Source organism: Streptomyces sp. NPDC002838 (assembly GCF_040295365.1).
Classification (GTDB): domain Bacteria; phylum Actinomycetota; class Actinomycetes; order Streptomycetales; family Streptomycetaceae; genus Streptomyces.
In genome coordinates, this window is record NZ_JBEOVF010000038.1 from 57,672 (window position 1) to 105,102 (window position 47,431).

The window sequence follows — 47,431 nt, forward strand, 5'->3', positions numbered from 1 at the left end:
GCGCGCCGCGTCGAGCAGGCCCTTCCCCTTGGCCCCGCCCGCATGCAGCAGCACGAGCGTGATCTCCTCGGCGGGCGCCCCGAGATACGCCTTCACGTCCTTGATCGTGTCGGCCGACAGATCCTGCGCATTGCGTACGACGACGACCTTCCGCTCCGCGAAGAGCGACGGGCTGGTCAGCTCGGCGAGCGTCCCGGGCTGCAGCTGGTCCGGGGTCAGGTCACGTACGTCCGTGTCGGCGTCGGCGGCCCGAGCGGCGGCCACCACCTCCTGCACGGCACGGTCGAGCAGAAGGTCCTCCTGGCCCACGGCAACGGTCACCGGGGCGAGAGGGTCGTCATTCGCAGTCTTCCTGGCCATCGCGTAAAGCATCCCATGGGCCACTGACAACGACGGCGGCCGCCGTCGGCGTAGCTACGGTCGACCGACCCGTCGCTGCCGCGGGCCGCCGCAACTGCGGGCAGTCGCGTGCCACCGCAGCCGATCCGGGTTAGCTGCGGGAAGTCGTGCCGCTGGGGCGGCACGGGTGGGCGCAGCGGCACCCCGCAAGCGCCGGGCTGCGCGACCCGCCCCCGCCCCGCAGCGCTACGGCTCCTCCCGCCACCCCTCCCACTCCCCCACGAACTCGTCCAGTTCCCCCGGATCCAGCCGCTCCCCGTCATCCCGCAGCACAACAAGCCACTGCGCGTCCTCCGCATCGTCCTCACCGGCCAACGCATCCCGCACCAGCCGCGGCTCCTCCTCGATCCCGAACCGCTCCCCGAGCGCCTCCGCCACCTCCTCCGCGGCATTACGGTCGGGCAGCACCAGCACATGTCTCACATCACTCACGCAGCCATTTTCCGACACCCCGCACCACCCCCGGCCGCAGCCCGAGTCACGCGTGAGGACCACCACTTCGCACCGTCGGCACAGCGTCGAGCACGATCCCGAACCGCTCCCGGTACACCCTCAGCACCTCCTCGTCCGTCGTCAGCTCGCGCTCCTGCCGCGTCCCGTCGGCGGCCGTCACCTTGAAGTTCCGACCGCTGAGCGTGATCCTCCCTCCGTCCTCCGTGACCCGTGAGCACACCAGCGACCGCGTGAAGTGCGACTGCGGCGAGGTGCTGTGCCACCAGGCCCCGGCCACGAAGTCACCGAGCACCCGCGGCCGTACCTCCAGCCGGTACTGAGCCCTGCCGTCCACGACGACGTCCAGGTCCGCCGCCTGAACCCCACCGTGCCCGCCCCGCGCCCCCGCCGCGTCCGGCCCCGCCTCGACGATCCGGAACGTGCCGCCGGGATCCTCCTGCTCACCCCGTGCCTCGAACGCCAGCGGATAGTGGCTGTGCGCCCCGAACCCGACGTCGGCCAGCCACTCTCCGCCGTCCACCGTCCGCACCCGCAGGGCGAGATGGTCGTACGGAATCCCGAGCAGCCCCTCCGGCCCGTACACCCGCGCCGCGAGCAACGAGACATCGAACCCCAGCGCGGCGAGCAACGCCCCGAACGCGCCGTTCAGTTCGTAGCAGAACCCGCCGCGCCGCGCGCCCACCAGCTTGTCCAGCAGCCGCTTCTCCTCCAGCACGATCTCCTGGCCGAGGTGGACCGACAGGTTCTCGAAGGGCACGGTCTGCAAGTGCCGCAGATGCAGATCGCGCAGGACGTCGAGGGTGGGCCACGCCGGGTGCTCGGCTCCCATGCGGTGGAGGTAGGCATCGACCTGTGCAGAATCCATGGCCTCAGTCTCGCCCCACCCGCAGCTCTCCGCCGCCCGGACCGCCCCCCGTACCGGCGACCGCCAGCGCCCCGTCCCGGTCGGTCCGCAGCACCACCGCACCCCCGGCCCGCAGCGCCGCGACCGTACTGGGAGCCGGGTGCCCGTACGGGTTGTCCGCACCGCAGGAAATCAGCGCCAGCCGCGGGGCCACCCGGCGTAGGAGCTCCGGGTCCTGGTAGGCCGAGCCATGATGGGCGACTTTGAGTGCATCCATCCCGCCCAGCCGCGCCCCCGCCGGTGACCTCAGCAGCGCCTGCTGCGACGGTGGTTCGAGGTCCCCGAGCAGCAGGAACCGCAGCCCGGCCGACCGCACGAGCAGCGCGACACTGGCGTCGTTCGGCCCCTCGGGCTCCGGTGCCGGTAACGGCTGCGGCCACAGCACCTCCCAGGACAGTGCCCCGGTACGCCGCTGCTCCCCGGCGACGGCACGCGTCACCGGAATCCGCCGGGCCGCCGCCTCCCTCCGTACGAACCAGGCCTGGTCCGCGGGCTCTTCGAGGCCCGTCGTCTCGATGCCGCCCACCGAACGCCCCCGCAGTACTCCGGGCAGTCCCGCCACGTGGTCCGCGTGGAAGTGGGTCAGCACGACCAGCGGGATCCTGGTGATGCCGAGCGTGCGAAGGCAGTGGTCGACGAGCGTCGGATCGGGTCCCGCGTCCACGACCACACCCGTGCCCTCGCCCGCCGCGAGCACCGTCGCGTCGCCCTGTCCCACGTCGCACATCGCCATCCGCCAGCCCGGCGGCGGCCAGCCCGTGATCACCCTGGTCAGCGGCGGCGGCTGCACCACCGCCAGCAGGAGCAGCAGCCCGCAGCCACCGCACAGCCAGGGGTGTCTCAGCAGCCGTCGGCCGACCAGCAGGACGACCACCGTGACCAGGCAGAGCAGTGCCGCCCCCGCCCAACTGTCCGGCCAGTCCACTCCCGCGCCGGGCAACGCCGCCCCGGTACGGGCGATCCCGGCGATCCACTCCGCGGGCCAAGCCGCGCACCAGGCCAGCGCCTTGGCCACCGGCATCGCCACCGGCGCCGTCGCCAGTGCCGCGAAGCCCAGCACCGTGGCCGGAGCGACCGCGAACTCCGCGAGGAGGTTGCACGGCACCGCCACCAGGCTCACCCGCGCCGACAGCACTGCGACGACCGGCGCGCACAGTGCCTGCGCGGCAGCCGCGGCGGCCAGCGCCTCGGCCGGCCGCGGCGGCACCCGGCGCCGTCGCAGCGCGATGCTCCAGCGGGGCGCGATGGTGAGCAGGGCGCCGGTGGCCAGAACGGACAGCAGGAAGCCGTAGCTCCGGGCCAGCCACGGGTCGTAGAGCACCAGCAGCAGTACGGCCGTCGCCAGCGCCGGGATCAGCGATCTGCGGCGTCCGGTCGCGAGCGCGAGCAGCGCGACGGCTCCGCAGGCCGCGGCCCGCAGCACACTGGGGTCCGGTCTGCACACGACGACGAAGGCGAGCGTGAGTCCGCCGCCGAACAGCGCGGTCGTCCGGAGCGAGATGCCGAGGCGGGGCGCGAGTCCTCGGCGCTCGGCGAGCCGGGCCAGGCCGGGCGGTCCGATGAGCAGGGCGAGGATGATCGTGAGGTTGCTCCCGGAGACGGCGAGGGTGTGCGCGAGGTCGGTCTCCTTGAAGGCCTCGTCCAGGTCCGGGGTGATCCGTGCGGTGTCCCCGACGACCAGGCCCGGCAGCAGCGCCCGGGCGTCCTCGGACAGCCCGTCCGTGGCCTCCCGCAGCCCGGCGCGCAGCCGACCCGCCAGCCGCTGCGATGCCGACGGCTCCGCCACGACTTCCGGCGCCCGGTCCCGTACGCGCAGCACGGCCGCGAACCGGTCGCCGCCCGTCATCGCGGGCGCCGACCGCGCGGTGACGCGCAGCCGCGTGGACGGCAGCAGCCCCAGCCACGGCGAACGGCCCGGCCCTTCGGCGACGGGCCGTGAGCCGCCCGACGCCCCTCCACCCGGTCGCCCGGCTCTGGAACCCACGTCGACGATCAGCAGCACCGGCGCCCGTGTCGCCGTCGCGGTCCCGTTCGCCGCCTCGACGCGGCGTACGTCCGCGTTGATCAGCACGGAGGTCGGGGCCACATGATTCCCGCTGATCCGGGGCCGGGTGAGCCGGGGATCGGAGGTCACCTCGACCTCGGCGGTCACGGTGGCGTACTGCCGCGCCAGCGCCGGTACCGGCCCGCGCCGCAGATCGGCCCCGTGGAGCCCGGCGGACGCGGCGGCCGCCGCGACACAGAGCAGCACGGCGGCGACCGAGGCTCGCGCCCAGGTGGTCCGTAGGGGAGCACGAGCCCGGAGGCTCCTCGGCGGTCGGGCGCGCGACCGCAAGGCCATGAGGAGAACACCGGCCGCGGCAAGGCACACGGCCGCGATGCCGGTGACCCACTCCGGCGGGGCGTCCAGCGTCAGCGCGGCCGTCGCCCAGGCCGCGAGCGCGGGTGGTACGAGTCGTAGATCCGTCGGTCCTTCCTGTCGCGGGTGGGCGGCCCCGAGCCGCTTTCCGGAGGCGGCGTGGACGTCGGGGCGGGGGCGCGGGCGGGCGGCGTCGCGCTCGGGCGGCACGTCGGGGCTGTGCCTCATGGCCGTACGAGGTTCCGCAGGTCCGCGAAGCGGCGGTCGCCGATGCCGTTGACCTCGCGCAGTTCGTCCACCGACCGGAAACCGCCGTGCTGTGCGCGGTAGTCGATGATGTGCTGGGCCAGCACGGGGCCGACGCCCGGCAGCGTGTCGAGTTGGTCCACGGTGGCCGTGTTGAGGGAGACGGGTCCCGCCGGTGCCGCCCCCGCCGCCGCACCGGCGGGACCGCCGGCGACCGTGCCGCCCGTACCGGGCCCCGGAGCGGCGGCGGCCGGAGCACCGACGATCACCTGTTCCCCGTCCACGAGGAAACGGGCCCGGTTCAGACCGTCGGTGTTCGTACCGGGTCGCACTCCGCCGGCCGCGCGCAACGCGTCCGCGACACGCGAACCGGCCGGAAGCCGGTGGATGCCGGGGTCACGGACCTTGCCGCCGACGTCCACGACGATCTCGGCCCCTGCTGTGCCCACGGCGTTCGGCGCACCGGCCGAGGGGGTCGGCTCCGTGTGCTCGCTCTGCTGTTGCTCCGGGTAGGGAGCGGCCGCGTGCACCACCTCGGGCGCTCGGACGGATTCGGTCCGCCCAGTCCAGAAGTGCTGCACGGCGAAGGCCGCGGCGACGACGAGGAGCACGGTGAGCGCGAGCACGCTCCGCCGCTCCAGACCACACCTCGCCTGCAGCCACACGGGCATCCGCTCCCGCAGAGCGAGCCCGACCCGCACCCGCCGACCGCCTCCCGCGGGCCCGGCCCCGACGGCCGGGCCGACGTCCGCGTCCTGCGAGCCCGCGAAACGTCCTCCAGCCACGTGGTCGCGTGGATCCGCCAACCGCACAGCCATGGGGTCAGTCGGATCTGCCACCCCCTCGGCCAGGTGGTCGGGCGAAGCCGTCGCCCCCACAGCCATGCCGGCCGGCCGGGCCTCCCGGCCAGCCCGGCCCACGGCGGGACCGGCGTGCGTAGCCTCGTGACCCATGGCGAGACCAGCATGCGAAGCCTCCCGACCCACAGCCACATCAGCCTGCGGACCCTCCAGCCCCACAGCCAAGTCGCCGCGTCGATCCTCCGACCCCGTGGCCACCTCGGTCCGCGGCTCCGCCCGGCCCACGGCCAAGTCGGCGCGCGCTTCCTCCGGCCCCGCAGCACCGTCAGCCGGTGCCCCCTCCCGCCCCACGATCCCGCCGGACCCCGGCGGCCCCGCCCCCGGCTCCCGCCACTCCCCAGCCCGTTCGGCGAACAGTGCTTCCGCCCGGCGGCGGAGTTCGGCCGCCGAAGCGTGTCGGTGTCGCGTCCGGCCGCGGGAGGGCGGGCGGCGATGACGGGCGCGGCCGTCGGAGGCAGGGTCGCGTCCAGGGCCGCTGGTTGCGTTCGCTGTGCGTGAGCGTGATCGAAGTGCCATGCGCCGAGGATCCGGCACGTCGCCACTTCCGCGATGATCTTGGTCAATTCCCGGGGATTACCGCCCGGTTGTGGACAACTCCGTCACCCACACGGGTGGTCGAGCCGAACCCCCCTCGCCCGCCGCGCCGCGCACCTCCGCACCCCCGACCTCAACGCGCCGAGACCACGACCCCCAGCAACCCGGGCCCCGTGTGCGCCCCGATCACCGCCCCGACCTCACTCACATGCAGGTCGGCCAGCCCCGGCACCCGCGTCCGCAGGCGCTCCGCCAGGGCAGACGCCCGGTCGGGTGCGGCGAGATGGTGGACGGCGATGTCGACCTGCGCGCTGCCGGCCCGGTCGACCGCGATCTCCTCGAGCCGGGCGATGGCCTTGGACGCCGTGCGCACCTTCTCCAGCGGTTCGATACGGCCGCCTTCTAGCTGGAGCAACGGCTTCACCGCGAGCGCGGAGCCGAAGAGGGCCTGCGCGGCGCCGATCCGGCCCCCGCGGCGCAGGTAGTCGAGGGTGTCGACGTAGAAATAGGCGGACGTCCCCGCGGCGCGCTTCTCGGCGGCCGTGACGGCCTCGTCCACCGTGCCGCCCGTCTCCGCCGACTCGGCCGCGGCAAGCGCGCAGAAGCCGAGGGCCATCGCGATCATCCCGGTGTCCACCACCCGGACCGGCACCGGCGCCTCGCGCGCCGCCACGACCGCGGCGTCATGTGTTCCTGAGAGTTCGGCGGACAGGTGCAGCGAGACGATGCCGGCGGCACCGGACTCGGCGACCCTGCGGTAGGTCTCCGCGAACACCTGAGGGCTGGGGCGCGAGGTGGTGACGGAGCGTCGCTTCTGCAACGCCTGGGCAAGCGAACGGGTGGAGATCTCGGTACCCTCGTCCAGCGCCCGGTCGCCGAGGACCACGGTCAGCGGCACCGCTGTGATGCCGTGGCGCTCCATCGTCCGCGTCGGCAGGTAGGCCGTTGAATCGGTGACGATCGCGACATGGCGGGACATGAGCTGGAGGTTACCTGGCGTAGCGCCTGTACGGCAGCCCGGCCCCTCTCATCTGAGCGCCCGTGTCCGGATCAAGTCGTGCTCTCGGGGCGGGTCTTCTTCTGCCAGGGGTAGACGGGACGCCGACTCGGCGGGGTGATGGCGGGCCGCGTCGGCTCCTCGGCCGTGTGAGCCCGAGGTGTCTCCGGCCAGGCCTGCTGTGAGGTCGCGCCCTCGGCCGCGGGGGCCTCCGGCCACGGCGGCGGCGGTGTGGCGGACGTCGGCTCCGACGTCGTCCAGTGCCGCAGCGCACCGGCCTCCACGTCGATCTGCGCGCTCAGCGAGTCCAGGTCGTTGTCGGCGAAACGGTGGGCCCGGTCGCGGGCCGCCCAGCGCAGCGAGTCAGCCGACTGAGTGATGCGCTCGGTGCGCTCGCGCAGCGCGGGCAGCCGCTCCGCGAGCGTGGCCCGGTCGGGCTCGGACTCCAGGCGCCTGAGTTCGGCGTCCAGTTCGTGTCCGTGCGCGCTGAGGCGCTCGAAGAGGCCGAGGGACTCCTTGAGGGACTCGTCCTCGGCCACGCCCGCGTGCAACGCGTCCTGGGTGGCGCGCATCGACGTGCGCAGCTTCAGCCGCAGCTGGGCGATCTCGCCCGCCGGGCCGAGCTGGGCGAAGGACTTGGCGCGCAACGTGTGGTCCTCGACGGTGCGGCGGGCCTGGGTGATGGTACGGTCCACACCGCGCTTGGCGGCGCCGACCGCCTTCACCGTGGCGTAGGCACCCAGCACCACGAAGAGCACGAAAAGCAGGGCGAATACTGCGATCACTGCTTCCACCAGCTCCTCCTCCGACGGTCGCGGCACGCACCGCGTCGCTCTTCAACGGTAAACGCAACGGGCAGGTCCGGAGTTCCAGAAGAACCCCGAACCTGCCCGTAGGGGACTCCCCCGAGGCGCCTACGCCGGAACGATGTTCACCAGCTTCGGCGCCCGCACGATCACCTTGCGGATGCCCGCGCCGTCCAGCGCCGCCACGACCTTCTCGTCGGCCAGCGCGACCTTCTCCAGCTCGTCCTCGGAGATGGACGGGGAGACCTCCAGACGGGCCTTGACCTTGCCCTTCACCTGGACGACGCAGGTCACGGTCTCGTCCACGACGTACGCCGGGTCGGCCACGGGGAAGTCCTGGTGGACCACCGAGTCGGTGTGCCCCAGCTTGCGCCACAGCTCCTCGGCGATGTGCGGGGCCAGCGGCGCGACCAGCAGCACCAGCGACTCCGCGACGGACCGCGGCACCGGGCCTCCCGCCTTGGTCAGGTGGTTGTTCAGCTCGGTGACCTTGGCGATGGCGGTGTTGAACCGCATGCCCTCCAGGTCCTGGCGCACGCCGTCGATCGCCTTGTGCAGGGCGCGCAGCGTGTCCACGTCGACGTCGGCGTCCTCGGTGTCGACCACCGTCAGCGCGCCGGTCGTCTCGTCCACGATGTTGCGCCACAGCCGCTGCAGCAGCCGGTACTGGCCCACCACCGCACGCGTGTCCCACGGCCGCGACACATCCAGCGGGCCCATCGCCATCTCGTACAGGCGCAGCGTGTCCGCCCCGTACTCGGCGCAGATCTCGTCCGGAGTGACCGCGTTCTTCAGGGACTTGCCCATCTTGCCCAGCAGCCGGGAGACCTTCTCGCCCTGGTAGTAGTACGCGCCGTCGCGCTCCTCCACCTCGGCGGCCGGCACCGCGATGCCGCGGCTGTCGCGGTAGACGTAGGCCTGGATCATGCCCTGGTTGTACAGCTTGTGGAACGGCTCGGCCGAGGAGACGTGCCCCAGGTCGTACAGCACCTTGGACCAGAAGCGCGCGTACAGCAGGTGCAGTACGGCGTGTTCGGCGCCGCCGACGTACAGGTCGACGCCGCCGTGCGGCTGGCCCTCGCGCGGGCCCATCCAGTACCGCTCGATCTCCGGGTCGACCAGCTTCTCGGAGTTGTGCGGGTCCAGGTAGCGCAGCTCGTACCAGCAGGAACCGGCCCAGTTGGGCATGGTGTTGGTCTCGCGGCGGTACTGGCGCGGGCCCTGGCCGTCACCCAGGTCCAGCGTGACGTTGACCCACTCCTCGTTGCGCGACAGCGGGGTCTCGGGCTGGGTGTCGGCGTCGTCCGGGTCGAAGGTACGCGGCGAGTAGTCCTCGACCTCGGGCAGCTCCAGCGGCAGCATCGACTCGGGCAGGGCGTGGGCGGTGCCGTCCTCGTCGTAGACGATCGGGAAGGGCTCGCCCCAGTAGCGCTGACGGCTGAACAGCCAGTCACGCAGCCGGAAGTTGACGGTGCCCTCGCCGATGCCCTTGCGCTCCAGCCATTCGGTGATGCGCGCCTTGGCGTCGGCGACGCCCAGGCCGTCCAGCGAGATGTCGTCGTTGGCGGAGTTGATGATCTTCGCGTCGTACGACGCGAAGGCGTCCTCCCACGTCGAGGTGTCGGTGCCCCGGCCGTCGGTGGGCTCGACGATGCAGTGGATCGGCAGCTCGAAGGCGCGCGCGAACTCGAAGTCGCGCTGGTCGCCCGCCGGGACGGCCATGATCGCGCCGGTGCCGTAGCCCATCAGGACGTAGTCGGCGATGAAGACCGGGATCCGCTCGCCGTTGACGGGGTTGGTGGCGTAGGCGCCGATGAAGACGCCGGTCTTGTCCTTGGCCTCGGCCTGCCGCTCGACGTCCGACTTCGAGGCGGCCTGCGCGCGGTACGCGGAGACGGCCTCGGACGGGGTGGCGTGGCCGCCGGTCCACACCTCGTGCGTGCCCTCGGGCCAGGCGGCCGGGGTGAACTTCTCGACCAGCGGGTGCTCGGGCGCCAGCACCATGTAGGTCGCTCCGAACAGGGTGTCCGGACGCGTGGTGAAGACCGTGATGCGCTCGCCGTCGATCGGGAAGTCGACGCGCGCGCCCTCGGAGCGGCCGATCCAGTTGCGCTGCTGCAGCTTGATGGCCTCGGGCCAGTCCAGCGCCTCCAGGTCGTCCAGCAGCCGGTCGGCGTAGGCGGTGATGCGCATGTTCCACTGGCGCAGCTTGGCCTTGAAGACCGGGAAGTTGCCGCGCTCGGAGCGGCCGTCGGCGGTGACCTCCTCGTTGGCCAGCACGGTGCCCAGGCCGGGGCACCAGTTGACCGGCGCGTCGGAGGCGTAGGCCAGGCGGTACTCGCCCAGGACGTCGGCGCGCTCGGCGGCGCTCAGCGCGCTCCAGGTACGCCCGCCGGGCACCGCGCGCTCACCGGACTCGAACCGGTCGATCAGCTCGGAGATCGGGCGGGCCTTCTTCGCCTCGTCGTCGTACCAGGAGTTGAAGATCTGCAGGAAGATCCACTGGGTCCACTTGTAGTAGTCCGGGTCGATCGTGGCGAACGACCGGCGCTTGTCGTGGCCCAGGCCCAGCCGGCGCAGCTGGACCTTCATGTTCTCGACATTGGCCTCGGTGGACACGCGCGGGTGCGTGCCGGTCTGCACGGCGTACTGCTCGGCGGGCAGGCCGAAGGCGTCGAAGCCCAGGGTGTGCAGAACGTTGTGGCCGGTCATGCGCTGGAACCGGGCGAAGACATCGGTGGCGATGTAGCCCAGGGGGTGGCCGACGTGCAGGCCCGCCCCGGAGGGGTACGGGAACATGTCCATGATGTACTTCTTGGGCCTGGCGGCCAGCTCGGCATCGCCGGCCAGGTCACCCTTCGGGTTCGGCGCCGCGTAGGTGCCCTCGGCGTCCCAGAAGTCCTGCCAGCGTGCCTCGATGTCGGCCGCCATCGCGGCCGTGTAGCGGTGCGGCGCGGCCACCTCGGCGGCAGCGGGGTTCGTCTCGCTCATGATCCTCAAAGCTCCATCGATCGTCTCTGCCTGCGGCTGTGACGTTGCGGGAAACGAAAAATCCCCTCGCACAGGAGGGGACGCCGCGCCGATGCCGACCACGGTCTCAGCGGTGGTCGGGACTGATCAGCGCGGCCCGCTAAGCAGAAGGCGTACGGCACGCATGGCGTTAGGGTACCGCAGCCGTTGAGCAGGAGGCGACGCGCTTACGTATGCCTTATGGGCACCGGGTGCCGCCCTCACCGATCCCGCCCGAGCGCACCGACCGCACCCGACAAAAGCTGAACCAAGGTCAAATATTACTTCGCGTAACAGTCACTAAGGGACATCACTACGGCCTCATTGTCGTTTGATAACAACGCAATAACTCAAACCTCGTACCCATCGGTATGGCACCACTTAGAGTGCGGCAGCGGGACCGCTTTCCCGAACGTTCGGAGTTGCCCCCATGAACCCTCACGACAGTACGGCGGACGACACGTTCGCGGAGTTCCTCAACTTCGGTGTGGGCGTCCTGTCGCTGGTCTGCCTCAGCTGCTCGGTGATCTGGGGACTCGTCGCCCAGGACCGGATCCTCCTCGACACACGCCAACGGCTCCTGGCGCAGGCGGTTCACCGGGTGACCGCGGCCGCGTCGATCGTCTTCCTCCTGGTGCACATCGGGGTCAAGCTCGCCCTCGACCACACCACGTGGATCGCCGCGATAATCCCCTTCGGGCTCCTGGCCACGAACGACGAGGTCGCCACCGGCAGGGGCTTGCTCATCGGCCTCGGCACCCTGGCCAGCATGCTCATGATCTTCGTGGGCGTCACCGGCATCCTGCGCAACCGCTTCGCCTCCCCGGCCCCGGTGGCGGCCCGCTGGCGGGCCATGCACATGCTGGCCTACCCGGCCTGGTGCGCCGCGCTGCTGCACGGCCTGTACGCGGGACGCGCGGCGAAGCCGGCCTTCATGATCCTGTATGGCCTGTCCGTGCTGGGCGTCACCGCGGCTCTGGCCCTGCGCGCCGCGCCGCGCCCGGTCAAGCGCCAGGTCGCCGACCGGATCGCCGCCTTCCTGGGCACCGAGGAGCGGCTGCGCCGCGAGGAGCTGGAGGCGAGCCGGGCCCGGGCGGCGGAGTCCACGGGCACGCTGCCGGGCTACGAGAACCAGCGGGGCACGCCGTCCCGGACGCGCATGACACCCCCGTACGAGGCGCCCGCAGCGGAGCCCGCGAACGGCTTCGCGGCCGCCTACCGAGCCGTCTCGACGCCCTCACGCGCACGCCAGCAGCAGTCTTTCGAGCAACCTTTCGATCAGCCTTTCGCGGCCGACCAGACCGCCCGCATGGATCTTCCCCTGGAGATGCAGCCCACGGAGTCCATCCCACGCGTCGACAGCGGCGGCAGCACCTCGGGCAGCTGGCCGATCCCGTCCCCGCCGCCGGTCGGCGAGGCGCCCCCGTCGGCGTACGACCCGCTCAACGACACCGGATACAACATCCCGGCCTATGGCAATTCGGGCGCCTCGGGCTACGGCTCGAGTGATGTGTACGACACCGGTGAGATGAACGCCGTCTACGAGACGTACTACCCCAACGACACGTACAACAACAGCGGTCCCGCCACTGAAACACTCCCCGGTGCCTCCTACGACTTCGACGCACCGGGTTCGGGCGAACCTTGGAACACGCCTTCCGGAGGCTTTAAGTGAACGAGGCCCTGCCCGACGTACCAGAAGTCCGCGTGGTCGGCCTTCCCCAGCTCACGTCGGGCTTCGACCTTGTGGAAAGACTCGACCTGCCCATGCACCTGAAGGTGCACGGGCCGCTCGAACCGATGGGCGGAGAGCAGCTCGCGCAGCTCTCCGAGCGCATCAGCCTGAAGGGCCGCGGCGGCGCGGGCTTCCCCTTCCACAAGAAACTGCGCTCGGTCGCCGAATCGGCGATCAAGCGCGGCGTACGGCCGGTCGTGGTCGTCAACGGCAGCGAGGACGAGCCGGCCTGCCGCAAGGACACGGTGCTGATCAACCGTGCCCCGCATCTCATCCTGGACGGCGCGCTGCTGTGCGCCGAGGCCCTGGGTGCCCGCACGCTCGTGGTGGGGGTCACCCGGGAGTCCACACAGCGCTCCATGGAGGCCGCGCTCGCCGAACGAGGGCTCAGCAACGGCCGCCGATCGGCGCTACGCGCGCGCGTGCAGCGCAATCCGGTCCGCATGGTCACCGGCGCCGCCGCGTCGCTGGTCCGCTCCATCGACGGCGGCCCGGCGATCCCAACCGGCCGCAAGGTCAGCGCCTCGCAGAACGGCGTCGGCGGCGCCCCCACCCTGCTGTCGAACGCCGAGACCTTCGCCCAGCTGGCGATCGCCGCCCGCATCGGCCCCGAGCGCTACGGCAACACCGGCCTGTACGACGAGCCGGGCACCGTCATGCTCACGGTCTCCGGCGCGGTCGCCCGCCCGATGGTGATCGAGGTCCCCACGGGCGTGCCGCTGCGCTACGTCCTGCAGCTGGCCGGCGCCCCGCCGGTCCCGCAGGGTGTGCTGACCGGCGGTTACCACGGCAAGTGGATCGACGCGGCGACGGTCAACGAGGCGATCGTCTCGCGCAACTCCCTGGACGCGGTGGGCGGTTCGCTGGGCGCGGGCGCGATCCTGCCGATCAGTCAGGAGACCTGCCCGCTCGGCGAATCCCTGCGCGTGGCGCAGTGGTTGGCCGAGGAGAGCGCGGGACAGTGCGGCCCCTGCTACCTCGGCCTGCCGGCCGCCGCGCGCGGCCTGGAGGACATCCTCAACGGCGGCGGCCCGGCCGCCCTTGAGGCGCTCAAGCAGGTCGCCAAGAACGTGAAGCGGCGCGGGGCGTGCTCGCACCCGGACGGCTCCGCGATGTTCCTGGAGTCGACCATCAAGGCGTTCACCGACGACCTGGCCGCGCATGTCCTCGGAAACGGCTGCGGACGGCCCGTGGAGGGCGTTCTGCCGCTCTTCGAGGGCGGCAGGATGCCGACGGGCATCCCGGCCGGCGGCGAGTTCGAGGAGAACGGCCCCAGCCGCCAGAAGATCTACGTCGACTGGACGCTGTGCCGGGGCCACGGCCTGTGCGCGGACATCCTCCCGGAGGTCTTCGAGCTGGGCGCCGACGGTTTCCCGACCGTCGCCCAGGCGCAGGTGCCGCGCTACGCGGAGGCCAAGGCTCTACGCGCGGTGCGCCGCTGCCCGGCGCTCGCCCTGCGCATCGAGGAGGACACCCGGTCGCAGGGGTCCACCCGCAACAACCTGCCGGTCCTCTCTCAGGGCCGCGGACGCCGCGCCCTGGGGCGCTGACACACACGACGAAGGCGGGTCATCCGAGAGGATGACCCGCCTTCAACTTTTGTGGAGCTAAGGAGAATTGAACTCCTGACCTCCTGCATGCCATGCAGGCGCTCTACCAACTGAGCTATAGCCCCTTGCAATGTTCCGCCGGGTTTCCCCGGCGGCGACGCCAACTTTACCGGCCCACCCGGTGGAGCACCAAATCGTTTCCCTTCTGTCCGGATACGGCAGCCGATGTCGGCTTACGCGGCCTCACGCCGTGACGAACGAGTAGAAGCGTTTGAGCGTGCAGTGTTCCTCGAGGAGGCGGCCGTAGATCGGCTCACCCTCCAGTTCGCGGTACGTCTCGATCGGGTCGCCCTTTATGATCAGCGCCCGCGCGCACTCCTCGCACCAGTACTGGTAGTCGGGGTTGACCGGCTCCATGTCACGGACGATCGGCGTCCCGCTGCCGCACCAGTCGCACTTTCGCCTGTGTGCACCCATCGATCAGCTCCAGATGTGGCCGCAGGCCGTGCACACGTAGGAGATTCCGCCGTTGTCCCCGAGGACTTGGGCGACGTGGACGGAACCGCAGGAAGGGCAGCTGAGGCGGACGACCGTGTCCCGTGTCGACGCTGCTTCGCGGAGGTGGCCGACCTCCACGAGGATGCTCGCAGGCATCACTACTCCCTCCCGTCGGGCCGCGCCCCCTTCCGGCCGTTTGATTCTGCCACGGCCGGACCAATACGGTCAGCGACGCCTCAGTACCAGTCCGGACACGGCACCCGCCGTGACCGCCCCGGGCAGCGCGAACGTGCACGCCACGGCGCCTCTGGAGAGATATACGCCTCGCAGGCCCAAGTGACTCAAGCCGGGAAGGCAGCAAAAAGATCCCGTCCCTCAAGGGACGGGATCTTTCATACCGTGGAGCTAAGGAGAATTGAACTCCTGACCTCCTGCATGCCATGCAGGCGCTCTACCAACTGAGCTATAGCCCCTTGCGCCACGCGGCGAACCGCATGGTGTTTCGCCCCGCTCGGCGGGGCGAACAAGAAGAACTTTAGCCTGCGACCTGCCGGAAAGTGAAATCCAGGTCAGTCGTCGTCACCGAGCACCGGCTCCGGGAGGGTGCCGGCGTTGTGCTCGAGGAGGCGCCAGCCCCTGACGCTCTCGCCGAGGACGGACCAGCAGCAGTTGGAGAGGCCGCCGAGGCTCTCCCAGTGCTGGGCCTCCAGGCCGAGGAGGCGTCCGATGGTCGTACGGATCGTGCCGCCGTGGCTGACCACGACGAGCGTGCCGTCGTCGGGCAGCTTCTCGGCGTGCCGGAGCACGACGGGGGCGGCGCGCTCGGCGACCTCGGTCTCCAGCTCGCCGCCGCCGCGGCGGACCGGCTCACCGCGCTTCCACGCGGCGTACTCGTCGCCGTGGCGGGCGATGATCTCCTCGTGGGTCAGCCCCTGCCAGACGCCCGCGTACGTCTCCCGCAGGCCCTCGTCGTGGGTGACGTCCAGGCCGGTGAGCGCGGCGAGCTCGGTGGCCGTGTGGGCGGCCCGCTGGAGGTCGGAGGCGACGATCGCGTCGGGCTGCAGGGAGACGAGCAGCCGGGCGGCGCGGCGGGCCTGGTTGACGCCGGTCTCGGTGAGGGGGACGTCCGTGGTGCCCTGGAAGCGGCGCTCCACGTTCCACGAGGTCTGGCCGTGCCGCCAGAGGATGACGCGGCGGCCGCGGCCCGGCTTCCGGTCGGCGCCGGCTTCCGAGAAGGCGCTCACCGCGGCTCCCCGAACTCGGCGGCTTCCTCCTCGGCCCGCAGCTTGGCGTGCGCCTCGGCCTTGCCGCGGGTCGCCTTGGCGTCGGCGGGCAGCTCGATCTCGGGGCAGTCCTTCCACAGCCGCTCCAGGGCGTAGAAGACACGCTCCTCGCTGTGCTGGACGTGGACGACGATGTCGACGTAGTCGAGCAGGACCCAGCGGGCCTCGCGGTCGCCCTCGCGGCGCACCGGCTTGGCGCCGAGCTCCTTCATCAGGCGCTCCTCGATCTCGTCGACGATCGACTTGACCTGGCGGTCATTGGGCGCGGAGGCCAGCAGGAAGGCATCGGTGATCGACAGGACGTCGCTGACGTCGTAGGCGATGACATCGTGGGCGAGCTTGTCGGCGGCCGCCTGGGCGGCGGTGCTGATGAGCTCGAGAGAGCGGTCGGTAACGGTCACTACAAGGCTTTCGGTCGGCGGTCACTTGCCACCAAGGGTCTCACGGACCGCCGAGGGCACCCCACGCGATTGATGGATCACACGTGGGGTGCGCCCCGGGCTATGAATCCGAGGGCTTGTAGTCCCGGCCCAGAACCACCGCCACGTCCGCGTTCGCGGAGACCGTGCCCTTGGTCACGGCGCTGTCGGGCAGGCCCAGGGTCTTGGCGACCTCGGTGGCGTTCTCCTTGTCGGCGGCGTCGCCGTAGAGGACCTTCGACGTGGACTGCGCGGCGGACGCCGTGCCGCCCTCCAGGAAGGTGAAGCCGCCGTTGAGGAGCACCACGCGGGCCTGTTCGGTGTTGTCCCTGACGCCGCTGGCGTTCTGGACGGACACGCTGACGGCCGCGTCCTTGTCGGGGCTCTTCGCGGTGCCGCCCAGCACGTCCTTGACCACACCGGCGCTGGCCTCGGTGTTCAGCGTGCCGTCGGCCTGGACGGGCAGCAGCGCGGTCTTGTAGTCGCCGCCCTTGGCGAGGTCGGCGAGCTTGGCGAGGAAGGTGCCGAGGTCCTTGTCGGTCAGCGGCGGCTCGATGATCTGCCCCAGCGTCTGCACGGTGACGGTCGCGCCCTGCGCGTCGGAGGACAGCTTGCGCATCACGCCCTGCATGACCTGACCGAACCGCTCCAGCTGGGCGTTCTGGGCCTCCCCGGGGGCGCGGTACGTGGCGTAGGCCACGGCCATCTTGCCGCTGAGCGTCTGGGCCTTGCCCTTGCTGACCAGGGGTGCCTCGCCCTTCTTGGCCTTCGGGTCGGGCACGTCGGCGTCGGTGTCGACCTCGATGTTGCCGACGAGGTCGACCAGGTTCTGCAGGTAGGGGGTGTCCAGGCGCCAGGTGCCCTCGATGTCGGTGCCGAGGACGGTGTCGATCGCGTCGCGCGTACCGGAGGAGCCGTCGTCGTCGACCGACTTGGCGAGGGTGGTCGTGTTGCCGTCGTCGTCCGTCAGGACGAGGGAGTTGGGCAGCAGGACGGTGGTGCCCTGCTTGGTGGTGGTGTTGTCGACGAGCAGTGCCGTGGAGGTGCCGCCCTGCGCGGTGTTGTGCAGGTGGACGACGATCACGTCGCGTTTCTGGGCGCCCGCGGCCGTCGCGGTTCCGGTCTTCGCGTCGGACGAGGACAGGCCGGGCAGCTTCCCGGCGTACCAGAGGTAACCGACGCCGCCGACCGCGACCAGCGCCAGGACCACGGTGAGGGCGATGAGGCGGCTGCGGGCGCGCCGCTTGGCCTCCTCGCGGCGCTCGGTGCGGTTCTCCGTGAAGTTCAGCCAGTCGATGACGTCCTCGGAGTCGCCGTCGGGCTCCTCGACGAAGGAGAACTGCTCGGTGTGGTACTCCCGTTGGGGCTCGGCGCGGTTGTTGTCCCTGGCAGGAGCCTCGGTCTGCCGCGGCTGCTCGGCCGGTCCGGCCTGCTGCGGGATGTAGGCGGTCTGCTCGGCGACACGGGGCTGCTGGCCACTGGCGGCGCTCTGGCCGTAGGGGTCGTACGACGGTGCCGGCCCCCCGGACTGCTGCGCACCGGTGCCGTACGGGTCGTAGGGCGGCACGGGGGCCTGCTGACCGGTGCCGTAGGGGTCGTACGACGGCGGCTGCTGCCCGCCGGTGGCGTACGGGTCGTATCCGTAGCCCTGCTGCTGCGCGTACGGGTCATACGGCTGCTGCGGTGCCTGCTGTTGCGGCGCGGCCTGCTGGTACACAGGCCGGCCGTACTCGTCGTAGCCGACGAGCTCGTACGGGTCGTCGTGCCGGCCGCCGTATCCCACGTCGTATCGGTCGTTCACCGGTGCCCCTCTCGGCTCACTCGCCGCGGTACAGCTCGCGCTTGTCGATGTAGCGCACGACTCCGTCCGGCACCAGATACCAGACGGGTTCGCCCTTGGCGACTCTCGCACGGCAGTCGGTGGAGGAGATGGCGAGGGCGGGGACCTCGACGAGCGAGACACCGCCCTCCGGGAGGCCGGGGTCGGACAGGACGTGGCCCGGCCGGGTGACCCCGATGAAGTGCGCGAGGGAGAACAGCTCCTCCGTGTCCCGCCAGGTGAGGATCTGGCCGAGGGCGTCGGCGCCGGTGATGAAGAAGAGGTCGGTGTCGGGGCTGAGCGCCTTCAGGTCGCGCAAGGTGTCCGTGGTGTAGGTCGGGCCGCCGCGGTCGATGTCGATGCGGCTCACCGAGAACTGCGGGTTCTCGGCGGTCGCGATGACCGTCATCAGGTAGCGGTCCTCGGCCGGGGAGACCTTGCGGTGGGTCTTCTGCCACGGCTGGCCGGTCGGGACGAACACCACCTCGTCCAGGTGGAACTGCGCGGCGACCTCGCTGGCCGCCACGAGGTGCCCGTGGTGGATCGGGTCGAACGTCCCGCCCATGACGCCGAGACGGCGCTTGCCGGGGTTCGACGGGCCGTTGCCCGGGCTGCTCGGCGTCTCTTTCGCCGGACCGGTAGGCATGTCCTGCTCTCCCATGCGTGCAGACCCTACCGGCCCGGCCTGAGGACTCCGGCCGACAGATCCCCGGACGGCCCGGCCCGCGGCCCCTGCCGGACGGCCGGAGTGGCTCAGCGGTCGCGGTTGAAACGAGTGGTGATCCACAGCAGAAGCATCAGGATGAGGAAGGCGCCGCCGCCGGTCACCCAGGGGTTGAGGCTCTCGTGGTTGCCGCCGTGCTCCTCGCCCTCGGCGGCGAGGGTGACCAACTGGGCTGCGGTGCTGTGGAAGCTCATCTTCGGCAGGACCTATCCGGTGTGGGCGGGATAAAGACGTCGGCTCATGGTAAGCGGGGGCCGCAAGAGCGATCACGCCGACTCCACCCTCGGGGAGGCTCCGGGGAACCTTCCCTTGCCCTCAGTCGTCTTTCCGCCTGTAACCCCGCAGCAGGAACCACGCGGTCAGCACACAGCCCAGCACCATCACGATCAGGACGACCCGGAGCAGATTCCCCGGCCCTTGCCGCTCGGCGGCGCTCGCGGCCTCGGTGAGCCAGGTGGGTCCGGGGTTGTGCTCCATGGCGCGGAACTCCTTCGCTGTAGTGCCCGTCCACGGTATCTCCGCCTAGGCTGGGCACTGCTTCGGGGGCGCAAAGGACCGCACAAGGGTCCGCAAAGGGCCACACAACGCACATGGGGGAAGACATGTCCGACGGCCACGAGCAGAACGGGCACGAGAACGTGCCGAGCAGGCAGCGCAGGCGCTTCCCGGGGATCTCCTCACGTGCGTACGAGCATCCGGCCGACCGCTCCGCCCTGGTGGCGCTGCGCAAGCTGAGCGGCTTCGACACGGTTTTCAAGGCGCTCAGCGGTCTGCTTCCCGAACGCAGTCTCCGGCTGCTGTTCCTGTCCGACTCGGTGCGCGTCTCCGACCAGCAGTTCGCGCACCTCAACGACATGCTGCGGGACGCCTGCTACATCCTGGACCTGGAGAAGGTCCCGCCGATGTACGTCAGCCAGGACCCGCAGCCGAACGCGATGTGCATCGGCCTGGACGAGCCGATCATCGTGGTCACCACGGGCCTGGTCGAACTGCTCGACGAGGAGGAGATGCGGGCGGTCGTCGGCCACGAGGTGGGGCACGCCCTGTCCGGCCACTCCGTGTACCGCACGATCCTGCTGTTCCTGACCAGCCTCGCCCTCAGGGTGGCCTGGATCCCGCTGGGCAACATCGCGATCATGGCGATCGTGACGGCGCTGCGCGAGTGGTTCCGCAAATCGGAGCTGTCCGCGGACCGCGCGGGTCTGCTGGTGGGCCAGGACCTGGAGGCCTCGATGCGCGGCCTGATGAAGCTTGCCGGCGGCAACCACCTGCACGAGATGAACGTGGACGCGTTCCTCAAGCAGGCCGAGGAGTACGAGGCCGGGGGCGACCTGCGCGACTCCGTGCTGAAGATCATGAACGTGCTGCCGCGCTCCCACCCCTTCGCCACCATCCGGGCGGCCGAGCTGAAGAAGTGGGCCGAGTCGCGGGACTACCAGCGGATCATGGATGGCCACTACCCGCGGCGCACCGAGGACAAGGACACCTCGGTCACGGACTCCTTCCGGGAGTCGGCGTCGCACTACGCCACGCACGTCAAGAGCTCCAAGGACCCGCTGATGAAGCTGGTCAGCGACATCGCCGGCGGGGCCGGGGACCTGGGCGGCCGGGTGCGGCGCGGGTTCGGCGGCTTCACCCAGTCGGCTCCGCCCAAGGACGAGCCGCCGACGGACACGCCGCCGCGGGACGACGACTGACGCCGGGGGATCAGACCTGACGCGCCCGGGGATCAGAGCAGACGCGAGGATTCACGCCTTCGGCTGTGCGCTCGTGGCCAGCGACCCGCACAGCGCCGTCGCGCCGCCCGTCGCGTACGGGTCCGTCCCGGCCGGGCCGCCCGCCTTCGCGGTCTGGCCGGCGAGCAGGGGCCGCAGACGGTTCGTGGAGTCCTCGGCGCAGGACAGGGGCCCGGCCTGGACGTAGGCGACGACGAGCTGGGCCGTGTTCAGGCGCAGGTCGTCGCGGTCGAAGCGGAAGTGCAGCTCGCGTCGGACGGTGAACAGGGAGGCCTCGGCCTTGTCGTCGGCGCCGGCCGGGCGCAGCGCGTACACGAAGGTGTGGTCCGCGGTGACCTCCAGCGTGGACGAGTCGGTCTCGGCGGCCTGGAGGGTGCCCTGGACCCGGATCCTGCGGTCGGCGAGTTCCGCCTCGGCCGGGTCGAAGCGAACCAGCCATCCGGTCGGGGCGTGCCGGCCGTCGGCGGCCGGATGGTCGAAGCTCTGGTCGAACTGGTCGAGTTGGTCCGTGTCGAGCAGGACCCGCACGGGACGGACCTGCTCGCCGATGAGGACCTCCGGGTAGAGCGAGGACCGGACGATGTAGTCCTTGGCGGTGGTCAGGGCGGCCACCACCTGGCTGTCCGAGAAGTGCTCGGTGCGCCGGGAGGCGGGCAGCGGAATGCCCTCGGCGCCGATGCGGTACTGCGCGGCGGGGCTGTGCGCGTACAGGTACTCGGGGTCGGTGTGCCCGGGCACCTTTCCCTGCGGGGCGAGCGGGATGACGGTCATCCGCAGCGGCTCGGCGGGCTGCCCGGCGGCGGGCTCCTGGTAGGGGTGCCGTACGCCCATGTAGATCGCGGTGCCGAAGGCGACGGCGATCAGCAGGACCAGCACCAGTGCCTGACGGGACAGCCCGCGGCGCAGCGGCGGGCGGCGGCGCACGGCGGGCGCGTGGTCGGCGATGCGCTCCTCGGCGGAGTACTCCTGGAGGCGGGCAGCACGGACGAACGACTCGTCGAAGACGACGGATCGGTACTCGTCCTCGCCACCTCCGGGGCCGCCCTCGGGTGTGCCCTCGGGTGGGTTTCCAGGCCCTCCCATATCTTCAGAGTAGGTCGCGGGGGGCTCGGGTAAACGCCCTGGTACACGACAAGTTCTGACAGGTTCTCAACAGGATCGGCAACCAGCCACGGGCCACTGCTCAGGGCGTACGGGCCGGTGCTCAGGGCGTGCGCGGGACCGCCGACACGGCCGGCTGGGAGTAGTCGGCCGAGGCGGAGGGCGCCGCCGACGTGCCCTGTTCGACGCCGGTCGAGGCGGGCGGCGGAGCCGGGGCGCGGCCACCGGAGGAGGCACTCCGGTACACCGCCGCGAAGGCCAGCGCGACCATGCCGATCCCCATCACGAGGGCGAGCATCCAGGCGACGGGGCGGTGCCAGCGGACCTGCTTGCCGTACGTCCCGGGGGCGCCGTAGCGGCCTTCGAGGATGTCGGCGTCGTCCAGGTCGTCGAGGTCGCGATCATGGCCGAACCGAGTGGGCTCGTACCCGTCCTCGTAGCGCTCGCCCCTGCCGTGCGCGCGGCGGGCCTCGGCCTCGGAGGCCTCCGCTCTCGCCTGGGCGGCGGCCAGGAGGCGTTCGACGGCGGTCGGCTCGTGCACCACGGCCGCCCGTACGAAGGCCTCGTCGAAGACCACGGAGGCGAACTCTTCGTCCGACACCCCGCGGTCGTGGTCGTCGTCGGGCTCCCAGCCGTCAGGGAACGGCGTGCCCCCCACGTCCTCCGGCACGGATCCAGAGTAGACCTGGGGGGTCATTTTGGGCAGACGGTATGGAAATTCATCCGTGGTTGAGACGCGGACGACATATGGACGACACGTCGCGCGAGCCCGCCGTACGACTCCTGGTGCGCCTCAGCGCCGTACGTGCCCGTCACCCGTGACGATGTACTTCGTGCTGGTCAGCTCGGGAAGGCCCATCGGACCGCGGGCGTGCAGCTTCTGCGTCGAGATGCCGATCTCCGCGCCGAAGCCGAACTGGCCGCCGTCCGTGAACCGGGTGGAGGCGTTCACGGCGACCGTCGTGGAATCGACCAGCTGGGTGAAGCGGCGGGCGGCCTGCTGCGAGGTCGTCACGATGGCCTCGGTGTGGCCGGAGGTCCACAGGCGGATGTGTTCGACGGCCTTGTCGAGGGAGTCGACGACCGCGGCGGCGATGTCGTAGGAGAGGTACTCGGTCTCCCAGTCCTCCGGCGTGGCCTCGACGACGGTGGCCTTGGAGTCCTTGGCGTACGCCAGCACCCGCTCGTCGGCGTGCACGGTCACGCCCGCCTCCGCGAGGGCGTCCAGGGCGCGGGGCAGGAACACCGGGGCGATGTCCTGGTGGACCAGGAGCGTCTCGGCGGCGTTGCACACGCTCGGCCGCTGCGCCTTGGAGTTGATCAGGATGTCGAGGGCCATGTCGAGGTCGGCGTTGGCGTCGACGTAGACGTGGCAGTTGCCGGTGCCGGTCTCGATGACCGGGACGGCGGACTCGGTGACGACGGTCTGGATCAGGGAGGCGCCGCCGCGCGGGATGAGCACGTCGACCAGGCCGCGGGCCCGCATCAGCTCGCGCACGCTCTCGCGGCTCTCCCCGGGCACCAGCTGGACGGCGTCGGCGGGCAGCCCGGCCCCGCCGACGGCGTCGCGGATCACCCGGACCAGGGCGGTGTTCGACTCGTACGCCGAGGCCGAGCCGCGCAGCAGCACGGCGTTGCCGGCCTTCAGGCACAGGGCGGCGGCGTCGACGGTGACGTTCGGGCGGGCCTCGTAGATGATCCCGACGACGCCGAGCGGGACGCGGACCTGGCGCAGGTCGATGCCGTTCGGGAGGGTGGAGCCGCGGACGACCTCGCCGACCGGGTCGGGCAGCGCGACGACGTCCCGGACGTCGGAGGCGATGGCCCGGACCCGCTCCGGGGTCAGGGTCAGCCGGTCGATGATGGCCTCGCTGGTGCCGGCCTCGCGGGCCTTGGCGATGTCCTTGGCGTTGGCCTCGACGATCTCGGCCGTCCGGACCTCCAGCGCGTCCGCGATGGCTTGCAGCGCGTCGTCCTTCTCGGCCCTGGGCAGCGGGGCGAGGTCGGCGGCGGCGGCCTTGGCGCGGTAGGCGGCCCGGGTGACCGGGGACATGGAGTCGTACGGCGAAAGCGTGGTCATGTAGGGAAGCGTAGTGCGCCGGACGGGTACGTTCACCGGGCTTCCACACCCCGAGACTGCCCTTTGCGCCTGAACCGGCGCCGCTCGCGGACGTGGTGCTCGCCGCGGGGGTTCCTCAATTGATGGTTACGGTCCGTGCTCCTGTCAGAACGGGTGCACCCCTACCGGCGTGGCAGGCGCCGGACCGTACCCCTCCGAGATGCGCTGGTGGTAGGTCTGGCGGTCGATGACCTCCAGGCCGACGATCTCCCAGGGCGGGAGTCCCGCGCTCTGGCGGTGCTCGCCCCACAGGCGCAGGGCGACGGCTGCCGCGTCGTGCAGGTCGCGGGCCTCTTCCCAGTACCGGATCTCGGCGTGGTCGTTCGCGTATCTGCTGGTCAGGAGGAAGGGGTGGTCGTGGGCGAGCTGTTCGAGGGCGCGCCGGACCTCCTTGAGCGGGGCCTCGTCGCCGGAGACGCTCAGGGTGACGTGCCACAGGCGGGGCAGGTCCTCGGGTTCCCCGCCCTCGTAGCGGTCGCCGGCCGCGACGCTGGTCAGGGCACGCTCCTCGCCGGCCACGCGCGAGGAGGCGCCACCGGCACCACCGCGGGACGCCGCCGCCCCAGGGCGCACTCGTCTCACGACGGCCTCCTTTACGCACAGGTCGAGTGGTGCTCGTAGGGAACGTCTCCCTGAGACAAAGTTGAGCAGGCCGCAAGGGCTCGTGTGGCGGTTTTGCGGAACGTCCACCTCAGGGCGACGACCGTGTCGGGGCGTTCACCCCGTTTTCGGGTGTCCCGGACCGGGCCGGGCCGCGGGCCTTCAGGGGTGCAGGATCACCAGATCGTCGCGGTGCACGACCTCGCGTTCGTACGCCGGGCCGAGCTCGCGGGCCAGTTCCCGGGTCGAGCGGCCGATCAGCCGCGGGATCTCCTTGGCGTCGAAGTTGACCAGCCCGCGGGCCACCGCGTGCCCCTCGCCGTCGCGCAGTTCGACCGGGTCGCCCGCGACGAACTCGCCCTCGACGGAGGCGATTCCGGCCGGCAGCAGCGACTTGCGGCGCTGCACGACCGCGTGCACCGCGCCGTCGTCCAGCGTCAGCGAGCCCTGCGGGGTGGACGCGTGCTGGAGCCACAGCAGCCGGTCGGCGGACCGCTTGCCGGCGGGGTGGAAGTAGGTGCCGGTGTCCTTGCCGGACAGCGCGTCGGCCGCGTGGACGGCGCTGGTCAGCACCACGGGGATGCCGGCGGCGGCCGCGATCCGGGCCGCCTCGACCTTGGTGACCATGCCGCCGGTGCCGACGCCGGCCTTCCCGGCGCTGCCGATGTCCACACCGGAGAGGTCGGCGGGCTCCCGCACCTGAGCGATCCGCGAGGTGCCCGGCTTGCTGGGGTCGCCGTCGTACACGCCGTCCACGTCGGACAGCAGGACGAGCAGGTCGGCGTGGACGAGGTGGGCGACGAGGGCGGCGAGGCGGTCGTTGTCGCCGAAGCGGATCTCGTCGGTGGCGACGGTGTCGTTCTCGTTGACGATCGGGCAGGCGCCCATCGCCAGCAGCTTGTCGAGGGTGCGGGAGGCGTTGCGGTGGTGGGCGCGGCGGCTCATGTCGTCGGAGGTCAGCAGCACCTGGCCGACCCGGACGCCGTAGCGCGCGAAGGAGGCGGTGTAGCGGGCCACGAGCAGGCCCTGGCCGACGCTGGCGGCGGCCTGCTGGCGGGCGAGGTCCCTGGGGCGGCGGCGCAGGCCCAGCGGTGCGAGCCCGGCCGCGATGGCGCCGGAGGAGACCAGCACGATCTCCTTCTCGCCGCCGCTGCGGCTCTTGGCGAGGACGTCGACGAGCGCGTCGACGCGGTCGGCGTCCAGACCGCCCGAGGCGGTCGTCAGCGACGAGGAACCCACTTTGACGACGATCCTGCGGGCCTCGCGCACGGCCTGCCTTACCCCTGCCACCTTGGTCTTCCGTCCCCTCGCGTCACTCGGGCCACCCCGTCCGCAATCTACGCGACGGGGGTCCGGCGGCGCGCGTCGGTTTCAGTCCCCGGACACCAGGAGGTGACTCGCTGCTCACGCTTCGCATACGGCAAAAAGGTTGTACTGGTTGCTTATAGAAATCAAAGTCTGGCAAAACTTAAGTTGAAGGATGTGTCACAGAATGTTCACCGCGCGAAGCGGATTCTCCTCAGATCGGGGAAGAGCCCCTACGACGTCGTTCCCGTCGAGGAAGCCCTCCACCGGGATGTCATCGCCACCAACTCCGGCAACCTGATCTTCAGTGACGCCGCCCACAAGATCCTCGAGACTCCGCGCGCGGAGGTGGTCTCGAACGGCATTCGGACCGACGTGGCCGCGGCGGGGCGGATCAACGAGCAGTACGACGCCTTCGTGGTGCCGCTGGCCAATGCCTTCCGGCCGTCGTTCGAGCCGCAGCTGAAGCGGCTGACACGGCTGATCGGCAAGCTGCGGATCCCGGTCGTGGTGCTCGGGGTCGGCGCGCAGGCCGGGCTGGACTACAACCCGGCGCGGCTGAAGCCCATGGAGCCGGCCGTGCGCGAGTTCGTCTCCGCGGTGCTCGACCGCAGCGCCTCGATCGGGGTGCGGGGCGAGTTCACCGAGAGGTACCTGAAGGACATGGGCTTCAGGGACGTCGAGGTGATCGGCTGCCCGTCTCTGTTCCTGTACGGAAAGGAACTCGCCGTACACAAGCGGGCGCCGGGGCTGACCGCCGCGTCCCGGATCGCGGTCAACGGCTCGCACAACGCGGTGCAGAAGCAGGGCCTGGACCGGATCATCCGCCGTACCCACGAGCGCTACCCGCATCTGCGCTTCATCGGCCAGAACCTCAGTGACGCACGGCAGCTGCACTGGCGGGACCTGTCGGACCCGAACGGCCGGGTGACGGCGATGCCGACGCACCCCGACCACCCGATGTACCGGGAGGGCAAGGCCCGGGTCTACATCGACCCCGTCACCTGGATCGACGATCTGCGCGGCTTCGACTTCTCCTTCGGCTCGCGCATCCACGGCAACATCGCGGCGCTGCTGGCGGGCACGCCCGCGACCGTGCTGTGCGGCGACTCGCGGACGCTGGAGCTGTGCCGCTACTTCGACATCCCGCACCGACTGATCGACGGGCTGTCCGAGAACCCCGAGGACAGCGACCCGGCGCGGCTGTACGAGGAGGCCGACTTCACCGGGCTGATCAGCGGTCACCACGAGCGCTTCGAGCGGTTCACCGCGTTCCTGGACAAGAACGGTCTGGAGAACACCTTCACGCACGGCGACGGCGGCGCGGCCTTCGAGCAGCGCATGGGGTCGCTGGCCTTCCCGGCCGGCATCCGCCCCTGGAACGACACCGACCTCATCTCCCTCACCACGCGGTTCGGCTGGCTGTACAGCCGTATCGACGAACTGTCCAAGGACAACACGAAGCTGAAGCGGGAGCTGGCGCGGGTGAAGTCCGACGCCAAGGCACCGGCCGCGCCAGTGCCGTCGGCGTCCGTGTACCGCCGGGCGCGGCGGATCGTGGGGCGGCCGATCCGGAAGGTGATTCAGTCGGGGCGGGGGTAGCGCTCGAGACGCCCTAACCCCCGCAGTCACTCCAACTCCCTGGACACGTGCGTGTCGTCCGGTGGTCGGCGTGCGTTAACCCGGACGCACGACGTCCTGCGCCGACCTTGGAGTGACCGCAGTGCCTGTTCCCCTCCCCCTCCGGCAGACCTTGGTCAGGGCGCTCGTCGCGGCCGTTCTCGCGGCCGCGTTCGCCGTCCAGGCCATGGCGGCCCTTCGCCCGCACGTCCCGTCGCTGCTGGCCGCGACGGTCGCCTCGCTGGCCGTCGAGGGTGTCCTGTACCGGTGGCAGCGCAGCATGGTGTCGCTGTTCGCCAAGTCGCACGCCGATCTCAGCGTGCGGCACGTGCTGCGCGACCTGCTGCTGGTCGTGGGCCTGCTGCGACTGGGCGGCCAGGACCGGGAGACGGCGTACGCCCCGCTCGTCGTCGGGCTGCTCGTCTTCTACGCGCTGCACTGCGCGATCCAGGCGGTCTCGGTCCTGGTCCGCCGCACCCGCACCCTGCCGGTCGTCACCCGGAACATCGACGCCTCCGCGCTGCGCCTGTCCCCCGCCCCACCCCTCCTGCTGCGCCGCCCCGGCCACCGCCTGCTGGTCTTCGGTCTGCCCGCCACGGCAGGACTGCTGGCCACGGCGGCCACCGACGAGCCCGGCTGCGCGGCCTTCGGGATCGCCGTGTCCCTCGGGCTGGCGCTGAAGGGCCTGTACGACCTTCTCGTACGGCTGCTGCCGAGCCGTCGTCCGGCGAGCGAGCAGGAGGTACTGGACTGGCTCGACGCGTGGCTCGCCGAGTACAAGCCCACCGTCGGCCTGTACTTCTCCGGCGGCGCGTCGTCGGCGTACCAGGCGAACATGTGGCTGGAGCCGCTCGCGAACGTGGACGGACGGCCGCTGATCGTGCTGCGCGAGCGCTTCATGGTGCAGAAGATCGCGGCGACCGACATTCCCGTCCTGTGCCTGCCGAAGGTCTCCACCCTGATGCGCCTGGAGCACTCCACGCTCCAGGCCCTGATCCACCCCTCGAACTCCGGCAAGACCTCCCAGGTGCTGCGCATCCCCACGATCAAGCACACCTTCGTCAACCACGGCGAGAGCGACAAGCTGTCGTCCTGCAACCCGTACGCGAAGGCCTACGACGAGGTGTGGGTGGCAGGGCCCGCGGCGCGCGAGCGGTACGCGGCGGCCGAGGTCGGCGTCGAGGACAAGGACGTGGTGGAGATCGGCCGCCCGCAGCTGGATGCCGTACGGCCGTACGCGGGCCCGCCGACCGGGCCCCGCGGCGGAGCCGCTGATGGACACGTCGCCACGGTCCTGTACGCGCCGACCTGGGAGGGCTGGGACGGCAACCCCGGCAACACCTCGGTGATCGAGGCCGGCGAGAACCTCGTACGGGCGTTGCTGGCGGATCCCGGCGTACGGCTGCTGTACAAGCCGCATCCGCTGACGGGTTCCGTCGATCCCCGGGCGGGGGCGGCGGACCTCAGGATCCGGGAGCTGGTCCGGGCGGCGAACCGGGAGCGGACCGGTGAGCGACCCGCCCCTGACGGCGAACTCGCCCTCCGAGCAGGCGAATTGGACCGGCTCACCACGGCCGACTACCGCACCGCTGCCGACCAGGTCGAACGGATGCTGTCGCAGTCGGCGCCCGAGCCGGGGCGGGCCGAGGCGGTGGCACGGGCCACGGCCGCCTGGGAGGAGGCGTACTGGGCCTCGCTGCCGGAGTGGGAGCACCAGGTGGTCACGGACGTCCGGCCCACGCTGTACGCCTGCTTCAACCGGGCCGATCTGCTGATCAGCGATGTGTCGAGCGTGGTCAGCGACTTCCTGGCGAGCGGCAAGCCCTATGCGGTGGCCAACACCAGCGGGCTGACGGAGGAGGTGTTCCGCGAGACCTTCCCGACGGTGCGCGCGGCGACCGTACTGGCGCCGGACGCGGCGGGAGTGCCCCGGTTGCTGGACGCCGTACGGAATCCGGAGCGCGACGAACTGGCCGAGGCGCGCGCCGAGTTGAAGCGGCACCTGCTGGGACCGGACGAACCGGCGTCGCAGGAGCGCTTCAACGAGGCGGTACGGGCGCTGTGTTCGGCGGCGCGGGAGCACCGGGCGCGGATGGCGGAGCGGCTCGCGGCGGAGTTCCCCGGGCAGCGGGGGCCCGTGGAGGAAGTGCCTGAGCTGGACCCCACCGCGGAGACCTGATCCGGGTCAGGCCGCCGTGCGCATGTCGCGTGAGGGCAGGATGCGGCGGGCCTTGCGGACCGCCCGCTGCATGAACGAGTCGAGCGGGTCGTCGCGGTAGCCCGGGAAGACGCGGGCCTCGCGTGCGTCGGCGAGGTAGACGGAGTCCGGTATGCCCGCCTTGCGGTTACGGAAGTGGGGGTAGACGAGGTAGAGGCGGCGGCCCTTCTTCTCCATGAGGGCCGGGGCCTGCTTCTTGGCCTTGACGAACTTCACCACGTCGAGGAGGAGGTCGGGCCGCTCGGCGGCCACCAGGTGCAGTCGCAGGCGCTCGTGGACCTTGAGGCGGCGGGCGACGCCCTCGTGCCAGTACGCCCTCATCAGCGGCTTCGCCAGTTCGAACTTGTGCCGCCGGACCTCTTCGCTGTCCGTGGCGTACTTGGGGCCGAACTGCGGGAGCAGCGTGACCAGGAACGGGCGGACCATGAGCACGTCACGCTTGGGGCCCGCGGGGAGCATGTCCGCGATCAGTTTCATCAGGGCGCGCGCGGAGTCGAAGCGCAGGGCGTAGCTGCCGCTCTTGGTCACGTGCTTGCCGTCGTCGCGGCCCACCAGGTAGTAGCAGGTGTGGTCGGCGACCACGGAGACGCCGTCGGCCCGCAGGTAGGCCTCCATCGTGAACAGCGCGTCCTCGCCGGTGAACAGGGACTCGTCGAAGCGCATGCCGTGCCGGTCAAGGAGCTCGCGGCGAAAAAGCTTCTGCGCGCTCAGCGTGAACTTGATGTTGGAGGAGAAGACGTCGGTGCGCCCGACGGTCTTGCCCCACATCGACTTCGGCGCGCTGCGGTTGACGCCCTCGACCTTGCCGAGGACGACGTCCGTGCCGTGCTCGTCGGCCATGGCGACCATGCGCTGAAGGGCCTCGGGGCCGAGCCGGTCGTCGGCGTCGAGGAAGAAGACGTAACGCCCCGCGGCCTTGCCGAGGCCGACGTTGCGCGGGCCGCTGGGGCCGCCGGAGTTCTCCTGCCGGATCACCGTCACCGGCATGGCCGCGCGGGCCGCGAACTCCTCCAGGTACTCCCCTGTCCCGTCCGTCGAACCGTCGTCGACGGCGAGGACCTCGATGCGCTTCGGGTCGATGGTCTGTGCCTCCACGGATGCCAGGCACTCGACCAGATACGGCATCGCTTCGTACGCCCCGATGATCACAGTCACATCAGGCTGCGCAACGGTCACTCTTGTCCCCTTGTCACGGAAATATTCCCCCGTATCGCCTCATGGCAACCTCCTAGACGGATGACCGGGGAAATCGGTTGCTCGCCTCTCGTCATTTCGTGACCCAGTTCACATGGCGAACGGACAGGAATCGACAGCGGCGGACAACAGGCGTACGCAAAAGGGCCCGGTCCTCGAGGACCACCCTCGAGGACCGGGCCCTGTGGCCAGAGCTGTCAGCCCGCGGTCACGCCGTCCGCCTCGCCGGCCGCCGACGCCCGCTGCCCGGGCACCGCGTTCGCCAGTTCCGCCTCGGCCTCCGCCGTGCCGGCCGCGGCCCGTTCCTGGCCGACGTTGCGCGTCTCGGCCTTGAGCGCCAGGTTCGTCACCGCGGTGTTGAACTGCTCGATGGACGTCGGCTCGTCCGGGCCCAGCAGGTACCGCTTGAGCTCACCGCGGTCCTCGGCCAGCGGGTCGGACGCGGGATCGCGTACGGCGTCCAGCAGGCCGCCCAGCTCGGCCGCGCTGTTGGACAGGATCACCGCGGCCCGCACGGCGGTGTTCTGCCGCTTGAACTCCTCCACACCGAGCTCGGCGGAGTCGGTGACGGCGTACGGCTTGCCGCTCGCGATGAAGTCGGAGACCACGCTGGAGATGTCGGAGACCATCGCGTCCGAGACGTTGAAGCAGTCGTACAGGCGCGGCTCGGCGCCCGTGATGACGCGGTGCTCGTAGGAGGGGAAGGAACGCCAGTAGGCGTCGTTCCACTCGGCGCGCAGCCGGGCGATCTCCTGGTGCTTCTCGACGTCGACCAGTCCGTCGCGGGTGGCCTCGGCCTCGTCGCCCTTCTCGGTGCCACCGCCGGACAGCTCGGCGAGGCGGGCCTCGATGCGGGCCAGCTCTTCATTGGCACGGTCCTGGGCGGCGGTGTCGGCCGTGAACCGGGAGTCGGTGGCGCGCTCGGCGGCGGCCTTCCGCACCAGGGCGGTGATGCGCTGGTGGGCGGCCTTGGCCTGCGGGCTGCGGGTGCCGGTGAAGGGGTGCGGCTTGTACAGGACGCGGACCGGCGGATCGGCCTTGACCAGCCTCTTCACGATGTTCTCGCCGGCCAGCAGGATCGAGGTGTTGCCCGGGTTGTCGTCCCAGCCCTCCCAGGTGGGGGCGTACAGCACCGTCGGCGTGCGGCCGTCCGGAACGCCCTGCCGGGTCTGGATCGGCGCCAGCTGCGGGCGGCCGACCTCGACGATGTCGTCGTCACGGACGCCGACGTCGGCGATGGCGTAACGGTCGCGGCCCGCGCGACCGGCGGTCCACACCTCGTCGTAGACCTTGCTGAACGGGTTGACGCTGGCCAGCTTGTCGCTGTCGCCGTGGCCGATGAAGACGTGCTTCATGGTGGGCACGCGCAGCATGTGGATGTTCTTGCCGACGTTCGCCGCGTACAGCGTGACGCGCACCGTGGACAGGTCCATGTTCATCAGGTGCACCCCTCCGGGCACGCAGATGACGGGGACCGTGGTGGGCGCCAGGTTCGCCAGGATGACCCGCTCGCGCAGGATGATCAGTGGCCTGGAGTCCAGCTGCTCCATGGTCTCCAGCCACATGTTGACCTGGTACGCGGAGTCCTTGGAGCCGGAGAAGTACAGCACCGTCTCGGGCTGGTACTCGCGCAGCCACTCGTCGACCGCGTCCAGCACCTTCTCGGCGTTCGGCGGGGTCTTGTGACCGCGGACGTACGGGACGAGCTTGAGGACGTACCCGGTGCTCAGGCCGAGGGTGATGCCGATGCCGTAGAAGCCGAACGCGGCCGAGTCCATGGCGGCGGAGACGAGGATGCCGGCCACGGCCGCGAGGTCGAGGTGGAGCATCTTCTCGGCGGAGCGGTGCAGCAGCCTCTTCGGCGGGGCGTCCGGGATGCGGATGCGCGAGGCCAGGTCGACGTTGCGGGTGGCGACCGGCATACGGCGGCGGTTGCGGATCAGGGTGACCAGGGCGCCGTGCGGGGCCTGGAGGCCGTAGAAGGCGATGAAGCAGGCGATCGCGCCGTAGTAGATCAGGTTGTCCGCGAGGGACAGCCGGGCCAGCAGCAGGATCAGCAGCAGCTGCCGGATCAGGAAGCGGATCGACAGGCCGGCCCGTACCTTGCTGAGGCGGTTGATCAGATAGCTGCCCTTGCGGTGCAGATAGTGGTCCGCCAGGTACGTCACGGCGGCCGCGGCGGCGAAGGCGGGAACGCTCGGGACGAGCGCGGCCAGCATGAGTGCCGGGAAGCCCAGCATCATGAGAGCCGCCGCGGCCAGCTCGGCCGCGCTGCCCACCCGGGCGACGCGAATAGCGGTGGATATCACGGAGAACCTGCTCTGGGAGGGGTGCCGGTTGTAAAAGCCGAGAACGTCCGGAAAGCGAATGGTGAAGGCTCCGGGGAAAGTACGGATTCAGGCCCCTGCGAACACTCCCCGAACGGGAAGCCACAGAGGCCTGAATGGCAGACGACTATTTGCTGTTGATTATGCCACGCCGTCCTGGCGGTCCAGGACGGAGGCCAGCGCATGCTCGAAGCCGGAGGCCTTCCCGGCGGCCGCCGTCGGGTCCTGCTGGCGGACGTCGATGACGTGCCCGGTCAGCTCGGACAGCAGCACGTCGAGCGAGGTGCGGGCCACGGCCTCGGAGGAGAGCAGGCTGCCCGAGGGCTCCTGGCCGAAGGCCTTGGTGCGCATCGGGGTGGCGGTGCGCTCCGGGTTGATGCAGTTGACGCGGATGTCGTCGCCCGCCCACTCGTCGGACAGGGCCTGGGTGAGGTTCACCATGGCGGCCTTGGTCGAGGAGTAGAGGCTGTACTCGGCACGGCCGCGGGTGTAGCTGCTGGAGGTGTACAGCAGCAACTGCCCCTTGGTCTCGGCCAGGTACTTGTAGGAGGAGCGCGCGATCTGCACCGGGGCCAGGTAGTTGACCTTCAGCGCTTCCTCGATGGTCGCGTTGTCGGTCTCGGCCAGCTTGCCGATGCGCAGCACGCCCGCGGTGTTGACGACGTAGTCGATGCGCCCGGTCTCGGCGTACGCCTTGGACAGCGCGTCGTCGACCTCCTCCGGGTTCTCGACGTGGGTGCCGGTGGTGGAGCGGCCCAGCGCGTACACCTTGGCGCCGTAGGACTCGGCGAGTTCGGCGATGTCCTTGCCGATGCCGTAACTGCCGCCGAAGACGACGACCGTCTTTCCGGTCAGCAGCTCGCGGTAGGCCTCCTCGGAGACCTGCTCGGGCGCGGCGGTCGAGGCCAGCTGGAACAGCTTGTCGGCGATGAAGACGTCGACGGGCTGGGTGACCTTCATGTTGTACTCGTCGCCCGCGACGACGTGGATCGGCACGTCCGGCAGGTACTTGAGTACGACGGTGCAGTCGTCCGTGGCCTGGAAGTTGGGGTCGCCGGCGGCGACCTCGTAGGCGCGGCGGATGGTGGACAGCTTGAAGGCCTGCGGGGTCTGGCCGCGGCGCAGCCGGGAGCGGTCCGGGATCTCGGTGATGAACTCGCCGTCCTCGCCGTGCGTGCGCGTGACGATGATGGTGTCCGCGGACGGGATGGCGACGTCGACGGCCTGGTAGCGCTCCAGCGCGGCGACGCAGTCGTCGATGACGCGCTGCGACAGCAGGGGGCGTACGGCGTCGTGGAACAGGACGTTGACGTCCTCGCCCTCGGCCAGCCCCTCACCCAGGGCGTCGATGGCGCGCTCGGTGGTCTCGTTCCGGGTGGAGCCACCCTCGATGATCTTCTTGACCTTCTGGAACCCGGCCTTGGCGACGATCTTCTCGATGTCGGGCACGTAGCCCGGCGCCATCAGCACGATGATGTCGTCGATCGAGTCGGCCTTCTCGAAGGTGGTCAGGGTGTGCTCGATGACTGCCTTGCCGGCGATCTTCAGCAGCTGCTTGGGGATCGACAGACCCACCCGCTGGCCGGTACCACCGGCCAGGATCACTGCGGTGGTACGGGGCTTGGCTATGTGCTGTGACACAGGTGACCTACCTTGGGGCGACAGGGAACTTGGAAATGGTCCCACTTCGGGTAACCGCAGTGCAAGGTGAGCGACCGTCGCCGCATATGTGCGCGCAACCTGTCATTCACCTTGGACTGCTGGTGATTGGCGAACCGTTCCGTCGACGGCGTCACCGGCCCGTGAAAATGCTGTGAGTAAGTCCACAGCTCAGCGCTGTCGCAGCCGTCGCAACCGCTTCAGACCGCACTGCCCGAGCACCTTCACCAGTTCCTTCGACGTGGTCTGGTGAACCGTACGCGCCTGGCCGGCGCGGTGTGCCCGACCGGCGCCGCCGCGGCCGCCGCGAGCAGTCCGTACAGGGCCTGAGCGGCCGCCTCGGGTGTGATGCGCGGCTCGCCGGCCGTCCGCTTCGGCGGTTTCGGTACGGCGGACAGGAGCGCCGGATCACCGGGTACGCGCACGCCCGTCGCCCCGATCCGCCGCGCCATCTCCGCACCGATTTCGGCGGCGGCCTCTACGGCCCATTACGGCGTGCCGATCTTCACTTCTTCGGAACCTGAGGTACACGTGTTCTTCATGTGCATTACGGCGCCGTATCGGACAAGTTGTGAATGGAGCTCGTCCGGGAGGCCATTGCCACGGAATTCCACATTAAGATTCCGCAGCATTTCGGTCTCGGCGAGGGTGGGGGAACGATTCGCCGTGTCCGGGACCGGCTGGAGGAGATTCCCCGGCAGTCCGAGGAGTTGCTCGAAGGTGCGCAGCAGACCGCCCCGGTCGCGGTCGTCGACCACGAAGACGGTGCCCCGTTCCGGGCCGACCGCCCGGGCCCAGCGCTGCACCAGGCTGCCACTGCGAGGGCATGATCTTCGCCAGCGGGCGCAGGGTGACCACGCGTGCACGCGGTCGCACGGGGCGGGCGCAGGCGGCCAGGACGGCTTCAATCGGGTGCCTGGTGGCGGCCGGGAAGACGACGCCGTGCTCGGCCATCGCGTCCTTCGCCGCGAACGGCGCGCCCTGGATCGCGGTCGTGCCGGTCTTGTGCGGGCCGATGTGCGGCAGTCGGGTGCCGGTGGGGAGCGGGGCGATCCCGCCGTTCACCGGACGGTCGTGTGTCCTGCGGTCCGTCTCCATGGTGAGGGGGCGGTAAGAGGACCTCCTGAGACTGCGCTGAGAGAGGCCTGGGACACGGGTGAGTCCCAGGCCTCAGCAGTTGTCGTCAGACGAGCCGGACGCCCGGTCGGCCCGCGTCCATCCGCAGCTTGGCCAGCGTGCTCGGCGTCGACTTGGGCTGACGGACCGTGTCGACCACCCTCACCCGCGCGTCGATGCCGTCGCGGCGGATGTCGAGGAGGTGGTAGCCGCGGTGCGCGTCGAGCAGCTTCCAGTGCGGGTTGTCCGCCATCCGCGGGTCCCACTCCTTGCGGAAGGCCGCCTGGTCCTGGTCGCCGTTGCTGGAGATGGAGGTGCCGACGAACTCGGCGCCGACGACGGCGGAGTCGGGGTTGGCGAAGTCCTCCTTCAGGTCGCTGATCATCGTCAGGTGCCGGTCGCCGGTGAGCACGACCGGGTTGCTGACGCGCTTGAACTCCTTCAGGAACTGGTTGCGTTCGACCTGGTAGCCGTCCCAGGCGTCGTAGAACCAGAGCTTGCCCTCGCCGACCTGCAGATCGGTCTCGGCCATCATGATCTGCGAGGCGATCAGATTCCAGCGGGCGGGCGAGTCGCGCAGCCCGTTCAGCAGCCACTTCTTCTGGTCGGCGCCGAGCATCGTCAGCTTCGGGTCCTGGGCGCCGGCCTGGCTGGTCGCCTGGTCGCTGCGGAACTGCCGGGTGTCCAGCACGTTCAGCCGGGCCAGGCGGCCGAACTCCAGGCGGCGGTACATCCGGATGTGCGGTCCGTTCGGTACGGCCGTCGCGCGCACCGGCATGTGCTCGTAGTACGCCTGGTAGGCCGCGGTCAGCCGAGCCACGAACGCGGCGTGCGTCTGCTTGTCCGGGTCCTGCGGGATCTCGCCGGCGAAGTCGTTGTCCACCTCGTGGTCGTCGAAGGTGACCACGAAGGGCGCGTTCGCGTGCATGGTGGCGAGGTCGGGGTCGGTGCGGTACTGGGCGTACCGGTTGCGGTACTGGGCCAGGCTGAACGGCTCCCCGGTGCCCTCGTGCCGCCGTACGCCCGTCGCCGACGGCGTCGACTCGTAGATGTAGTCGCCGACGAACAGCACGATGTCGGGATCCTGGGCCAGCATGTCGGCGTACGGTGTGAAGTAGCCGTGCTGCCAGTTCTGGCAGGAGGCGAGTGCGACCTTCAGGTTGCCGCCGGAGCTGGACCAGGAGGGCGCGGTGCGGGTGCGGCCGGTCCGGGAGAGCTGGCGGCCGGCGCGGAAGCGGTACCAGTACGTACGGCCCGGGCGCAGGCCCCGTACATCCACGTGAACGCTGTGCCCGTACTCGGGCCGGGCCTGGGCGGTGCCCCGGCGGACGACCCTTCTGAACTTGGCGTCCTCGGCGAGCTCCCACCGCACCGCGACCGCGCGGTCGGGCATGCCGCCGCCGTTCAGCGGGTCCGGTGCGAGCCGCGTCCACAGCACGATGCCGTCCGGCAGCGGGTCACCGGACGCGACACCGAGCTTGAACACGCCGTCGGGCAGCGGGGGTTCGGCTGCTCGGGCGGTGCTCGGCAGCCACAGCTGGGCGGAGGCCGTGGCGCCGAGCACGGCGGCTCCGGCGGTCAGAAAACGGCGTCGGTCGGGCGATACTGCTCCCGTCATCGGGCGAACTCCCTTGCCTCGCTGGCCTCTTGGACACTGCGAAGCTCACCCGCCGGGCGGTCCGCCCGCTGAACACACACCTGCGCGTGCATGACAGATAGGGAGACAACAGAAGACCCGTTGCGACACGGGAACCACACGGTGAACGCGAGTTGGTCGCAACGGGTCTTACGGGGTGTCAGTTGACAGAGGTGGGAGTGCTGTTCAGTGGGCGAACCGCGAGCCGAAGCGGTCGCCCGGAACGGCCAGAACGGTTAAAGCGGCCGGAACGGCCAGACGGGTTGGAACGGCTGGAAGGGCCGGGCCGCTGGACCGGTCAGAACGGCTCGAAGTCGTCGAACTCCTGTGTCGCCTCGTCCCGCTCCGCCTGCCGGTCCCGGCGACGCTGGGCCGCGGGGCGCGGGGCCTCGAAGCGGTGGTCCTCGCCACGGCGGCCCAGCATCTCGGCGCCGGTCATCATCGACGGCTCCCAGTCGAAGACGACCGCGTTCTCCTCGGGCCCGATGGCGACGCCGTCGCCCGACCGGGCGCCCGCCTTCATCAACTCCTCTTCCACACCGAGGCGGTTGAGACGGTCGGCCAGGTATCCCACGGCCTCGTCGTTGTTGAAGTCGGTCTGCCGCACCCAGCGTTCGGGCTTCTCGCCCCGCACCCGGAACAGCCCGTCCTCCTCGCGCGAGACGGTGAAGCCCGCGTCGTCCACGGCCTTGGGCCGGATGACGATCCGCGTGGCCTCTTCCTTGGGCTTCGCGGCCCGCGCCTTGGCGACCAGGTCGGCGAGCGCGAACGACAGCTCCTTGAGCCCGATGTGCGCGACGGCGGACACCTCGAAGACCCGGTACCCGCGAGCCTCCAGATCCGGCCGGACCATCTCCGCCAGATCCTTGCCGTCCGGTACGTCGATCTTGTTCAGGACGACGATGCGGGGACGGTTGTCGAGGCCGCCGTACTCGCGCAGCTCGGCCTCGATGACGTCGAGGTCGGAGACGGGGTCGCGGTCGGACTCCAGGGTGGCGGTGTCGAGGACGTGCACGAGCACGCTGCACCGCTCCACGTGGCGCAGGAACTCCAGGCCGAGGCCCTTGCCCTGGCTGGCGCCGGGGATGAGTCCCGGCACGTCTGCGATGGTGTAGACGGTGGACCCGGCGGTCACGACACCCAGGTTCGGGACGAGGGTGGTGAAGGGGTAGTCCGCGATCTTCGGCTTGGCGGCGCTCAGCACGGAGATGAGGGACGACTTGCCGGCGCTCGGATAGCCGACCAGCGCCACGTCGGCGACGGTCTTCAGCTCCAGGACGATGTCGTGCAGATCCCCCGGCTCGCCGAGCAGCGCGAACCCGGGCGCCTTGCGTCGCGCGGACGCCAGCGCCGCGTTGCCGAGCCCGCCCCGGCCGCCCTGCGCGGCGACGTACGACGTGCCGTGCCCGACCATGTCGGCGAGCACATTGCCCGCCCTGTCCAGCACGACCGTGCCGTCCGGCACCGGCAGGACCAGGTCCTGGCCGTCCTTGCCGGAGCGGTTGCCGCCCTCGCCGGGCTTGCCGTTGGTGGCCTTGCGGTGCGGGGAGTGGTGGTAGTCGAGCAGCGTGGTCACGGACTGGTCGACGGTGAGGATCACATCGCCGCCGCGCCCGCCGTTGCCGCCGTCCGGGCCGCCCAGCGGCTTGAACTTCTCACGGTGGACGGAGGCACAGCCGTGACCTCCGTTACCCGCGGCGACGTGCAGCTCGACGCGGTCCACGAAGGTGGTCATGGGTTGTGCCTCCAGTTACGTACGGGAATGTCTTCTGATCAACACGCGAAAGGCGGACCCGCTTCCCGTGAGGGAAGTGAGGTCCGCCTCGCGAAAGCTTCCGATCAGGCGACCGGAACGATGTTCACGACCTTGCGGCCACGGCTGGTGCCGAACTCCACCGCACCGGCCTGCAGCGCGAACAGCGTGTCGTCGCCGCCGCGGCCGACGCCGGAGCCCGGGTGGAAGTGGGTGCCGCGCTGGCGGACCAGGATCTCACCCGCGTTGACGACCTGACCGCCGAAGCGCTTCACGCCGAGCCGCTGGGCATTGGAGTCGCGACCGTTCCGGGTGGACGATGCGCCCTTCTTGTGTGCCATTTCTCCTCAGTCCCTTACTTCGCGGCCGCGGGGATCTCAGTGACCTTGATCGCCGTGTACTGCTGGCGGTGGCCCTGACGACGGCGGTAGCCGGTCTTGTTCTTGTAGCGCAGAATGTCGATCTTCTGGCCCTTGTGGTGGTCCACGACCTCGGCCTGGACCTTGATGCCGGCCAGCACCCACGGGTCGCTGGTCACAGCGTCGCCGTCGACAACGAGCAGGGTCGAGAGCTCGACCGTGTCGCCAACCTTGGCGGTGGAAATCTTGTCAACCTCAACGATGTCGCCGACAGCAACCTTGTGCTGGCGACCACCGCTGCGCACGATGGCGTACACGCGGATCTCACTCTCTCGCTCGGGAACGGCACCCCCGCAGTCCAGCCGCCCGGCAACAGACACGGACGGCCTCTCCCAGCCACCGAGGTACCGGGAGGAAGAGGTTTACGGGGATGTGGCACGTCAGTCGACACGCCGACGGTCAAGGTTACGGGGCCCGGCTTGAGGGGTCAAACCGGAGCGGGCGACGCCGACCAGCGCCGGCTCCGCCCTCTGCGCCACGGCGGCCCCACCGGAGACGTGTCCGGTGGGGCCGCCGCTCAGGAGACGCAGGGCCGGCTGTCAGCCGCGGTCGAGGATTTCGTCACCCGCCGCCTTGACGGCGGCGAGCGTTTCGTCGTCCACGACGAGCGGCGCCGCGAGCGTTTCGACCCACTGGCGCAGCTCCGCCTCCGACAGGTCCCGCCACTGCGGATGCAGGGCGGCCCGCCTGGCCACGAGGGGCCAGCGGTGAGGGTGCTCGGCGAGCCGATACCAGTCGGCCTGCGCGTTCGCCTTCCCCGGAGTCGAACTCGCCCGCAGTCCCGAGATCAGGCCGTCCCGAAGGTGATGGAGCGCCGTCGCGTACACCGGACTGCCATTGAGCAGCGCCGAGTCGTCGGCGAGCTCGAACTTCAGCTCGATGCCGGCGCGGAGCAAAGCTTCCACCTCGGCAAGGCTGTCGAACTCGACGCGTGCGGACATCAGAACGGATTCCTTCCGTGGAAGAGGACGTTCGCAGCCGGAATCTTCAGTGATCCTCTGGTGATCAACTCGTTCGGTTGCGACCCCGGACGAAGCTCGACCCCCTGTGGCATCCGGAAGGCGAACACGAAGTCGGCCTTTCCGCGATACATCGGGTTGCCGATGAAGATGTTCTGTTCGATCTGCGCCGGACCGCCGATCTCCTGCGTCACGTGGACCTTGCCCGCGGAGTTGGCACCGATCTTGAGGCTGCCGTCCTCGGCCATGATTCCGGCGTGGCCCTCCTCGCTCGTGTAGTGGAAGTACACGTCGTCATCGAGGTTCTCGACGACGTTGTCGACGTCGTGGGTCTCCTCGTTGCCGCAGTTGTGCACGAGCAGAGGCGTCGTACCGGCCGACACATAGTACGTGTGGACGTCCTCGACCGTCAGGTCGTGCGTGCGCTGGCGCTTGTCGAAGGCGCGGACGGCCGTGAGTTCGACCGAGTCGCCGTCGGCGGTGTGCAGGCGCATGCCCGGCTTGAGGTAACCGGCCTCGATCCACGCCTGCTCGGAGTCCGACCAGAAGGGGTGGGTCGTGGTGGAGACCAGGGACTCGGTCTGGCCGGACCTGCCCTTGATCGTCAGGTCGACGAAGTGCTTGTCGTCCTCGGTGACGATCGTGCCGACGACCTCACGAACCGTCGTCTTCCCCGTCACCGGGTCGGTGACGGTGATGCTGTCGCCGAGCTTCACCTGCTCGATCGGCTTGGTCTTGCCGTTGGCGAGCAGCACCTTCGTGCCCGGCAGGAAGCTGTGCTTCCCCTTGACGGGGCAGGAGCCGCCCTCCTCGTTCTTCTTCCGTTTCTTGAGGGTCTCGGCCGCCTTCTTCTTGGCGTCCTTCAACTTGTTGGAGGCCTTGGCGAGCCCGGCTCTCGCCTTGCCCACCGCCTTGTTGGCCTTCCACAGGTCCTTGGCCCCGCCGATCAGGTCCCCGACCAGGCCGGTGACCCGCTTGGCGAGTTTCAGGCCCTTGGACCAGTTCCACGGGGCGCCGTACTTGGCGAGGATCTTGCCCGCCAGGCCGCCCGCGAAGCTGCCGGCGACGTTGAGCAAGGTCTCACCGCAGGCACCGACGTCACCAGTGGAGATGCAGTCCAGGGCCGCGTCCACGCCCAGGATGTCCCGGACGATCTTGACGAGGGCCTTGCCCGCGGACTTGATGCGCTGCTTGGCCGCGGACTGCTGTCCTTGGGCCTGCGTGACGTTCCAGGACGCCTGGTCCTTTTCGGACTCCGCCTTCTCTACGTCCGTCTTCGGGAAGTAGGGCTGGCCTCCGCGACACTCGATCAGACCCTCCCGGCACTCCGGGATGATCATGCCGCTGGGGTCGGCGTGCGTGACGGGTGAGTTGTTCGCGTAGGTGTAGCCGTTGATCTGCTGCGGCTGGGTCGGGTCGATGACCGGATCGACCGAGATGAACTTGCCGATCACCGCGTCGTACTCGCGCGCCCCCAGGTGGGTCAGGCCGGTCGAGGCGTCGATGGTGCCGCCGACGTAGCCCTTCTCACCCGGCCAGGTGCCGGTCTTCGCACCTCGCTCGACACCGAAGGGGTCGAAGCGGCGCTGGCTGATCGCGCCGGTCGCGGCGTCGATCGCCACCTCGCCCGTGCCGTGGTGGTCGGACGCGATGAAGGACACCTTACTCGCGGTACGGACCGCGACAGTCTGTCCGGCGTACTCGTAGTAGCGGGTGGCCTCCTTCTTCGTGCCGTCGGCCGACAGCTTCAGCTCGGTGCCGGGCAGGTACACGGTCGTGCCCGACGTGTCCTTGCGCACCAGGCGGTTGCCGGAGGCGTCGTACACGTAGCTGGTCTTCGAGCCGTTCGCCTCGGTGACCTCGCTGACCTTCCCCCCGTCGTTCCAGAGCAGGGACTGGGCGTTGCCGCCGATGGTCCGCTTGGTGGTGTTGCCCGCGTCGTCGTACTCGTACGTCGACTGCCGGTCACCGGTCGGGGTCTTCTCAACGATCTTGGTGACCTGGTGCGGCCCGTCACCGAGGGCGCCCGCGGCGCCGTACTCGTAGGTACGGGTGATGTTCTTCGCAGCGTCGAGGCCGGTGTCGTGAACGGTCTCCGTGACACGGTTGCCGATGGCGTCGGTCTCGTACGACTTCCAGTACGGGGCCGGGCCGTCCAGGGCGCTCGAACCGGCCGCGGAGTCACAGGCAGCCGGTCCGGTGCCGTCCACCGGGGTGGTGGAGCCACGGGTGCCGGTGCCGGCCGCGGTCGTCGCGGTGGCCGCCGGGGTCCAGGCGTCCTTCAGCCGCTGGCGGCTGTCGTAGGCGAAGCACTGGACGTCCGGTGAGGCGGAGTTCGCGGTGTCCGCGATGGACAGGACGTTCCCGGCCTGGTCGTAGGAGTACCGGGAGTCCTTGGCCGGGGCGGTCGCGCCGTAGACGTCGACCACCGAGCGGGTCAGGCGGTCGGTGCCCTTCTCGTAGTTGTAGGTCTGCCAGACCTTCTTGCCGCTGCCCGTGGACAGCTCCAGCTGCTGCACGAGGCTCTTGCCGGAGTAGACGGTGTTGGTGACGTACGAGGTGGTGCCCGTCATCGTCATCGGACGCTGCAGATTGTCGTACGTGAAGGTCAGGACCTCCGCCGGCAGGTCGCCGATGGCGGGCAGACCGGTGCTCTGGACCGTGCCGTCCCGGTTGTAGGAGGAGCTGAAGACGTACGTGCCGGCCAAGGAGCCCTGCGAGGCAGGAACCTGGTAGGCGGTCTTCAGGGGACGGTAGAACTCGTCCATCGATTGGACGGCCGTGGCGAAGTACTCCGTCGCGGAGACGTAGCTGAGGTGGCCGTACGCCTGGCCCAGCCAGCCCGCCTTGTCGTACTTGATCTCGCTCAGCTTGGTGCCGGTGTCGGCGTCGCCTTGCCAGGTGGTGAGGACGCGGCCGAGCTTGTCGTAGACCATGGTGGTCTTCTTGTTCCGCCCGTCGTACGTCACGACCGGCCGGTCAAGCTCGTCGTACTCCGTGCGCGAGGTTCCCGAGTCGGGGTCCACCGCCTTGGTCTTGCGGCCCAGCCGGTCGTACTCGTACCGCCAGACGTTGTTCTTGGCGTCGGTGACCGTCTCGAGCAGGCCGGCCGTGGTGTACGTGTACTTCGTCGAGTCGTACGGCACACCCGCGGCGGGCGAGGCGCCACGGTAGTGGCGGATCTCGGAGACGTTGCCCTGGCCATCGGTGATGGTCGTGGTGGGCACGCCGCCGGTCGGCGGGTCGACGTGGGTCAGCTCGCCGTCGTAGGTCGTCGTGCTCCGCCATTGCTCCGCGCCGCCGACCGCGAGGATCTGGGCGGTGGTGCGGCCCAGGCCGTCGTACTGGAACAGGCTCTGCTGGCCGACCTGGCCGTTGCTCACGAGCAGCAGCTCGTCCGATGCGGTTCCGGAGGCGTTGTAGGTCGCGTTGGTCTTCCTGATGTTGCCCGTGCCGTCGTACCAGGTGTCGGCGACCATACGGGTGCCGTCCGCACCCTCGGTCTGGATCTGGCGCGGCCTGAGCAGGGAGTCGTAGAGCTGGTACTCGGCGCCGTAGGAGCCGTCGTTCTCGATCTTCTCGGTCTTGATCGAGGTGACCTTGTCCTTGCGGACGTTGTACGAGTACTTGATGCTCGGCGTCTGGGTCGAGGTCCGGTCCGCCAGCCACACCGAGGTCAGACGGCCGAGCGCGTCGTACGCGAGGTCCGTCCGCTTGCCGTTGGGGTCGGTCTGGCCCTTGGACATGCCCCAGGCGGGCTCGTAGTCCGTGGTGGTGACGTGACCGGCGGCGTTGGTGACGGTGGCCTTCGTCAACAGGCCGTTGGTCTCGGTGTAGGCGGTCTTCGTCTCCTGCGTCGTGCCCTGCTGCTTGGCGTCCTTCTGGGACAGCGGACGGCCGAAGGCGTCGTAGGTCGTGGTACCGGTGACCTGGTACGTCGCCGTGGTGCCGTTGTGCGACGTCATGCGCTCGGTCTTCGTGGAGTCACCCTTGGTCGGGGCCGCTCCAAATGCGCCGCCGTCGTAGGAGACGCGCTCGTCCGCGAGGACCTGGGTCCTGCGGTCGGGTGTGGTCGCGCACTTCACGGACACGGACTCACTGCGCGCGGGCAGCGCCAGGAGGTTCTTCGCCGTGTTGTCCGCGTACGTGGTGCGGGTGCAGGTGTCGTCCTTGGTGGTGGAGACGTCACCCTGGTCGTCGACCGTCAGCACGCGGCCGGTGCCGTTCGACGTGTCGTACGTGGTGGTGGACTTCGTCTCCAGCCAGGTCCCGTCGGACTGCAGGTTGAAGCCGCGGCCGGTCTGGGAGCGCACGATCACAGCGTGGGTGGTGCCCCAGGTCCGGGTCTGGGTGGCCGTGTAGTGCTTCCACGGGGTCTGGACGGACTTGGAGACCAGCTTGGCGCCGTCGTACGTGGCGACCTCCAGCTGGTGTCCCGTGAACTCCTCCGAGTCCGTGTACGACGCCCCGGTGGAGTCCTTGACCGTCACCGAGCGCGCGTTGCCCGCCGGGTCCTTGTCCCCGTCCATGCCCTGCATGAACGTGTAGTCGACGCGGGTCTTCTGGACGTCAGCCGTGCCGCTGGTGACCTTGACCTTGCCGTAGCCCTGCCAGCCGCCCCAGGTGAGGTACTTGGCGTCGGTGATGCCGTCCGGCTTCGCCTTACGCCAGGCCGCGTCGCCCTGGTAGTCGTAGCGGGTGACCATGCCGTCGTTGCCGCCGGTGCGGTCGGTCTCGATGACCGCCGACACGACGTACTTGTGGAACCAGTCGGTGATCGGCTCCAGGTAGCCCGGCGGGGCCCACTTGACCGGGTAGCAGCGCTTGGTCGACTCGCCCGGCTTGGGGAGGGTCGCCTTGGTGCAGTCGGTGGGGGCGTAGTTGACGTCGAGCTGGGCGCCGGTCTCGCTGAGGACCATCGACAGACGGAAGCGGTGGAAGGGCGCGATGTTGTCGCCGATCGCGTCGACGCGGTTGGCGAGCGTCTCGCCGAACAGGTCGACGGAGGGCAGCTTCACGGCGGTGCCGGCGCGGCCCTCGTGCTCGATCTTCGACAGCCACAGGGTCTTGGAGTCGTCGCCGTTGTCCGTGAACAGGTGCGTCAGCCTCCAGGCGTCCACGTCCTGGTAGTTGGTGGCGTCCTTGCGCATCTGGGTGACGACCGACGTCAGCCGCTTGGTGGTGAAGAACGTCTGGACGGGCGAGGTGCACTTGGTGCCCGACTTGCACTCCTGGTCGACCGGGACGTCCGGCCAGTGGGCGGCGTTGGCCTTGGTGCGCTTGCTCTCCGCGCAGTCGAAGTCGGCGGTGGGCAGGCAGCGCTCGGCGGTGTTGAAGACGATCCGGGCCGGGGCCTTGGCCGCGTAGACCTTGGTGTCCTGCTGGCCGTAGTCGATGCGCTTCAGCCAGCCGCCGCGGTGGTACGCGGTGCCGTTGACGTCCGTCTTCCCGTTCAGCGCGTAGTAGTTGGTCTCGCGCTCGTAGAAGTAGGACATCACGTTGCCGTGCGTGTCCTTGACGTAGTCCAGGCTCCAGCGCCAGGCCTGCTGGCAGTGCGCGCTGGTGAAGGTGGCGTTGTAGCAGGGCTCGCCGGAGTCGTCACCGAAGACGGGGGCCGTCCAGACGGAGTTGGTCTCCTCGTTGCCCGTGGCCCAGCCCGGCAGGCGGTTCAGGCCGAAGTAGTACTCCGTGCCGTCCGAGGTGGTGATCCGCCAGTGCTCGCCCTTGTCGTCGGCGCCGCCGTTGTCGCCGTTGGTGGCGCCGGTCAGCCGCTCGACCTTGCTGCCGTCGTCGGACGACATGTGCCACTTGCCGGTGGTGTCGTCCTTGACCAGCTCACCGGCCGAGCCGTTGAGCATGACCGTGGCGTTCTCGAACGCCCAGCACTGCTCGCCGGAGTTGTCGTGGCCGTCCTCGGAGCAGGGCTTGTAGCGGCGCTCGATGTAACCGGCGTCGTAGGAGAAGCCCTCACCGATCCAGGAGCCCTGGTTGTTGGTGGCGGAGGTGCGGCCGTCCGCCGACTGGGAGGAGTAGCCGAGACCGACGGTCGGCGTCAGGCCGCCCGGGGTCGGAACGGACCGGAAGGGATAGTTCCAGTTGAACGCGCCGGAGGAGGTGGCGACGCTCCAGCTGGACGAGGGGGCCAGGGCCGTCGCCTTGTAGGTGCCCTGGGCGCTGGACGGGCCGGCCGCGACGGCGACCAGCGAGGTCGCCTCCGCCGCCATGGTGGAGACACCCTCGGCCGGAGCCGGGGCGGCGGTCACGTCGGCGGAGACGGTGCCCGTCTTCCTGTCGTTGACCGTGGGCAGCACCTTGGGCTGCTCGGGACACTCCTTGCTGCCCGGCACCGCGACGGTGGCGCACGCGGGGAGCTGCACCAGCTGCAGGCGGGAGGCGTAGGAGCCGCCGAAGCCCTCGGCGAATTCCGAGTAGTCGACGGTCAGCCGGACCTTCGCGGCCCGCTCGGAGCCGTCCGCGCGCTCGACGCCGAGGAGGACGCCGGCGCCGAGCTGCGCGGCTCGCTTCGGGTCGAGGACGTCGACGCGGACCTTGTCGGCGGTCTGCGCGGCCTTGACCTTGGCCTTGGCCTTGCCGACCTTGACCGGCAGGCCGCCCGCTTCCGCGGTGGCCCCCAGCTTCACCTCGGCGCCGCCCTGCTCGGGCCACACCGCCTTGTCGAGCCCCTTGACCGCGGCCTTGCGCGCCGGGTCGGAGGGGCGGGACTTGGCTTTCGCGGCGGATCCCTTGGCGGGATCGCCGTCGTCCTGGACGCCGGGGCGGCTGGTGCGGCCCCGGTCGCCGTCGTCGAGCACCACTGCCTGGACCGACGACGCCGACAGTGCGAGCGAAAGCCCGATCACCGTCGCGACGACCGTCTGTCTGGGCATGCGGCTGCTCAGTGAGCGGCCACGGAAGAGCATCGGACAACTCCCTGATCGGAGGAGAACGTCATGGCGTCATGGGAAAGAAGGGGTGTGGGGGGGGGGGGGGGGGCCCGCCCACCCCCGAAGTTAAAAAGGGGGGCGTGAAGGGGGGCGGCGGGAGCCCCCCCCACGGCAGGACCCCCCGCAGGGG

The 47,431-nt window shown here is 70.2% G+C and carries 37 protein-coding genes and 2 tRNA genes (1 of these 39 running past the window's edge); 5 read left to right on the plus strand and 34 right to left on the minus strand.

The annotated features are described in order from the left end of the window. The 8 genes from holA to leuS form a co-directional block, all read right to left on the minus strand. Window positions 1-360 carry the 5' end (the start) of a DNA polymerase III subunit delta gene (gene holA, locus ABT063_RS36360; protein ID WP_351064513.1) on the minus strand. Its footprint begins 627 nt before the window's first position, so only the first 360 of its 987 coding nucleotides appear in the window; its start codon is at window positions 358-360; its stop codon lies off the left edge, out of view. A 225-nt stretch (window positions 361-585) separates the two neighbouring features. Continuing rightward, window positions 586-831, minus strand: coding sequence for a hypothetical protein (locus tag ABT063_RS36365; RefSeq protein WP_351064514.1), 246 nt, complete (start codon window positions 829-831; stop codon window positions 586-588). A 46-nt stretch (window positions 832-877) separates the two neighbouring features. Further along, window positions 878-1,717, minus strand: coding sequence for an arylamine N-acetyltransferase family protein (locus ABT063_RS36370; RefSeq protein ID WP_351064516.1), 840 nt, complete (start codon window positions 1,715-1,717; stop codon window positions 878-880). Window positions 1,718-1,721: 4 nt separating this feature from the next. After that, window positions 1,722-4,343 (minus strand): ComEC/Rec2 family competence protein, encoded by a 2,622-nt coding sequence (locus ABT063_RS36375; protein ID WP_351064518.1) that lies wholly within the window; start codon window positions 4,341-4,343, stop codon window positions 1,722-1,724. Beyond that, a complete protein-coding gene (locus tag ABT063_RS36380; protein WP_351064519.1) occupies window positions 4,340-5,512 on the minus strand; it encodes a ComEA family DNA-binding protein in 1,173 nt (390 codons plus the stop codon). The genes ABT063_RS36375 and ABT063_RS36380 overlap by 4 nt, the downstream gene beginning before the upstream one ends. A 376-nt stretch (window positions 5,513-5,888) precedes the next feature. Continuing rightward, the gene (locus tag ABT063_RS36385; RefSeq protein WP_351064521.1) at window positions 5,889-6,734 is read right to left on the minus strand and encodes a DegV family protein; all 846 of its coding nucleotides are present in this window, start codon (window positions 6,732-6,734) and stop codon (window positions 5,889-5,891) included. A 71-nt stretch (window positions 6,735-6,805) separates the two neighbouring features. Further along, window positions 6,806-7,546, minus strand: a complete 741-nt coding sequence (locus ABT063_RS36390) for a hypothetical protein (protein WP_351064523.1) — start codon at window positions 7,544-7,546, stop codon at window positions 6,806-6,808. 120 nt (window positions 7,547-7,666) lie between these two features. Further along, the gene (gene leuS, locus ABT063_RS36395; RefSeq protein WP_351064525.1) at window positions 7,667-10,549 is read right to left on the minus strand and encodes a leucine--tRNA ligase; all 2,883 of its coding nucleotides are present in this window, start codon (window positions 10,547-10,549) and stop codon (window positions 7,667-7,669) included. 448 nt (window positions 10,550-10,997) lie between these two features. Here leuS and ABT063_RS36400 point away from each other — a divergent pair, with 448 nt between their 5' ends. After that, window positions 10,998-12,242: a ferric reductase-like transmembrane domain-containing protein gene (locus ABT063_RS36400; RefSeq protein WP_351064526.1), complete on the plus strand. Its 1,245-nt coding sequence runs from the start codon at window positions 10,998-11,000 to the stop codon at window positions 12,240-12,242. Beyond that, the gene (locus ABT063_RS36405; RefSeq protein ID WP_351064528.1) at window positions 12,239-13,852 is read left to right on the plus strand and encodes an NADH-ubiquinone oxidoreductase-F iron-sulfur binding region domain-containing protein; all 1,614 of its coding nucleotides are present in this window, start codon (window positions 12,239-12,241) and stop codon (window positions 13,850-13,852) included. The genes ABT063_RS36400 and ABT063_RS36405 overlap by 4 nt, the downstream gene beginning before the upstream one ends. A gap of 52 nt (window positions 13,853-13,904) precedes the next feature. Here the strand turns inward: ABT063_RS36405 and ABT063_RS36410 are convergent. The 10 genes from ABT063_RS36410 to ABT063_RS36455 all read right to left on the minus strand — a co-directional run bounded on the left by ABT063_RS36410 (window position 13,905) and on the right by ABT063_RS36455 (window position 19,072). Next, a tRNA-Ala gene (locus tag ABT063_RS36410) sits at window positions 13,905-13,977 on the minus strand. A 118-nt stretch (window positions 13,978-14,095) separates the two neighbouring features. Then, a complete protein-coding gene (locus tag ABT063_RS36415; RefSeq protein WP_003976229.1) occupies window positions 14,096-14,329 on the minus strand; it encodes a hypothetical protein in 234 nt (77 codons plus the stop codon). A 3-nt stretch (window positions 14,330-14,332) separates the two neighbouring features. Continuing rightward, window positions 14,333-14,506 carry a hypothetical protein gene (locus tag ABT063_RS36420; RefSeq protein WP_107483759.1) on the minus strand — a complete coding sequence of 58 codons (174 nt, stop codon included), beginning with the start codon at window positions 14,504-14,506 and terminating at the stop codon, window positions 14,333-14,335. A 244-nt stretch (window positions 14,507-14,750) separates the two neighbouring features. Further along, window positions 14,751-14,823, minus strand: a tRNA-Ala gene (locus tag ABT063_RS36425). Between the two features lie 96 nt (window positions 14,824-14,919). Beyond that, on the minus strand, window positions 14,920-15,594 hold the full coding sequence (locus tag ABT063_RS36430; RefSeq protein WP_351064530.1) for a histidine phosphatase family protein: 675 nt from the start codon (window positions 15,592-15,594) through the stop codon (window positions 14,920-14,922). Next, window positions 15,591-16,034, minus strand: a complete 444-nt coding sequence (rsfS, locus tag ABT063_RS36435) for a ribosome silencing factor (RefSeq protein WP_351064532.1) — start codon at window positions 16,032-16,034, stop codon at window positions 15,591-15,593. The genes ABT063_RS36430 and rsfS overlap by 4 nt, the downstream gene beginning before the upstream one ends. A 100-nt stretch (window positions 16,035-16,134) precedes the next feature. After that, the gene (locus tag ABT063_RS36440; RefSeq protein WP_351064534.1) at window positions 16,135-17,853 is read right to left on the minus strand and encodes an LCP family protein; all 1,719 of its coding nucleotides are present in this window, start codon (window positions 17,851-17,853) and stop codon (window positions 16,135-16,137) included. A gap of 16 nt (window positions 17,854-17,869) precedes the next feature. Next, window positions 17,870-18,532 carry a nicotinate-nucleotide adenylyltransferase gene (gene nadD, locus ABT063_RS36445; RefSeq protein WP_351064536.1) on the minus strand — a complete coding sequence of 221 codons (663 nt, stop codon included), beginning with the start codon at window positions 18,530-18,532 and terminating at the stop codon, window positions 17,870-17,872. A gap of 92 nt (window positions 18,533-18,624) precedes the next feature. After that, window positions 18,625-18,789 carry a hypothetical protein gene (locus tag ABT063_RS36450; RefSeq protein ID WP_351064538.1) on the minus strand — a complete coding sequence of 55 codons (165 nt, stop codon included), beginning with the start codon at window positions 18,787-18,789 and terminating at the stop codon, window positions 18,625-18,627. A 121-nt stretch (window positions 18,790-18,910) separates the two neighbouring features. Continuing rightward, window positions 18,911-19,072 carry a hypothetical protein gene (locus tag ABT063_RS36455; protein ID WP_351064539.1) on the minus strand — a complete coding sequence of 54 codons (162 nt, stop codon included), beginning with the start codon at window positions 19,070-19,072 and terminating at the stop codon, window positions 18,911-18,913. A 113-nt stretch (window positions 19,073-19,185) separates the two neighbouring features. On the opposite strand from ABT063_RS36455, the gene ABT063_RS36460 reads away from it, so the two are divergent. Further along, complete coding sequence (locus ABT063_RS36460; RefSeq protein ID WP_502990950.1) at window positions 19,186-20,292, plus strand: M48 family metallopeptidase; 1,107 nt, start codon at window positions 19,186-19,188, stop codon at window positions 20,290-20,292. Window positions 20,293-20,343: 51 nt separating this feature from the next. Here ABT063_RS36460 and ABT063_RS36465 read toward each other — a convergent pair whose 3' ends face one another. From ABT063_RS36465 to proB, 5 genes are all read right to left on the minus strand, one after another. Next, the gene (locus ABT063_RS36465; protein ID WP_351064541.1) at window positions 20,344-21,414 is read right to left on the minus strand and encodes an SCO2583 family membrane protein; all 1,071 of its coding nucleotides are present in this window, start codon (window positions 21,412-21,414) and stop codon (window positions 20,344-20,346) included. A gap of 121 nt (window positions 21,415-21,535) precedes the next feature. Continuing rightward, window positions 21,536-22,102 (minus strand): SCO2584 family spore wall biosynthesis protein, encoded by a 567-nt coding sequence (locus ABT063_RS36470; protein ID WP_502990951.1) that lies wholly within the window; start codon window positions 22,100-22,102, stop codon window positions 21,536-21,538. Between the two features lie 123 nt (window positions 22,103-22,225). After that, window positions 22,226-23,512 carry a glutamate-5-semialdehyde dehydrogenase gene (locus ABT063_RS36475; protein WP_351064545.1) on the minus strand — a complete coding sequence of 429 codons (1,287 nt, stop codon included), beginning with the start codon at window positions 23,510-23,512 and terminating at the stop codon, window positions 22,226-22,228. A gap of 144 nt (window positions 23,513-23,656) precedes the next feature. Next, window positions 23,657-24,124: a DUF8830 family protein gene (locus ABT063_RS36480; protein WP_351064565.1), complete on the minus strand. Its 468-nt coding sequence runs from the start codon at window positions 24,122-24,124 to the stop codon at window positions 23,657-23,659. 189 nt (window positions 24,125-24,313) lie between these two features. Then, on the minus strand, window positions 24,314-25,420 hold the full coding sequence (proB, locus tag ABT063_RS36485; protein WP_351064566.1) for a glutamate 5-kinase: 1,107 nt from the start codon (window positions 25,418-25,420) through the stop codon (window positions 24,314-24,316). 213 nt (window positions 25,421-25,633) lie between these two features. On the opposite strand from proB, the gene ABT063_RS36490 reads away from it, so the two are divergent. Then, on the plus strand, window positions 25,634-27,058 hold the full coding sequence (locus ABT063_RS36490; protein WP_351064547.1) for a polysaccharide pyruvyl transferase family protein: 1,425 nt from the start codon (window positions 25,634-25,636) through the stop codon (window positions 27,056-27,058). Window positions 27,059-27,263: 205 nt separating this feature from the next. Continuing rightward, entirely contained in the window at window positions 27,264-29,255 is a 1,992-nt protein-coding gene (locus ABT063_RS36495) for a CDP-glycerol glycerophosphotransferase family protein (RefSeq protein WP_351064568.1), read from the plus strand. A 6-nt stretch (window positions 29,256-29,261) separates the two neighbouring features. On the opposite strand, the gene ABT063_RS36500 is transcribed toward ABT063_RS36495, so the two are convergent. The 11 genes from ABT063_RS36500 to ABT063_RS36550 form a co-directional block, all read right to left on the minus strand. Then, window positions 29,262-30,470, minus strand: a complete 1,209-nt coding sequence (locus ABT063_RS36500) for a glycosyltransferase family 2 protein (protein WP_351064548.1) — start codon at window positions 30,468-30,470, stop codon at window positions 29,262-29,264. 215 nt (window positions 30,471-30,685) lie between these two features. Further along, window positions 30,686-32,767 (minus strand): CDP-glycerol glycerophosphotransferase family protein, encoded by a 2,082-nt coding sequence (locus ABT063_RS36505; RefSeq protein ID WP_351064570.1) that lies wholly within the window; start codon window positions 32,765-32,767, stop codon window positions 30,686-30,688. 189 nt (window positions 32,768-32,956) lie between these two features. Further along, a complete protein-coding gene (locus ABT063_RS36510) occupies window positions 32,957-34,456 on the minus strand; it encodes a D-ribitol-5-phosphate cytidylyltransferase (protein ID WP_351064549.1) in 1,500 nt (499 codons plus the stop codon). 242 nt (window positions 34,457-34,698) lie between these two features. Then, a complete protein-coding gene (locus ABT063_RS36515) occupies window positions 34,699-34,926 on the minus strand; it encodes a hypothetical protein (RefSeq protein WP_351064550.1) in 228 nt (75 codons plus the stop codon). A gap of 36 nt (window positions 34,927-34,962) precedes the next feature. Continuing rightward, window positions 34,963-35,280 (minus strand): hypothetical protein, encoded by a 318-nt coding sequence (locus ABT063_RS36520; RefSeq protein ID WP_351064552.1) that lies wholly within the window; start codon window positions 35,278-35,280, stop codon window positions 34,963-34,965. A 377-nt stretch (window positions 35,281-35,657) separates the two neighbouring features. Next, the gene (locus tag ABT063_RS36525) at window positions 35,658-37,208 is read right to left on the minus strand and encodes an alkaline phosphatase D family protein (protein WP_351064553.1); all 1,551 of its coding nucleotides are present in this window, start codon (window positions 37,206-37,208) and stop codon (window positions 35,658-35,660) included. A 316-nt stretch (window positions 37,209-37,524) separates the two neighbouring features. After that, window positions 37,525-38,961 carry a GTPase ObgE gene (obgE, locus tag ABT063_RS36530; RefSeq protein ID WP_351064555.1) on the minus strand — a complete coding sequence of 479 codons (1,437 nt, stop codon included), beginning with the start codon at window positions 38,959-38,961 and terminating at the stop codon, window positions 37,525-37,527. A 104-nt stretch (window positions 38,962-39,065) separates the two neighbouring features. Continuing rightward, the gene (gene rpmA, locus ABT063_RS36535; RefSeq protein WP_351064556.1) at window positions 39,066-39,320 is read right to left on the minus strand and encodes a 50S ribosomal protein L27; all 255 of its coding nucleotides are present in this window, start codon (window positions 39,318-39,320) and stop codon (window positions 39,066-39,068) included. A gap of 14 nt (window positions 39,321-39,334) precedes the next feature. Further along, complete coding sequence (gene rplU, locus ABT063_RS36540) at window positions 39,335-39,655, minus strand: 50S ribosomal protein L21 (RefSeq protein WP_004931419.1); 321 nt, start codon at window positions 39,653-39,655, stop codon at window positions 39,335-39,337. A gap of 282 nt (window positions 39,656-39,937) precedes the next feature. Beyond that, window positions 39,938-40,339 (minus strand): hypothetical protein, encoded by a 402-nt coding sequence (locus ABT063_RS36545; RefSeq protein WP_351064558.1) that lies wholly within the window; start codon window positions 40,337-40,339, stop codon window positions 39,938-39,940. After that, the gene (locus ABT063_RS36550) at window positions 40,339-47,244 is read right to left on the minus strand and encodes a polymorphic toxin-type HINT domain-containing protein (RefSeq protein WP_351064560.1); all 6,906 of its coding nucleotides are present in this window, start codon (window positions 47,242-47,244) and stop codon (window positions 40,339-40,341) included. Before ABT063_RS36550 ends, ABT063_RS36545 begins: the two co-directional genes overlap by 1 nt. Window positions 47,245-47,431: the final 187 nt, after the last annotated feature.

Excerpts from the sequence above, each read along its gene's own strand:
- ABT063_RS36370 (WP_351064516.1), bottom strand. The coding sequence starts at position 1,717 with ATGGATTCTGCACAGGTCGATGCCTACCTCCACCGCATGGGAGCCGAG.
- ABT063_RS36375 (WP_351064518.1), bottom strand. The coding sequence starts at position 4,343 with ATGAGGCACAGCCCCGACGTGCCGCCCGAGCGCGACGCCGCCCGCCCG.
- ABT063_RS36385 (WP_351064521.1), bottom strand. The coding sequence starts at position 6,734 with ATGTCCCGCCATGTCGCGATCGTCACCGATTCAACGGCCTACCTGCCG.
- leuS (WP_351064525.1), bottom strand. The coding sequence starts at position 10,549 with ATGAGCGAGACGAACCCCGCTGCCGCCGAGGTGGCCGCGCCGCACCGC.
- ABT063_RS36400 (WP_351064526.1), top strand. The coding sequence starts at position 10,998 with ATGAACCCTCACGACAGTACGGCGGACGACACGTTCGCGGAGTTCCTC.
- ABT063_RS36415 (WP_003976229.1), bottom strand. The coding sequence starts at position 14,329 with ATGGGTGCACACAGGCGAAAGTGCGACTGGTGCGGCAGCGGGACGCCG.
- ABT063_RS36420 (WP_107483759.1), bottom strand. The coding sequence starts at position 14,506 with ATGCCTGCGAGCATCCTCGTGGAGGTCGGCCACCTCCGCGAAGCAGCG.
- nadD (WP_351064536.1), bottom strand. The coding sequence starts at position 18,532 with ATGGGAGAGCAGGACATGCCTACCGGTCCGGCGAAAGAGACGCCGAGC.
- ABT063_RS36450 (WP_351064538.1), bottom strand. The coding sequence starts at position 18,789 with ATGAGCTTCCACAGCACCGCAGCCCAGTTGGTCACCCTCGCCGCCGAG.
- ABT063_RS36455 (WP_351064539.1), bottom strand. The coding sequence starts at position 19,072 with ATGGAGCACAACCCCGGACCCACCTGGCTCACCGAGGCCGCGAGCGCC.
- ABT063_RS36460 (WP_502990950.1), top strand. The coding sequence starts at position 19,186 with ATGGGGGAAGACATGTCCGACGGCCACGAGCAGAACGGGCACGAGAAC.
- ABT063_RS36465 (WP_351064541.1), bottom strand. The coding sequence starts at position 21,414 with ATGGGAGGGCCTGGAAACCCACCCGAGGGCACACCCGAGGGCGGCCCC.
- ABT063_RS36475 (WP_351064545.1), bottom strand. The coding sequence starts at position 23,512 with ATGACCACGCTTTCGCCGTACGACTCCATGTCCCCGGTCACCCGGGCC.
- ABT063_RS36495 (WP_351064568.1), top strand. The coding sequence starts at position 27,264 with ATGGCGGCCCTTCGCCCGCACGTCCCGTCGCTGCTGGCCGCGACGGTC.
- ABT063_RS36515 (WP_351064550.1), bottom strand. The coding sequence starts at position 34,926 with ATGGCGCGGCGGATCGGGGCGACGGGCGTGCGCGTACCCGGTGATCCG.
- ABT063_RS36525 (WP_351064553.1), bottom strand. The coding sequence starts at position 37,208 with ATGACGGGAGCAGTATCGCCCGACCGACGCCGTTTTCTGACCGCCGGA.
- obgE (WP_351064555.1), bottom strand. The coding sequence starts at position 38,961 with ATGACCACCTTCGTGGACCGCGTCGAGCTGCACGTCGCCGCGGGTAAC.
- rpmA (WP_351064556.1), bottom strand. The coding sequence starts at position 39,320 with ATGGCACACAAGAAGGGCGCATCGTCCACCCGGAACGGTCGCGACTCC.
- ABT063_RS36545 (WP_351064558.1), bottom strand. The coding sequence starts at position 40,339 with ATGTCCGCACGCGTCGAGTTCGACAGCCTTGCCGAGGTGGAAGCTTTG.
- ABT063_RS36550 (WP_351064560.1), bottom strand. The coding sequence starts at position 47,244 with ATGCCCAGACAGACGGTCGTCGCGACGGTGATCGGGCTTTCGCTCGCA.